43 protein-coding genes are annotated in these 52,681 nt (G+C 73.2%); 25 read left to right on the top strand and 18 right to left on the bottom strand.

What is annotated here, in order from left to right; genetic code table 11:
- A partial coding sequence (locus tag MPTA5024_RS33520) for a HAMP domain-containing protein (RefSeq protein ID WP_036331755.1) occupies window positions 1-3,873 on the top strand: 3,873 nt, incomplete at its 5' end.
- Window positions 3,874-3,890: 17 nt separating this feature from the next.
- On the opposite strand, the gene MPTA5024_RS33515 is transcribed toward MPTA5024_RS33520, so the two are convergent.
- The gene (locus MPTA5024_RS33515) at window positions 3,891-5,123 is read right to left on the bottom strand and encodes an NAD(P)/FAD-dependent oxidoreductase (RefSeq protein WP_036331753.1); all 1,233 of its coding nucleotides are present in this window, start codon (window positions 5,121-5,123) and stop codon (window positions 3,891-3,893) included.
- A gap of 353 nt (window positions 5,124-5,476) precedes the next feature.
- On the opposite strand from MPTA5024_RS33515, the gene MPTA5024_RS33510 reads away from it, so the two are divergent.
- On the top strand, window positions 5,477-7,726 hold the full coding sequence (locus tag MPTA5024_RS33510; RefSeq protein WP_036331751.1) for a rhamnogalacturonan lyase family protein: 2,250 nt from the start codon (window positions 5,477-5,479) through the stop codon (window positions 7,724-7,726).
- 210 nt (window positions 7,727-7,936) lie between these two features.
- A complete protein-coding gene (locus tag MPTA5024_RS33505) occupies window positions 7,937-9,154 on the top strand; it encodes a site-2 protease family protein (RefSeq protein WP_036331749.1) in 1,218 nt (405 codons plus the stop codon).
- Between the two features lie 135 nt (window positions 9,155-9,289).
- Here the strand turns inward: MPTA5024_RS33505 and MPTA5024_RS33500 are convergent, their stop codons facing one another.
- The 3 genes from MPTA5024_RS33500 to MPTA5024_RS33490 all read right to left on the bottom strand — a co-directional run bounded on the left by MPTA5024_RS33500 (window position 9,290) and on the right by MPTA5024_RS33490 (window position 12,133).
- Entirely contained in the window at window positions 9,290-9,475 is a 186-nt protein-coding gene (locus MPTA5024_RS33500) for a hypothetical protein (protein WP_036331747.1), read from the bottom strand.
- A 103-nt stretch (window positions 9,476-9,578) separates the two neighbouring features.
- Window positions 9,579-11,003 carry an amidase gene (locus MPTA5024_RS33495; protein WP_036331746.1) on the bottom strand — a complete coding sequence of 475 codons (1,425 nt, stop codon included), beginning with the start codon at window positions 11,001-11,003 and terminating at the stop codon, window positions 9,579-9,581.
- Window positions 11,004-11,146: 143 nt separating this feature from the next.
- Window positions 11,147-12,133 (bottom strand): DNA polymerase ligase N-terminal domain-containing protein, encoded by a 987-nt coding sequence (locus tag MPTA5024_RS33490; RefSeq protein WP_036331744.1) that lies wholly within the window; start codon window positions 12,131-12,133, stop codon window positions 11,147-11,149.
- A gap of 351 nt (window positions 12,134-12,484) precedes the next feature.
- On the opposite strand from MPTA5024_RS33490, the gene MPTA5024_RS33485 reads away from it, so the two are divergent.
- Complete coding sequence (locus MPTA5024_RS33485; protein ID WP_036331742.1) at window positions 12,485-14,884, top strand: ABC transporter permease; 2,400 nt, start codon at window positions 12,485-12,487, stop codon at window positions 14,882-14,884.
- A gap of 40 nt (window positions 14,885-14,924) precedes the next feature.
- On the opposite strand, the gene MPTA5024_RS33480 is transcribed toward MPTA5024_RS33485, so the two are convergent.
- The gene (locus tag MPTA5024_RS33480; protein WP_036331741.1) at window positions 14,925-15,869 is read right to left on the bottom strand and encodes a helix-turn-helix domain-containing protein; all 945 of its coding nucleotides are present in this window, start codon (window positions 15,867-15,869) and stop codon (window positions 14,925-14,927) included.
- A gap of 101 nt (window positions 15,870-15,970) precedes the next feature.
- Between MPTA5024_RS33480 and MPTA5024_RS33475 the strand changes: the two genes are divergently transcribed.
- The 4 genes from MPTA5024_RS33475 (at window position 15,971) to MPTA5024_RS33460 (ending at window position 22,231) form a co-directional block, all read left to right on the top strand.
- A complete protein-coding gene (locus tag MPTA5024_RS33475; RefSeq protein WP_036331739.1) occupies window positions 15,971-17,002 on the top strand; it encodes a saccharopine dehydrogenase family protein in 1,032 nt (343 codons plus the stop codon).
- 243 nt (window positions 17,003-17,245) lie between these two features.
- Entirely contained in the window at window positions 17,246-18,232 is a 987-nt protein-coding gene (locus MPTA5024_RS33470) for a DUF559 domain-containing protein (RefSeq protein WP_063794835.1), read from the top strand.
- The gene (locus MPTA5024_RS33465; protein WP_036331736.1) at window positions 18,225-18,908 is read left to right on the top strand and encodes a hypothetical protein; all 684 of its coding nucleotides are present in this window, start codon (window positions 18,225-18,227) and stop codon (window positions 18,906-18,908) included. Before MPTA5024_RS33470 ends, MPTA5024_RS33465 begins: the two co-directional genes overlap by 8 nt.
- On the top strand, window positions 18,908-22,231 hold the full coding sequence (locus tag MPTA5024_RS33460) for an ATP-binding protein (RefSeq protein WP_036331734.1): 3,324 nt from the start codon (window positions 18,908-18,910) through the stop codon (window positions 22,229-22,231). The genes MPTA5024_RS33465 and MPTA5024_RS33460 overlap by 1 nt, the downstream gene beginning before the upstream one ends.
- A 98-nt stretch (window positions 22,232-22,329) precedes the next feature.
- Here MPTA5024_RS33460 and MPTA5024_RS44440 read toward each other — a convergent pair whose 3' ends face one another.
- Together MPTA5024_RS44440 and MPTA5024_RS33455 are read right to left on the bottom strand one after the other, a co-directional pair.
- Window positions 22,330-22,452, bottom strand: a complete 123-nt coding sequence (locus MPTA5024_RS44440; protein WP_269750653.1) for a hypothetical protein — start codon at window positions 22,450-22,452, stop codon at window positions 22,330-22,332.
- Window positions 22,453-22,888: 436 nt separating this feature from the next.
- Complete coding sequence (locus tag MPTA5024_RS33455) at window positions 22,889-23,656, bottom strand: bestrophin-like domain (RefSeq protein WP_036331732.1); 768 nt, start codon at window positions 23,654-23,656, stop codon at window positions 22,889-22,891.
- A 215-nt stretch (window positions 23,657-23,871) separates the two neighbouring features.
- Between MPTA5024_RS33455 and MPTA5024_RS33450 the strand changes: the two genes are divergently transcribed.
- The 5 genes from MPTA5024_RS33450 to MPTA5024_RS33430 all read left to right on the top strand — a co-directional run bounded on the left by MPTA5024_RS33450 (window position 23,872) and on the right by MPTA5024_RS33430 (window position 28,173).
- Complete coding sequence (locus MPTA5024_RS33450) at window positions 23,872-24,534, top strand: NAD(P)H-binding protein (protein WP_036331730.1); 663 nt, start codon at window positions 23,872-23,874, stop codon at window positions 24,532-24,534.
- 340 nt (window positions 24,535-24,874) lie between these two features.
- Entirely contained in the window at window positions 24,875-25,222 is a 348-nt protein-coding gene (locus MPTA5024_RS33445; protein WP_036331728.1) for an SPW repeat protein, read from the top strand.
- 207 nt (window positions 25,223-25,429) lie between these two features.
- Window positions 25,430-25,777, top strand: a complete 348-nt coding sequence (locus MPTA5024_RS33440) for a bifunctional 3-phenylpropionate/cinnamic acid dioxygenase ferredoxin subunit (protein WP_036331726.1) — start codon at window positions 25,430-25,432, stop codon at window positions 25,775-25,777.
- Complete coding sequence (locus tag MPTA5024_RS33435) at window positions 25,774-26,940, top strand: NAD(P)/FAD-dependent oxidoreductase (RefSeq protein WP_036331724.1); 1,167 nt, start codon at window positions 25,774-25,776, stop codon at window positions 26,938-26,940. Before MPTA5024_RS33440 ends, MPTA5024_RS33435 begins: the two co-directional genes overlap by 4 nt.
- A gap of 99 nt (window positions 26,941-27,039) precedes the next feature.
- On the top strand, window positions 27,040-28,173 hold the full coding sequence (locus MPTA5024_RS33430; RefSeq protein ID WP_036332140.1) for an SRPBCC family protein: 1,134 nt from the start codon (window positions 27,040-27,042) through the stop codon (window positions 28,171-28,173).
- Here the strand turns inward: MPTA5024_RS33430 and MPTA5024_RS33425 are convergent.
- Window positions 28,161-28,949: an IclR family transcriptional regulator gene (locus MPTA5024_RS33425; RefSeq protein ID WP_051458964.1), complete on the bottom strand. Its 789-nt coding sequence runs from the start codon at window positions 28,947-28,949 to the stop codon at window positions 28,161-28,163. The two genes, MPTA5024_RS33430 and MPTA5024_RS33425, sit on opposite strands and share 13 nt — an antisense overlap.
- 100 nt (window positions 28,950-29,049) lie before the next feature.
- Between MPTA5024_RS33425 and betA the strand changes: the two genes are divergently transcribed.
- From betA to MPTA5024_RS33370, 11 genes are all read left to right on the top strand, one after another.
- The gene (gene betA / locus MPTA5024_RS33420; RefSeq protein WP_036331722.1) at window positions 29,050-30,693 is read left to right on the top strand and encodes a choline dehydrogenase; all 1,644 of its coding nucleotides are present in this window, start codon (window positions 29,050-29,052) and stop codon (window positions 30,691-30,693) included.
- A 5-nt stretch (window positions 30,694-30,698) separates the two neighbouring features.
- Entirely contained in the window at window positions 30,699-32,147 is a 1,449-nt protein-coding gene (locus MPTA5024_RS33415; protein WP_232326767.1) for an aldehyde dehydrogenase family protein, read from the top strand.
- 169 nt (window positions 32,148-32,316) lie between these two features.
- Window positions 32,317-34,734 (top strand): GcvT family protein, encoded by a 2,418-nt coding sequence (locus MPTA5024_RS33410; RefSeq protein ID WP_036331719.1) that lies wholly within the window; start codon window positions 32,317-32,319, stop codon window positions 34,732-34,734.
- Window positions 34,735-34,758: 24 nt separating this feature from the next.
- Window positions 34,759-36,039: a serine hydroxymethyltransferase gene (glyA, locus tag MPTA5024_RS33405; protein WP_036331716.1), complete on the top strand. Its 1,281-nt coding sequence runs from the start codon at window positions 34,759-34,761 to the stop codon at window positions 36,037-36,039.
- A gap of 2 nt (window positions 36,040-36,041) precedes the next feature.
- Window positions 36,042-37,256, top strand: coding sequence for a sarcosine oxidase subunit beta family protein (locus MPTA5024_RS33400; RefSeq protein ID WP_036331714.1), 1,215 nt, complete (start codon window positions 36,042-36,044; stop codon window positions 37,254-37,256).
- Between the two features lie 19 nt (window positions 37,257-37,275).
- Complete coding sequence (locus MPTA5024_RS33395; RefSeq protein WP_036331711.1) at window positions 37,276-37,530, top strand: sarcosine oxidase subunit delta; 255 nt, start codon at window positions 37,276-37,278, stop codon at window positions 37,528-37,530.
- Window positions 37,527-40,298, top strand: coding sequence for a 2Fe-2S iron-sulfur cluster-binding protein (locus tag MPTA5024_RS33390; protein ID WP_036331709.1), 2,772 nt, complete (start codon window positions 37,527-37,529; stop codon window positions 40,296-40,298). The genes MPTA5024_RS33395 and MPTA5024_RS33390 overlap by 4 nt, the downstream gene beginning before the upstream one ends.
- Entirely contained in the window at window positions 40,291-40,848 is a 558-nt protein-coding gene (locus tag MPTA5024_RS33385; protein WP_051458963.1) for a sarcosine oxidase subunit gamma, read from the top strand. The genes MPTA5024_RS33390 and MPTA5024_RS33385 overlap by 8 nt, the downstream gene beginning before the upstream one ends.
- 155 nt (window positions 40,849-41,003) lie before the next feature.
- Entirely contained in the window at window positions 41,004-42,038 is a 1,035-nt protein-coding gene (gene trpS / locus MPTA5024_RS33380) for a tryptophan--tRNA ligase (RefSeq protein WP_051458962.1), read from the top strand.
- Window positions 42,039-42,101: 63 nt separating this feature from the next.
- Window positions 42,102-42,821 (top strand): Mut7-C RNAse domain-containing protein, encoded by a 720-nt coding sequence (locus MPTA5024_RS33375; protein ID WP_036331704.1) that lies wholly within the window; start codon window positions 42,102-42,104, stop codon window positions 42,819-42,821.
- A gap of 56 nt (window positions 42,822-42,877) precedes the next feature.
- Window positions 42,878-43,177 carry a DUF6247 family protein gene (locus tag MPTA5024_RS33370; RefSeq protein ID WP_036331702.1) on the top strand — a complete coding sequence of 100 codons (300 nt, stop codon included), beginning with the start codon at window positions 42,878-42,880 and terminating at the stop codon, window positions 43,175-43,177.
- A gap of 63 nt (window positions 43,178-43,240) precedes the next feature.
- On the opposite strand, the gene MPTA5024_RS33365 is transcribed toward MPTA5024_RS33370, so the two are convergent.
- The 6 genes from MPTA5024_RS33365 to MPTA5024_RS33345 all read right to left on the bottom strand — a co-directional run bounded on the left by MPTA5024_RS33365 (window position 43,241) and on the right by MPTA5024_RS33345 (window position 48,271).
- Complete coding sequence (locus MPTA5024_RS33365; protein ID WP_051459035.1) at window positions 43,241-43,588, bottom strand: helix-turn-helix domain-containing protein; 348 nt, start codon at window positions 43,586-43,588, stop codon at window positions 43,241-43,243.
- A 135-nt stretch (window positions 43,589-43,723) separates the two neighbouring features.
- Window positions 43,724-44,743 (bottom strand): hypothetical protein, encoded by a 1,020-nt coding sequence (locus MPTA5024_RS41555; protein WP_198167541.1) that lies wholly within the window; start codon window positions 44,741-44,743, stop codon window positions 43,724-43,726.
- A gap of 99 nt (window positions 44,744-44,842) precedes the next feature.
- Window positions 44,843-44,992: a hypothetical protein gene (locus MPTA5024_RS42915; RefSeq protein WP_198167540.1), complete on the bottom strand. Its 150-nt coding sequence runs from the start codon at window positions 44,990-44,992 to the stop codon at window positions 44,843-44,845.
- A 47-nt stretch (window positions 44,993-45,039) separates the two neighbouring features.
- Window positions 45,040-46,053, bottom strand: a complete 1,014-nt coding sequence (locus tag MPTA5024_RS33355) for a cytochrome d ubiquinol oxidase subunit II (RefSeq protein WP_036331698.1) — start codon at window positions 46,051-46,053, stop codon at window positions 45,040-45,042.
- Window positions 46,053-47,423 carry a cytochrome ubiquinol oxidase subunit I gene (locus MPTA5024_RS33350; RefSeq protein WP_232326752.1) on the bottom strand — a complete coding sequence of 457 codons (1,371 nt, stop codon included), beginning with the start codon at window positions 47,421-47,423 and terminating at the stop codon, window positions 46,053-46,055. Before MPTA5024_RS33350 ends, MPTA5024_RS33355 begins: the two co-directional genes overlap by 1 nt.
- 278 nt (window positions 47,424-47,701) lie before the next feature.
- On the bottom strand, window positions 47,702-48,271 hold the full coding sequence (locus MPTA5024_RS33345; RefSeq protein WP_051458961.1) for a CGNR zinc finger domain-containing protein: 570 nt from the start codon (window positions 48,269-48,271) through the stop codon (window positions 47,702-47,704).
- 120 nt (window positions 48,272-48,391) lie between these two features.
- Between MPTA5024_RS33345 and MPTA5024_RS33340 the strand changes: the two genes are divergently transcribed.
- Window positions 48,392-49,408: a zinc-dependent alcohol dehydrogenase family protein gene (locus MPTA5024_RS33340; RefSeq protein WP_036331696.1), complete on the top strand. Its 1,017-nt coding sequence runs from the start codon at window positions 48,392-48,394 to the stop codon at window positions 49,406-49,408.
- Between the two features lie 17 nt (window positions 49,409-49,425).
- Here MPTA5024_RS33340 and MPTA5024_RS33335 read toward each other — a convergent pair whose 3' ends face one another.
- The 4 genes from MPTA5024_RS33335 to rfaE2 form a co-directional block, all read right to left on the bottom strand.
- On the bottom strand, window positions 49,426-50,391 hold the full coding sequence (locus MPTA5024_RS33335) for a UDP-glucuronic acid decarboxylase family protein (RefSeq protein WP_036331694.1): 966 nt from the start codon (window positions 50,389-50,391) through the stop codon (window positions 49,426-49,428).
- Complete coding sequence (locus tag MPTA5024_RS33330) at window positions 50,388-51,338, bottom strand: glycosyltransferase family 9 protein (RefSeq protein WP_036331692.1); 951 nt, start codon at window positions 51,336-51,338, stop codon at window positions 50,388-50,390. The genes MPTA5024_RS33335 and MPTA5024_RS33330 overlap by 4 nt, the downstream gene beginning before the upstream one ends.
- Window positions 51,329-52,009, bottom strand: coding sequence for an SDR family oxidoreductase (locus MPTA5024_RS33325; protein ID WP_036331690.1), 681 nt, complete (start codon window positions 52,007-52,009; stop codon window positions 51,329-51,331). Before MPTA5024_RS33325 ends, MPTA5024_RS33330 begins: the two co-directional genes overlap by 10 nt.
- A 24-nt stretch (window positions 52,010-52,033) precedes the next feature.
- Window positions 52,034-52,681, bottom strand: a 648-nt coding sequence (rfaE2, locus tag MPTA5024_RS33320) for a D-glycero-beta-D-manno-heptose 1-phosphate adenylyltransferase (RefSeq protein ID WP_198167539.1), incomplete at its 5' end; no start/stop codon positions are given.

The raw sequence follows: 52,681 nt of genomic DNA, 5'->3' as shown, positions 1-52,681 counted from the left end.
CAGAAGATCAACGTCGACGCCCGGGGCGAGATCCTGGAGCTGAAGAACACCGTCAACACCATGGTCGACCAGCTCTCCTCCTTCGCCGACGAGGTCACCCGCGTCGCCCGCGAGGTCGGCACCGAGGGCCAGCTCGGCGGCCAGGCCGACGTGAAGGGCGTCTCCGGCACGTGGCGCGACCTCACCGACTCGGTCAACTTCATGGCCGGCAACCTCACCAGCCAGGTCCGCAACATCTCCCAGGTCGCCACCGCGGTCGCCAAGGGCGACCTCTCGCAGAAGATCACCGTCGAGGCCAAGGGTGAGGTCGCCGCGCTCGCCCAGACCATCAACACCATGGTCGACACGCTGAGCGCCTTCGCCGACGAGGTCACCCGCGTCGCCCGCGAGGTCGGCACCGAGGGACGGCTGGGCGGCCAGGCCGACGTGAAGGGCGTCTCCGGCACCTGGAAGGCCCTGACCGAGTCGGTGAACGTCATGGCCGACAACCTCACCGACCAGGTCCGCTCCATCGCCGAGGTGACCACGGCCGTCGCCCGCGGCGACCTGTCGCAGAAGATCCGCGTGGACGCCCGGGGCGAGATCCTGGAGCTGAAGGAGACCATCAACACGATGGTCGACCAGCTCTCGTCGTTCGCCGACGAGGTCACCCGCGTGTCCCGGGAGGTGGGCACCGAGGGACGGCTGGGCGGCCAGGCCACGGTCCGCGGCGTCTCGGGCACCTGGAAGGACCTCACCGACTCCGTCAACGTGATGGCGTCCAACCTCACGAGCCAGGTGCGGTCGATCGCCCAGGTGGCCACCGCCGTCGCCCGCGGCGACCTGTCGCAGAAGATCACCGTCGAGGCCAAGGGCGAGGTCGCCGCGCTCGCCCAGACCATCAACACCATGGTCGACACGCTGAGCGCCTTCGCCGACGAGGTCACCCGCGTGGCCCGCGAGGTCGGCACCGAGGGCCAGCTCGGCGGCCAGGCCCGGGTGCCCAACGTGGCCGGCACCTGGAAGGACCTGACCGACAACGTGAATTCGATGGCCGACAACCTGACCAGCCAGGTGCGGTCCATCGCCCAGGTCACCACGGCGGTCGCGCAGGGCGACCTGACCAAGAAGATCGACGTCGACGCCCGGGGCGAGATCCTGGAGCTGAAGACGACCATCAACACCATGGTCGACCAGCTCTCGTCGTTCGCCGCGGAGGTCACCCGCGTGGCCCGGGAGGTCGGCAGCGAGGGCCGCCTCGGCGGCCAGGCCGAGGTCGAGGGCGTGTCCGGCACCTGGAAGCGCCTCACCGAGAACGTCAACGAGCTGGCCGGGAACCTGACCCGTCAGGTCCGCGCCATCGCCGAGGTCACCAGCGCCGTGACCTCCGGCGACCTGACCCGCTCCATCACGGTGGACGCCGAGGGCGAGCTGGCCGACCTGAAGGACAACGTCAACTCCATGGTGGAGTCGCTGCGCGAGTCGACGCGGGCCAACCAGGAGCAGGACTGGCTCAAGACCAACCTGGCCCGCATCTCCGGTCTCATGCAGGGCCACCGCGACCTCGCCGCGGTCGCCGAGCTGGTGATGAACGAGCTGGCCCCGCTCGTCGGCGCCCAGCACGGCACGTTCCTGCTGGCCGAGGAGACGGCGTCCGGCACCGAGCTGCGGGTCGTCGGCAGCTACGGGCACCGCGAAACGTTGCGGCGGTACGCGCTGGGCGAGTCGCTGGTGGGTCAGGCCGCGCTGTCCAGGCGGACGATCCTGGTCGAGGACATCCCGCCCGGCTACCTCACCGTGTCGTCGAGCCTGGGCGAGGCCGACCCGGTCACGCTGATGGTCCTGCCGATCGTGGTGGAGGACCAGGTGCTCGGCGTGATCGAGCTGGCCAGCCTGCGCCGCTTCTCCAAGGTCCACCGCGACTTCCTGGAGCAGCTCGTCGAGACGATCGGCGTCAACGTCAACACGATCGTGGCCAACGCCCGGACCGACGCGCTGCTGGCCGAGTCGCAGCGCCTGGCCACCGAGCTCCAGGTCCGGCAGGAGGAGCTCCAGCGCTCGAACGCCGAGCTGGAGGAGAAGGCGGAGCTGCTGGCCCAGCAGAACCGCGACATCGAGACGAAGAACAGCGAGATCGAGCAGGCCCGCCAGGAGCTGGAGGACCGCGCCCAGCAGCTCGCGCTCGCCTCGAAGTACAAGAGCGAGTTCCTCGCCAACATGAGCCACGAGCTGCGCACGCCGCTCAACTCGCTGCTCATCCTGGCGCAGCTGCTGTCGCAGAACCCCACCCGCAACCTCACGCCCAAGCAGGTGGAGTACGCGAACGTCATCCACTCGGCCGGCACCGACCTGCTCCAGCTCATCAACGACATCCTCGACCTGTCCAAGATCGAGGCCGGCAAGATGGACATCACACCGGAGGCGGTGAGCCTGCGGCAGCTCCTCGACTACGTGGACGCCAACTTCCGCCCGCTCACCACGCAGAAGGGCCTGCTGTTCGGCGTCACCGTCGCCCCCGACGTCCCGCCCAGCCTGCTCACCGACGAGCAGCGCCTGCGCCAGGTCCTGCGCAACCTGCTGTCCAACGCGGTCAAGTTCACCGAGGAGGGCTCGGTCGAGCTGCGCATCGAGCGCGGCGCGGGCGTCGACCTGCCGGGCGCCCCCGGGCAGGACGTGCTCGCCTTCCACGTCGTGGACACGGGCATCGGCATCGCCGCGGAGAACCTGTCGCAGATCTTCGACGCGTTCCAGCAGGCGGACGGCACCACCAGCCGCAAGTACGGCGGCACCGGCCTCGGCCTGTCGATCAGCCGGGAGATCGCCACGCTGCTCGGCGGCGAGATCCGCGCGGCCAGCACCCTGGGCGAGGGCAGCTCCTTCACGCTCTACCTGCCGCTCGTCCAGACGTCGTTCGACCCGGCGGCCGTCCCGGTCGAGCCGGAGCCCGAGGCGGCCGAGCCCCTGGTCGCCGAGCCCGTCGCGGCGCCGCCCGCACCGGCCTCCGCGACGGCGGACACGCACCGCCTCGACGGGCGGGAGCGGCGCCGCCTGCTCGTGGTCGAGGCCCGGCCGGGCGGCCTGCTGTCGATGCTGGCCCAGAGCGTGGCGGCCGACCTGAACGACACGCACGGCCCGGTGCAGGTGTCCACGGCGAGCGACCCGGCCGTGGCGCTGGCCGCGCTGCGCCAGGAGGGCTTCCACTGCATCGTGCTCGACCTGGGCATGCCGCACGACGCGGCCGCCGAGTTCCTGAAGGGCCTCGACTCCGACCCGGCGCTGCGGGCGCTGCCGGTGCTCGCGCACCACTCGCGCAAGCTGTCACGCCCCCAGGAGGACCTTCTGCAGGTGCGGTCGAGGAACCAGCCGCTGGAGCGTCTGCCCAGCCTCGACGAGCTGCGCGAGCGCATCACGCTGCACCTGTCGGCCGAGGAGCCCGGCAACGTGCTCCCGCTGGTCCAGCCGGCCTCCGAGGAGGAGCCCCTGCGGGAGGTCGAGCAGGTGGACAGCAAGCTCGTGGGCCGCAAGGTGCTGGTCGTGGACGACGACGTGCGCAACGTCTTCGCGCTGACGACGATCCTCGAACTGCACGGCATGCAGGTGCTGTACGCGGAGAACGGCCGCAAGGGCATCGACGTGCTGATGCGCAACGACGACGTCGACCTGGTCCTGATGGACATCATGATGCCGGAGATGGACGGCTACGCCGCGACGAGCGCGATCCGGTCGATGCCGCGCTTCGCCCAGCTGCCGATCATCGCGGTGACCGCTAAGGCCATGCACGGCGACCGGGAGAAGACGCTGTCGACCGGCGCCAGCGACTACGTCACCAAGCCGGTCGACGCCGAGGAGCTCATGATCTGCATGCAGCACTGGCTCGGCCTGCAGGACAAGTAGCGCAGGCCGGGGACGCTTCAGGGGCCGGCCAGATCGGCGAGGACGGCCTCGGCGGCGCGGCGGCCGGAGACGAGGGCGCCCTGGATGGAGCCGGTGTCCCGGTGGTCCCCGCAGACGTACCGGCCCGGGCGCAGCCGTACCGGACGGCGCAGCGGCATGGGCGGCGGCATCGCGGGCAGGGCGGCCTCGATGGGGTACGTCGCGACGTGCTCCCATGAGCCGGTGCCGCCGTAGATCTCGCCGAGGCGGGCGCGGACGCGGCCCTCGTCCGCGTCGGAGGCCACGCCGAGGACCGAGGTCGAGATCAGCGCCCGGCCGTCGGACGAGTACTCGGGGGCCGCGTCCGTGATCACCAGCGTGTCGGTGATCACGCCCTCGGCGTCCACGACCTGGGTCGCCTCGCCGAGCGGCGAGCGCGGGGCGGCGTGGTAGAAGGTCGTCACCGAGCGCATCGGCGGCACCGGGAGGCCGGGCACCAGCCGCGCCGCCGTCCGCGGATCGGTGGCGACGACGACGGCCTTGGCCGGGAGGTCTCCCCCGCCCGCGAGCGCCACCCCGTCCCCGGTCACGGCCGTGACCGCGGTCTCCAGACGGACCGCGCCGTCGGGCAGCCGGGCGGCGAGCTGCGCGGGGATCCGCCCCATCCCCCCGGCGGGCAGGCCGATCGTCCCCCGGGCGAACGAGCGCCAGAGGAGGTGGAAGATCCGGCTGGAGGTCTCCAGCTCCCGCTCCAGGACGACGCCGGAGAAGAACGGCCGGACCAGGTTCTCGATCATCTCGGACGACATGCCCCAGTGCCGCAGTTCGGCCTCCGTGGTGCGCTCCGTCCCGCCGCGGACGAGCGCGCCGGGCAGCGCCAGGTCGCGCGCGGTCACCGCGGCGAGAGTGATCTTGTCTCGCGGCGTGCCGATCCGGGCGAGGGCGCCGCTCAGGGCCTGGCCCGCGTGCCTCCACGGAAGCATCACCCGCTCCCGCCTGCCGTCCCGGTGCACGAGCAGGCCGGAGTTGAACGGCCGCAGGTCGAGGGCCCCGATGTCCAGGACCCTGGCCGCCTCCGGGTAGGCGGTGTTGAACACCTGGAAGCCCCGGTCGAGCAGGAAGCCGTCGACCAGGTCGGTGCGGACCCGCCCGCCCACCCCGTCGGACGACTCCAGCACCCGGACGGGCACCCCCGCCCGGTGCAGCCGTACGGCGCAGGCGAGGCCGGCCAGCCCCGCCCCGATCACGACCACGGTGCCGCGCTCCGCCATGGTCCTCCTCCCGTCGTCGCCCCGCTCGCCGGTACGGCGTGGTTCGCCGCGCCCTGCCTGACCGCCGCCGCGTGAGCGAGCGCGCAGGGTCGCGTCCCCTTCCATGTCTTCGCTCGCGACACGGGAGCGGTTGCGGAAGGGCTGTACGTTTCACCGGCCTCCGGAGCTCGTGCCAGGTGTGGAGGCTGAGCGGGCAGGGGGCTGTCCCCCGCCCTTGACGCCCGGTGACGGCGGCCGTGACAGTGACGCGGAACACGGTCCGGGGCCGCCGCGCCGGCCGCGGGCGCTCCCCCTCCGCATCCCGCCCGGCGACCGGACCGGCCCGTCCCGTCACCGCACACAGGAGGTCCCGCATGCTCAGGACGCGAAGACGCGTCGTCCTCCCCGTGGTCGTCGCCGCGGTCGCGTCGATGGGCGCCTGGGCCGCCACCACCACCGGCGCCTCGGCGGCCGCCGGATGCCGGGTGGACTACACCGTGACCAACCAGTGGCAGGGCGGGTTCGGCGCCAACGTCACGATCACCAACCTGGGCGACCCGATCAACGGGTGGACGCTGACCTGGTCGTACACCGCCGGGCAGGCCGTGACTCAGGCGTGGAACGCCACCGTCACGCAGAGCGGCGCGCAGGTCACGGCCCGGGACGCGGGGTACAACGGCGCGCTGGCCACCGGCGGCTCGACGTCGTTCGGGTTCAACGGCTCGTGGACCTCCGCCAACCCGGCCCCGGCGGCCTTCTCCCTGAACGGCACGGCCTGCACCGGGTCGGCCACCGGAAGCCCCACCCCCACCCCCACCCCGACGCCCACACCAACGCCCAGCCCCACGCCCAGCCCCACGCCCACGCCGACCCCGAGCGGCGCCCGGCAGATGGAGGACCTGAACCGGGGGCTGATCAGCGTCCGTTCCGGCAGCGGCAACCTGGTGTCCTGGCGGCTGCTGGGCACCGAGAGCCGGACCACCCCGTTCGCCCTCTACCGCGGCTCCACCAGGGTCGCGACCGTCACCGACTCCACGAACTACCTCGACAGCGGCGCGGCCGCCGACGCGTCGTACACGGTGCGCGCGATGGTGGGCGGCGTCGAGCAGGCGGCGTCGGAGCCGTCGCTGCGCTTCACCGGCGGCGACCACCTGGACGTGCCGATCCAGCCCCCGGCCGGCGGCACGACGCCCGACGGCGTGACCTACACCTACAGCGCCAACGACGCGAGCGTGGGCGACCTGGACGGCGACGGGCAGTACGAGTTCGTGCTCAAGTGGGACCCGTCCAACAGCAAGGACAACTCCCAGTCCGGCTACACGGGGAACGTCTTCGTCGACGCGTACCGGCTGGACGGCACCCGGCTGTGGCGGATCGACCTCGGCCGCAACATCCGCGCCGGCGCCCACTACACGCAGTTCCAGGTGTACGACTACGACGGCGACGGCAGGGCCGAGGTGGCCATGAAGACCGCCGACGGCACCAGGGACGGCACCGGGAAGGTCATCGGCAGCTCCTCGGCCGACTACCGCAACTCCTCCGGCTACGTGCTGTCCGGCCCCGAGTACCTCACGATGTTCAACGGGCTGACCGGCGCGGCCATGTCGACGGTCGCCTACGACCCGCCGCGCGGCACGGTCTCCTCCTGGGGCGACAGCTACGGCAACCGGGTGGACCGGTTCCTCGCCGCCACCGCCTACCTGGACGGCGCCCGCCCGTCGCTGATCATGTCGCGGGGCTACTACACCCGTACGGTGATCGTGGCGTGGGACTTCCGCAACGGGTCCCTCGTCGAGCGGTGGAAGTTCGACTCCGACTCGGCCGGCAGCCAGTACCGGGGTCAGGGCGACCACCAGATGTCCGCCGCCGACCTCGACGGCGACGGCCGGGACGAGATCGTCTTCGGCGCCATGGCGATCGACGACAACGGCAGGCCGCTGTGGAACACCGGCTACGGCCACGGCGACGCCCTGCACGTCGGCGACCTCGACCCGGGCCATGCCGGCCTGGAGGTCTTCAAGGTCGACGAGGACACCAGCAAGCCGGCCGCCTGGTTCGCCGACGGCCGCACCGGCCAGACCCTCTGGAGCAACGCCTCCTGCGGCTGCGACAACGGCCGCGGCGTGTCCGACGACGTGTGGGCGGGCAGCCCCGGCGCGGAGTCGTGGTCGGCGGCCGTCTCCGGCGTCTACAACACCAGAGGCCAGAACGTCGGCCGCAAGCCCGGGTCGGCGAACTTCCTGGCCTGGTGGGACGCCGACCCGGTGCGCGAACTGCTCGACGGCACCCACGTCGACAAGTACGGCACGGGCTCCGACACCCGGCTGCTGACCGGCAGCGGCGTGCACTCGAACAACGGCACCAAGTCGACGCCGTCCCTGTCGGCCGACCTGTTCGGCGACTGGCGCGAGGAGGTGGTCTGGCCGACGAGCGACGACCGGGCGCTGCGCGTCTACAGCACCACCGTTCCCACCACGCGCCGGATCCCGACGCTGATGCACGACCCGATGTACCGGGTCGCCGTCGCCTGGCAGAACACCGCCTACAACCAGCCGCCGCACCCGAGCTTCTTCATCGGCGACGGCATGGGCACTCCCCCGCAGCCGGACATCTACGTGCGCTGACGGGCCCGCCCACCCCGAAGTCCCGCCCGGTGCCGCGGCCGCCCCCGCCGCGCACCGGGCGCCTTCGTCGACGGCGACCTCTGGACGAACCTGAGGTCGCCATGTCACCCGCCCCGATCACGAAAGGGACGGCGCGGCGCGGGGGCCGATCTCGCGTGGGGGCTCGCCAGGTGGGTAGGAAGCGGTCACGCCGTGCCTGGGGGAGGCGCCATGCGATCCTCGATGAGCCTGGGCCGCGTCGGGGGCGTCGCGGTCGGCATCAACATCAGCGTGCTCGTCATCGTCGTGATCCTGGTCTTCGGGCTGGCGTTCGGGCGCTTCCCGCTCGACGTCCCCGGCCTGCCCGCCGCGGCGTACCTGCTGGCCGGGGTGGCCTCGGCGGTGCTCTTCCTGGCCTGCCTGCTCGCCCATGAGCTCGCCCACGCGGTCGTGGCCCGGCGGCACGGCATCGAGGTGAACGGCATCACGCTGTGGCTGCTCGGCGGCGTGGCGGAGCTGCGCGGCGTCCCCCGCTCTCCCGGCGAGGACCTGAAGATCGCCGGTGTGGGCCCCCTCACCAGCCTCGTCCTCGGGGCGGTGTCCGCGCTCGTGGCCTGGCTGCTGTCGACGACGGGCGCCGCGCCGCTGGCCGCGGCGATGTTCGCCTACCTGGCCGCGGTCAACGTCCTGCTCGCCCTGTTCAACCTGGTCCCCGCCGCGCCGCTGGACGGCGGCCGGATCCTGCGGGCGATCCTCTGGTCGGTGTGGCACGACCAGGCCAGGGCGGCCGTCGCGGCCGCGCGCGCCGGGCGCCTGTTCGGGTACACCCTCATCGCGCTGGGCTTCCTCCAGCTGGTCGGCGGGCGCGGGCTGCAGGGGATCTGGCTGGCCCTGATCGGGCTGTTCCTGGTGAACGCGGCGACAGCGGAGGAGCAGCAGACGCGGGTCGGCGCCGCCCTCCACGGCATCAGGGTGGCCGACGTGATGTCCGGGCAGCCGCTCGCCGCCCGTCCCGACGAGACCGTGGCGAGCCTCGTCGACCGTCTCGTCATGCGGCACCGGCTGTCCACGTACCCCCTGGTGGACGAGGACGGCCGGCTGGCTGGGCTGGTGACGCTCAACCGGCTCCGGGACGTCCCTCCGCACGAACGTCCCCTGACCCGGCTGCGGGACATCGCGTGCCCGCCGGGGGACGTGCCGACGGCGCACCCCGACGAGCCGCTCACAGACCTGCTGCCGCGCATGAGCGGCTGCTCCGACGGTCGGGCCGCGGTGGTCGACGCCGGCGGCCGGCTGGTGGGGCTGGTCACACCCAGTGACATCAGCCGCGCCCTGCAGACGGCCGACCTGCGGGCCGGCGACCCGTACCGGCCCGGCGGCGCCGACCTGGCCGGGCCGCCGCCGCACGGGCTCCACGGGCACCGCGGCACCCACCGCCCCGCAGCCTGACCGCACCCCCGCCTGACCGCACCGCCGCCTGACCGCCCCGCAGCCTCGTCCGGGCCGTCCCCTCCGGGCCGCTTTGTCCGGGCCGGCCCCTCCGGGCCGCCTCGTCCACGCCGCCTCGTCCGCGCCGGGGGGGCCTCACTCGTCGTACGGCTCCTCCACGTCGTCCGGCGAGTCCGCGCCCGGGGCGTGCCAGTCGCCGCTGGCGCCGCCCTCCGGATCGCCCTCCGGCTGTGCGTCGGGCGACTGGGCCAGTGGGGGCAGGCGGTCCGGGATCTCCCCGCCCGCGCCCCGGCCGCCCGCCGTCTCGTCTCCGTGTGCCATGGCGTCCCCCTCTCCTGCCGCCCGCGGCCGTACCCCGTCAACGCGGTCCCATGCGGGCCGGGCGCCCACCGGAAACGGGCCTGTCACGGGGGTCGGTGCGGCATCACGCACGGTCGGGCCGGATCGGCAGGGGCGCCGGGTCGATCGGTGTCAGCGGGCCCGCCGCGGCCTCGATCACTTCGGCGGCGTCCAGGCACAGGTCCTCGCGGAACCGCGGCCCGATGATCTGCACGGCCTGCGGCAGGCCGGCCGCGACCCCGACAGGCACGGCGACCGCGGGCAGGCCGAGGAGGTTGACCGCGACCGCTGTCCGCATCGTCTCCGGCCACCCGGCCAGCCATCCCGGATCGAGGTCGGCGCCGACCGGGAAGGCCGGGTGCGTGCGGATCGGGGCGAGCACCAGGGGCGTCCGGCTCATCCACACGGCCCACAGGCGGGCGAGGGAGGCCCGCTCCATCATCGGGTCGAACGCGGGCTCGCCCGCCGACCCGTTCCAGACCGGCTCGAAGGCGGCCCAGAAGCGGGCGAACCCCTCGGACGCCACCGTCTCCGCGGGCGGCTGCTCGCGGTGCACCCGGCCGTACGCCGACATGATCTGGGTGTGGATCTCGGCGGCCCGGGCGAGGGCGGGCGCCTGTGCATCCTCGACGACGTACCCGGCCTCGGTCAGCGCCTCCGCCGCCCGCCGCAGGGCGCCCGCGACGCCGGGATCAGGGACGGCTCCGCCGGGGCGGGCGACGAGGCTCACCCGCACCGGGGTGCCGATCGGAGGACCGGTCAGGGGCACCGGGGCGTGCCACGGATCCCCGCCGGACCGCCCGCACATGTGCGCGAAGGCCGGTCGCAGGTCGGCCACCCGGCGCGCGACCGGTCCGTGCACTCCCAGAAGCTGGAAGGCGAACGGCGTCGGCCCGGCGCGCTCGCCTGCCTGCGCCACCCGGCCGAGCGACGGCTTCAGCGCGCTCACCCCGCAGCACTGGGCGGGCCAGCGGAGGGATCCCGCGCCGTCGTTCCCGATCCCGAGGGGGGACATCCCCGTCGCCACGGCGGCCGCCTCGCCGCCGCTCGACCCGCCCGGGGTGTGCCCGGCGGACCACGGGTTGCGGGTGGGGCCGCGCAACGCGTTCTCGGTGTGCCAGCGCATGCCGAACTCGGGCATGTTCGTCCGCCCGATCGGGATCGCCCCGGCCGCCCTCAGCTCGGCGACGGGCGGCGCGTCCAGGGACGCCACCGCGTCACGGAGGGGGACGATGCCCAGCGTCGTCGCCGAGCCCGCCACGTCGACGTTCTCCTTGACGGTGAACGGGACGCCGCACAGCGGCCCCGCCGGCCGGCCGCGCGCGAGGGCCTCGTCGGCCGCCCGCGCCGCCTCCAGCGCCCGCTCCCCCAGCGTGACCGTGACCGCGTTCACCCGCGGGTTCACGGCCTCGATCCGCCGCAGGCACGCCTCCACCGTCTCACGGCACGACGCCCGCCGCTCGCGGACGAGCCGCGCGAGCTCCCCCGCGCCGAGCTCCCAGAGCTCCATGCGACGCCCCCTCCTCCTCGATCTCCTCGACCGCGTGCCGGGAAATCTAGGCGCGGGCGCCGGGAAACGGCAGTCTTGTCTTCCGCGCCCCCCTCAGCCGCCCGGCCTCCGGGGACGGGACGGGGACGGGACGGGGACGGGCGTCAGGAAGGCAGGAGGACCCAGGCCGGGGACTCCTCGCCCGGCTCGTACGGCGAGTCGAGCCGCTTGCCCAGCACGCCCGGCAGGCCCTGCTCGGCGGCCGCCCGCCGGACGGCCCGCACCTCGCCCGGCCAGCTCGGCGCGGTCTGCCATCGCGGCCCGGCCAGTTCCAGCCCCTCCAGCCGGGCGCGGCGGCGCTCGTACGGCTCGGCCAGCAGGGACCGCCCGTCGTCGTAGAGCAGGTCGGAGCAGACGTACACCGGGTTCCCGCCCAGAGGGACGATCTCGCCGTCGAGGACGGCGGGGCGGCTGCCGAGCGACTCGGCCATGGCGCGCAGCCATCCGTGGTCCTTGGTGATCTCCGCCCCGGAGGCGTCCCGCAGGACGAGCCGCCCGCCGCTCACCTGCGCGACGGCCCGCAGGCCGCCCCACGAGAACTCCCAGCCGTACCGCTCGGCGTCCCGCGGGACCCGGGCGCGCGTCACCGGCCGCATCGGGACGACCGTCTCCGGGAGCGGTTCCCACCCGGGGACGGGCGGGTCCATCCGGTGGATCATCCAGTTCTTGCCGTGCGTCTGGAACAGCACGTAGCGGCCGGAGGCCCGGGCGCCGCTGAGGACGATCTTGACCTCGCGGTCGGTCCACTTCTCCGTGGTGTAGCGGCCGCGGTCCCAGACGAACATCCGGCCGCCGCCGTACTCGCCCTGGGGGATCTCCCCCTCGAACCGGGCGTACTCCATGGGGTGGTCCTCGGTGTGGACGGCGAGGTGGTTGGTGCCGGGGTCGGGCGGCAGGCCCCGGGGGATCGCCCAGGAGACGAGGACGCCGCCGCGTTCGAGCCGCAGGTCCCAGTGGAGGGAGCGCGCGTGGTGCTCCTGGATGACGAAGGTGTCGTCGTCGCCCCTCGGCAGCGGCTCGGCGTCGGGGATCGGCTCGCTCGTGCGCCGGGGGTCGCGCTTGGCGCGATAGGTCTCCAGTTTGTCGGCCACGGCCAGGGTTCTACCCCCGTGGCGTGATTTCGTCGGACGGCATGAAGTCACCTCGCCGAACGTGTCCGTTCGTCGCCAAGCCGGTCGGGCAGGTCCGCGACGGCGTGCCCGTCGTCTGAGCTCCGCTGAGCCGACGCCATCCGGAAAGGGCGGCGCCGGCTGTCCTCCCGGCCGGGAGATCGTCTCCGAGGGTGCCAGCCTGCGGACGCCCGGGGGTGCCAGCACCCGGCGATGTCGTGGCCAGCGCCCTTCCGCCCGGCGTTTCGCACGATGTGTAATTCACGGAAAGCGATGTGTAATTCACGGAAAGCGGCACGCCGGTGCCCGCCGGGATGAACGCCGGGAGCGCTCATGAATCTCGCCGCCCTGTGGCTCCGGCTGGAGGTGCGCAGACGCGCGCGCTCGTTCATCGTGCTCGCGCTGCTCGTGGCCGTCGCGACCGCCACGGTGCTGGCCGCCCTGGCGGGCGCCCGGCGCGGGGACAGCGCGATAGCCCGCCTGCGCGCCGTCACGCTGCCGGCCGACGCGGTCGTCCTGCCGAACGACGCGACGTTCGACTGGCAGAAGGTGCGCGGGCTCCCCGGAGTCGCGGCCGTGGCACCCTTCGCCGTGGCACCCTTCTTCGTGGCGGAACTCCCCGGCTACTGGGGATACCTCCCGCCCACCAGCCCCGAGACGTACCGGACCATCGAGCGGCCGGTGGTGCTGGAGGGGCGCCTCGCCGACCCCCGCCGCGCCGACGAGGTCATGGTGACCGGCCAGTTTCCCGTCGTGTACGGCAAGGGCGTCGGAGATCGGCTCACGCTGCGGCTGATGACGCCGGAGGAGGCCGGAAGCTCCAGCTTCGACGGGAACCCGCACGGCCCCACTGTGCGGGCGCGGATCGTCGGCGTCATCCGCTCCCCGTGGTTCTCCGACAACATCAAGGACAAGGGCACCTGGTTCTCGGTCTTCCCTTCACCCGGTCTCTTCGCCGCCTACCCGAAGAACTTCCTCGGCACCGGGTCGTTCGGCTTCGCCAACGCGCTGGTCCGCCTGGATCGGGGCGAGAAGGGACTGCCCGCCTTCCGCGCCGGGCTGGCGAAGGTCACCGGGCGGACGGACATCGAGATCTGGAACGCCGCGGACGTCGCCAGGCACCACCAGCGTGTGAACGCCTACGAAAGCCTGTGCCTCACGGCCTTCGCCCTGGCGGCACTGGCCGCCGCGCTCGTGCTCGTCGGCCAGTCCGTGGCCCGCTACACCGCGGCCGGTGTCGGCGAACTGCAGGCCCTGCGCGCATGCGGGCTCACAACGAGGCAGACGCTGGCCGCCGCCTCCGCCGGGCCGTTCCTCGCCTCTCTCGCCGGCGCGACGCTGGGGGTCGCGGCAGCGGCGGCCGCCTCCCCCTGGATGCCGATCGGCGCCGCCTCCCTGTTCGAACCCGCCCCGGGCTTCGACGTCGACCTCCTCGTGCTCGCCGGCGGCTGGGTCGCCGCGCCGCTTCTGGTCCTGGCCGGAGCGCTCGGCGCGGCGCGCATCGCGATCATGAAGGCGCGGTCCACGGCCGCGCCCCACCGCTCCGCGATCGCGCGTGTGGCGGACCGTCTCGGGCTGCCGGTGCCGTTGGTGGTCGGCGCACGGTTCGCCCTGGAACCCGGACAGGGCCGCAGCGCGGTCCCCGTACGGCCCGCGCTGTTCGGGGCCGTCGCGGGGGTGCTCGGCGTGGTCGCCTCCTTCACGTTCGGCGCGGGGGTCGCCGGCGTCGCCGGCGATCTCACCAAGTTCGGCCAGACCTTCCAGCTCGTCGCGTACTTCGGGGAGGGCGGGAAGGACTGGGCAGCGGCGGACCAGGCCATGGCCGCCTTGGGCCGCGACCGCGACGTGGTCGCGGTGAACGACGCCCAGGTGGCCGTGGCCGAGTCGGGCGAGGTCTCGGTCACCGTCTACCGCTATCGCCCGGTCGGCGAGGCCCTGCCTGTCGTTCTCGTCACCGGCCGAATGCCGAAGGGCCCGGGTGACGTCGTCCTCGCCCCCACGACCGCGCGCTCGCTGAAGGCCGACGTCGGCTCGGCCGTACGGCTGTCCGGGTCGACCGGCCCCCGGACCATGAGGGTCTCGGGGATCGGCTTCGTGCCCAACGGGGCGCACAACGACTACGACGCCGGTGCGTGGACCGATTCGGCCGGTTTCACGGCACTTTTCGGCACGCACTTCAAGTACCACGTGGCGCTCGTCGCACTCCGCCCCGGCGCCGACCCCGAGGCCGTCCAGGGGCGCCTCATGGGTGCCATGAGCGGGGTCGAGAACGGCGATCGGATCTCCATGGAAGGCACCGAAGCGCCCGAACAGTCCTACGAAGTCCAGGACGTGCTCGTCCTTCCGCTGTTCCTCGGCGGCTTCCTCGCGCTCCTGGCCGTGGGCGCCGTGGGTCACGCGCTCGCCACGGCCGTGCGGCGGCGCAGGCACGAGGTCGCCGTCATGCGCGCGCTGGGCATGACGCGCCGCCAGTCGCGGCTCGTCGTCTTCATGCAAGGGTCGCTGCTCGCGATCGTCGGCCTCGTCTTCGGCGTTCCGCTCGGCGTCGCCCTGGGTCGCACTCTGTGGCGCGTGGTCGCGTACCAGACCCCGGTGTTCTACCAGCCGCCCACGGCCTTCTGGGCGTTACTGGCGATCGGACCGGCCGCGATCGCGATCGCGAACCTCCTCGCGTTGTGGCCGGGCCACCTCGCCTCCCGGCTGCGCATCGGGCACATCCTCCGCACGGAGTGAGCCGCCCGCCCGCCGGGTTGCGGATCAGGTGGCCCGGGGATCAGCGGGTCTGTGAGCGGAAGGTGCGGCGGTAGGTGTCCGGGGGCACGCCGACCGTGCGGTTGAAGTGGCGGCGCAGCGTCGTGGCGGTGCCCATGCCGGTGGCGGCCGCGACGGTGTCGACACTGTCGTCGGTCTTCTCCAGCAGTTCCTGGGCGTGGCGGATCCGCTGGGTCAGCAGCCATTGCAGGGGAGTGGTGCCGGTCGCCGCTCTGAAGTGACGGCTCAGATGCCGTGAGCTCATCCGCGCCTGCCGGGCCAGGTCCTCCACTGTCAGCGGCTGGTCAAGCCGTTCCATGATCCAGGGGAACAGGGCGGCGAGCCGGTGGTCGTCCTGGGCGGGCACCGGGGTGGTGACGAACTGGGCCTGGCCCCCGGCCCGGTGCGGTGGGACGACTAGGCGGCGGGCGACGGCGTTGGCGATCGACGAGCCGTGGTCGAGGCGGACGAGGTGCAGGCAGAGGTCCAGCGCGGCGGCCTTCCCGGCGGAGGTGAGCACGCTGCCGTTGTCCACGTAGAGCACGTCAGGGTCGACCTCCACCCGGGGGTAGCGGGCGGCCAGAGCCTCGGTGTGCGCCCAGTGCGTGGTCGCCCGCCTTCCGTCCAGCAGGCCGGCCGCGGCCAGCACGAACGCGCCCGTGCAGAGGGAGACCACGCGGGCGCCCGCCTCGTGGGCCGCGCGCACCGCGTCGACCAGGTCGGCCGGTGGGTCCTGGTCGACGTCGGCCACGCTCGAGACGATCACGGTGCCGGCGTGCTCGAGCCGGTCGAGCCCGAGGTCCGGCTCCAGCCGGAACCGGCCGACCTGTACAGCGGCCGGCCCGCAGACGGTGACGTCGTACCAGGGGACCGTCACGCCGGCCGGCGCGGCGGCGAAGACCTCGTACGCCAGGGACAGTTCGAAGTGCAGCATTCCGTCGACGACGGCCAGCGCGACAGCACCCACGTCCGAAATTGTACGGGTCATGGCGTTCCAGACACTCACGATCGGATGCTCGCGCCCGTCAGGATGTCCGCAGTGGATCATTCGAGCGCAGAGGAGAGCCCGTGGGATCGGGGCAGATGGTGGCGGTGTTCGGCGCGTACGGGCACACGGGCCGGTTCGTGGTGGCGGAGCTGCGGGAGCGCGGGTACGTCCCGGTCCTCTCCGGCCGTGACTCCGGCAAACTGCAGGCGTTGGCGACGTCCCATCCCGGACTCGAGACTCGGCCGGCGTCGGTCGACGATCCGGTCTCGCTCGACTCCGCGCTGGCCGGTGCGGCTGCGGTGATCAACTGTGCCGGACCCTTCGCCACGACGGCCGCCCCCGTAATCGAGGCGGCCCTGCGGGCCACGATCCCGTATGTGGACGTGGCAGCCGAAATCGAGGCCAACGTCGACACGTTCGCGCACTTCGCGGACCGCGCCCGCGCCGCAGGAGCGGTGATCGTCCCCGCGATGGCCTTCTTCGGCGGCCTCGGTGACCTGCTGGCCACCACGGCGATGGGCGACTGGACGGCGGCCGACGAGGCGCACATCGCGTACGGGCTGAGCAGTTGGCACCCCACGGACGGGACGCGGGCCTCGGGCGCGGTCTCCCGGCGGCGGCGGGGCGGCGCACGCGTCGTGTACAGGAACGGGCGGCTCGACTACCGCCAGGACGATGCGACGAGCCTCCAGTGGCCTTTCCCCGACCCGATGGGCACCCGGGCGGTCGTCGGGGAGTTCACGATGGCCGACGTCGTCACCATCCCCAGCCACCTGGTTATCCCCGAGGTGCGCACCTACATGACGGCCGAGGCGGCCGGGGACGTGTCGGCGCCGGACACGCCGGCCCCCACTGCGGTCGACGAGCACGGGCGGTCCGCACAGACCTTCCTGGTCGACGTCGTCGTGCGCTCCCGCGGCACCGAGCGACGCGCTGTGGCGAGCGGCCAGGACATCTACGCCGTCACCGCGCCGCTCGCGGTGGAAGCGGTTGACCGCATCCTCACGGGACGGACCAGGACGGTCGGTGTCGCCTCCGCCGGCGAGATTTTCGACGCGCCCGACTTCTTGCTCGCGCTGTCCTCTCACATCTCCCTGGACCTGCGTCCGTAGCGAGCCCAGGCCGTGCGCCGGGCTGTTGCGTGCCGCGTTGGGTCGGCGGAGAGGGCGGCGACAAGCCGTAGGCAGATCAGGAAATCTCGCGATTTGGCGAAGTGCGTAGACGATCTTTTCGCGGCTGGATAACCTCTCCCGCGTCCGCACATCGGGATGAGGTGGGAACAGGCCGTGGCGCGATCGTGGACGGACCTCCCGGTCGGCCGGGTCGTACGACTCGACGGGGCGGACGCTCTCCTGATGGAGCCGCTGCCGGAGGGCGCACCCGCGACGGTGGTCTACGACCCCCGCCCGGTTCCGACGGCGGCGGACACCGTGAACGCCGTGCTGACCGATCTCGAGAAGGCCGCCGCCGAGCTGTTCCCGGCCTGGCTGCCGGAGGCGGCGACCATTGAGGGCGCCGGGGGCGCGAGCGTGGCCGCCGTGCGCGCGCTCGCCCTGCGGGCGGCCTCCGCCAGCCGCCACTTCGGGCCCTTCCTCGCCGACCTGGCCGAGCTGTCCCTCCGCGCCATGACCGGTCCCGACGTCGCCGAACGCAGCGGCGCCGGTGCCCGTCGCTTCGCGCCCGAGGTGCGGGCGGCGGGGCTGGCCCGCGTGATCGCGGCCGGCTTCCGTCGCGACAGCGCAGCCTTGCTCGTGCTCGTCCCGCCGGGGCTCTCCCCAGCCGGCGAAGAGGTGCTGGTCGCGGCGTCGGAGTGGCTCGCCCACCACGGCGGCTTCGGCGTCTGGCTCGCGGGCGCGCCGCTCCTCGCCGTCGACCGGGTGGAGACGATCGCCATGCGCCTCTCCCCTCGGGCCGCCGCCCCTCCCGTCGACCTCTCGGACCCGCGCCCCACGCTGCGCTTTCCCGCCGTGGCCGGGATCCCGCATCCCGCGAGCCGGGCGGAGAAGGCGCTGGAGGCGGCTCTGCGGTCGTGCTCCTGGGCGGCGGGACGCGCCTGGAACCAGGCCCATCAATCGTCGCCCCTCACCCCGGCCGTACGGGTCGATCTGATGTGGCGCGCCGAGCGCTGCGTCGTCGAGGTCGACGGCCCCGAGCATCGCAAGCGACTGGTGTTCGAGGCCGACCGGCAGCGCGACGTGCGCCTCCAACTCGACGGCTTCGCCGTCCTCCGCTTCACCAACGACCAGATCATGACCGAGATGGACACGGTGCTCCACCAACTGGAGCGCTTCCTGCACCGCCGCCGCGCTGGAACGTTCGAAGGATCGACACCTCATGCCTGAGAAGCCACTGTCATCGTCCCAGACCGCCGCATTGCTCCTCCTGATGGCCGAGGCGCGGGAGGTCTCGAACCCCGAGCTCAAGGAGCGCTACAACCTGACCATCACCGGCGACGACCGGAAGAGGCTGAACGACCTCAAGCTGGTCGAGAGCTGGGTGCGAAGCCGCTCGTACGCTCATGTGCTCACCGACGCCGGCTGGGCGCGGGCGGCGGAGTTGTTCCGCGACGGAGTGCCCTCCTCTCCCCGTCCCGCCGGCCGCGCGCTCGAGGCCGCGCTCCGCGCGCTGGCCGCCGGCCTGCATCGCCACCTGCGGCAGACGCGGACCAGCCTCGGCGAGTTCTTCGCTCTCGACGAGACCGGCATCGACGATGAGATCGACGCCGAGATCGCCGAAACGGACACCGGGGAGGGGGGCCCTGACGTGGAGTCGCGGATCCGGGAAGCGTACCGGCGGCTGGCGGACGGCCCGAACGCCTGGGTGAGCCTCACGAGGCTGCGCCCGCTGCTAGGCGACGCGAGCCCGGAGGAGGTCGACGGCACTCTTCGTCGGATGATCGGTATGCCCGACGTGCACCTGATTCCCGAGACGAACCAGAAGACGCTTACCGATGAGGACAGGAGGGCGGCGGTCACCATCGGGGACCAGCCCAAGCACCTGATCCTGATCGGAGCCTGATGACGACCGGCGCGCGCCGCGCCCTGGCGGCGCTCAGGTTCAACTACGCCCAGGCGGCAGAGGACGTGTGGCGTCCGTCGCCATTCCATGTCGAAAGCCTCCACCGGCACACCGCGCGGCTCATCCTGGACGGCCTGATCGAGGCGGAGGAGAGCGACGGCGCGAGCCCGATCGGCATCGTCGTCCAAGGGCAGCGGGGCAGCGGCAAGACGCACCTGCTCGGCTGGGTCCGCCAGAAGGCACACGAGGAGGACGCCTACTTCTTCCTGGTCAGCCTGCTCGACGCCAGGGACTTCTGGCAGAGCGTGCTGCTGTCGATGCTCGACAGCCTGTCCAGGCCGATCCTCGGATCGCAGAGCCAGCTCAAGGAGCTCCTGTGGCGGCTGTGCGTGCTGACAGGGGTGTCCGCGGATGTGCGCCCCGCGGTGATCGGTGATGCCCCGCTGGTGAAGGACGCCCTGGACGACTTCGTCGCCGCGCTGCGCCGCTACGACCGGCTGGTGGGCGGCGACGCCCAGGACGTGGCCCGAGCCCTTGTGCTGCGCGCGTCCCGGGATCTCACCGCACAGGACGTCGGCGATGCCTACCTCGCCTCGGCTTCGGAGGGCGAGCCGGGCGAGCGCGCGGCATGGGGCCTGCGTACCGTCGAGAAGTCGCCGCAGGAGATCGTCCGGGATCTGTCGCGCCTGGTCGCGCTCACCGGCCCGTCCGTCATCGCGGTGGACCAGATAGACACGCTGATCGCGCAGTCCGGGATGTCGACAGACGGCAGAGGGGACGGCTCACCGTGGAGGAGAACGGTCGAGCAGGTCGCGGGCGGACTGATGACCCTTCGCGAGGTGACCCACCGAACGCTGACCGTGGTCTGCTCCCTGCCGGCGACCTGGGTCCTTATCAAGACGCAGGCCACCGACACCGCCCAGGACCGCTTCCGGGAGAGCTCTCCGCTCAAGACGATCCCCGACGCGGCGACCGGCATCACGCTGATCGAGAAGCGCTTCGCGGTGCAGTACGGCGCGGCCGGGTTCGATCCCCCGTACCCCACCTGGCCCGTGAGGTCCGAGGCGTTCGAAGAGGCTTACCAGTACACACCCCGCCAGCTGCTGAAGAGGATCGACACCCATGTCCGCTCGTGCCTGGCCGGTGCGGAGATCACGGAGCTGCAACGGCTCTCCGAGCAGGATGTGCCGCCGCTGCCCGATCTCCCGCCGCCCGTGCCCGCCGTCGCCGACCTGGCCGCGCTGGACGCGTTGTTCGCCAGGGCACGAGAGGAGGCGAACGTGGCGGGCGCGCTGGGCCCCGCCACGGAAGACGCGGAGATGCCGCCCCTCCTGTCCGCGGGACTGGCCGCGTGGATCCTGGAGCATGGCGAGGCCGGGCGCGTGTTCAGCCAGGACGCGGCGCCCAGCGCCAGGCCCCCACTTCACGCGCGCCTGCGCCGGACTCTGGACGAGGGAATCGAGGACGAGGCGCACTGGTGCTTCCGCGCGGTCGCGGCAACCAACGCCCTCGCCGCACTGACCCGCCTGCGTAACGCGTCGGTCGCCGCCGGGCTGGACGCGGCAGTGCCCAAGCGGAGGCTGTTTGTGCTCAGGAACCAGGCGTGGGCAAGAGGACCCCGCACCCAGGAGGCCCTCGCCGCGTTCGAGCAGGCGGGCGGCCGCGTCCTGCAGATCGAGGAGGAGGACCTGAAGATCTTCGCCGCGCTTCGCCGGTTGCAGGCGGCCGACCCGCCGAACCTCCAGGCCTGGCTCGCGGCGCGCAAACCGACCGCCGAAGTGAAGCTGTTCCGCGAGGCGCTCGGCGACGCCGGGATGCCGCCGCCCGCCCAGCCCGATCCAGCAGAGGGAAGGACGGAGCCCCCGGACGGCGACCGGACCGGGCGGCCAGGACCGGGCACGGAAGCGGACGAGCGGACTGCGGCCAGCCGAACGGCGGCGCGGACGCGCGCGACCACGGCCGTCGCCCAGGCCGCCCGCCCGGCCAGCGCGACGGCGAACGTCGCCAGGACGCGCGGGGTGCCTGGAAGGGGCGCCGCCTCCCCTTTCCAGAAGGCTCCCCCGTCCAGCGGCATGGCCGTGGAGGACGAGGCGCCGTTTGTGACGATCGGCGCGACGATCGCGGACGGCGAGCCGGTGCGGGTCCGGCTGGAGGCCCTCCGGAGGCACACCGCGATCTTCGCCGGATCGGGCTCGGGGAAGACGGTGCTGATCCGCCGCCTCATCGAGGAGTGCGCGCTCCAGGGCGTGTCCACGATCGCGCTCGACCCCAACAACGATCTGGCCCGGCTGGGCGAGGCCTGGCCGGAGCCGCCCGACCGGTGGGGCCCCGGCGACGCGGCCAGGGCGGACGACTACCTCGCCGGCACCGACGTGGTGGTCTGGACGCCGGGGAGGGAGAGCGGCCGTCCGTTGAGCTTCCAGCCGCTGCCCGACTTCGCGAGCGTCCTGGACGACCCGGACGAGTTCACCGAGGCCGTGGACGCCGCGGTCACCGCTCTCGTGCCGCGGGCGAAGCTGGAGGGCAGGACGTCCAAGGCCCATCTCGGGCAGGCCGTGCTCCGCGAGGCCGTGGAGCACTACGGACGGCGGGGCATGACGGGCCTCACCAGGCTGATCGCCCTGCTGGACGACCTGCCCGACGGCGTGAGCACGATCGAGGGCGCGTCCAAGATCGCTTCGGACATCGCGCAGAACCTGCAGGCGGCCGTGGTCATGGATCCGCTGTTCGCGGGCCGGGGCACGCCGGTGGACCCCGGCGTCCTGCTGACGCCTCCGGACGGCAGGCGGGCGCGGGTGTCGGTGATCAACCTTGCCGGGCTGCCGTCGGACGCCCAGCGGCAGAGCTTCGTCAACCAGCTGCAGCTCGCGCTGTTCGCCTGGATCAAGCGCAACCCAGCGGGCGACCGGCCGCTCGGCGGCCTGTTCGTGATGGACGAGGCGCAGACGTTCGCGCCGTCGGGGGCGATGACGGCCTGCACCCGCAGCACGCTCGCCCTCGCGGCGCAGGCGCGCAAGTACGGCCTCGGGTTGGTGTTCGCGACGCAGGCTCCGAAGGGGCTGCACAACGGGATCCCCGGCAACGCGTCGACCCAGTTCTTCGGGCTGCTGAACGCACCGGTCCACATCACGGCGGCCCGGGAGATGGCCAAGGCGAAGGGCAGCGACGTCGCGGACGTCGCCCGGCTCCGGTCCGGCCAGTTCTACGCGGCCGTCGAGGGTGCGCGGTTCCGCAAGCTCCAGGCGCCGTTGTGCCTGAGCCACCACCCGAGGAGCCCGCTCACCACCGAGGAGGTCCTCGCCCGGGCGACCGGCTCATCCTGAGCCAGGCCACACCGGCGCCCGGCCGGGATGCGAGCCACCAGCGCATCCCGCCGGGCGCCGGGCCCATCGCGAGCCCACAGAGGGAACGAGCCGTGGGATCAGCGAAGGGTGCCGAAGGCGACGGCGGCTCCGGCGGCGATGATCACGGAGAGGATCACCACCACGGCCACCGTGCCGAGGAGTGGGCGGGGCCGCGGCCGCATGCGCGTCTCGGCGTGCATGACGGGCTCACGGACCGCCCGTGTTGGAGACGGGCTCGGCCGGGGCGACGGCGAGGGGGTCGGGGCCGGCCGTGGTCGTGCCAAGGGAACGTGCCGCGGAGGCGGCGCAGGCGCGACGTGTCTCGCCCGGTGGGCCGGCGGCTCGCGGCGCTCCGGCGGAGGGACGACAGGTGGGAGGGCGGGAGCTGGCGCCTCCCGGCGGCACGGGACCTTGCCGAGCCCGAGCCCGGCACGGAGGTCCACGAGCACGTGGACCTCGGCGCACACCGCCACCCCGAGGCCGGGACCGGGATCGTCCCGCCCGGCCGCGGCCTCGACCAGCACCGCGTCCGTGCCGTTCGCGGGCGGCCGCCCTGGCGACCGAGCGCCCGGCGCCGCGGCCGCGGTGGCCGCGAGCGCGAGGCCGGCGAGGGTTCCCGCCATCGCGCGTCTCATGTCACCGGCCCTCCGGGATGCGCTGGAACTCGTCCAGGGCGTTCACGAACGCGTCGGGCCGTACGGCGAGACCGCCGCTGAACGGGTGGGCGATGTCGAAGGCGAGGTAGACGCCGATCGCGAGCAGGCCGGCCATCAGCGTCATCGGGAGGAGCGCGGCGCCGCGCGGCCGGGCGCCCGCGATGAACGGGTAGAGCACGACCACCACACCGGTCACGATCGTCAGCAGCAGGACGCCGGGCGGCGGGGACGTCCGCGCGTCGGCGGCCCGCTGGCGGCGCGCGGAGAACAGGTCGGCCATCCGGTCGAGGACGGCGCTCCTGGCCTCGCGCGCGTCGTCGCCCGCCGGTTGGAGGGCGGCGACCCGGGCCCGCATGGACTCCAGCCGGGTCGTGCCCTCGGTGCTCAACGCGCCCCCGGACATTGCCGGCCACTCCTTGCCGATCACGTACCGGGTGTAGCCACGCAACTCGTCCTGCACCTGGGCGCCGTCCGGCAACGGGAGGCCGCCGGCCGCCCAGTAGGTCTCCACGAGCGCCTGGCTCTCGGCGTAGGTGTTCTGCCGGGCGGAGTCGGCCGTGGCCCACGGAACCACGATGGCGATGGCGAACACCAACAGGAACAGCGAGGACAGCATGGAGCCCGCGTGGCCCGCCGACATCCCCCGCGGATCTCGGTCGTCGGTGCCGTGGTCGAACGTGCGGAACAGGAAGGCGGCCAGGGCCACCAGGCCGACCGCGGCGACGACTGCGAGTACCAAGACCAGCATGACCATCCTCGGATACGCGGGCGCGAACCCTTACCGATCACTGACGGTTACATGACTATCACAAGAAGTAACCGGAGGGCATCCCTGTTTCGCGACTCGCTCTCGGCGGTTTCGCACGCGCCCGGTGCGGAACGGACGAAATGGGTACGCCGCCGTATCCGGCCCGGAATCGTCGCCGAGCCGCCTCGACGACCGACAACGGGGAGGAACGACCGATGCGCGTGGTGATCGCGGGTGGGCACGGGAAGATCGCGCTCCGGCTGGAACGGATCCTGGCGGAGCGCGGCGACGCGCCGGTCGGCCTGATCCGCGATCCCGCCCAGGCGGACGACGTGCGGGGGGCCGGCGCCGAGCCCGTGCTGTGCGACCTGGAGACGGCCGGGGTGGACGAGGTGGCCCGCGTCCTCCTGGGCGCGGGCGCGGCGGTCTTCGCGGCCGGCGCCGGGGCCGGCAGCGGCGTGGCCCGCAAGTACACGGTCGACCAGGGAGGGTCGGTGCTTCTGGCGAACGCCGCCGAACGGGCGGGCGTCGCGCGCTTCATCCAGATCTCCACCATGGGCGCGGGGTCGCCGCCGCCTCCCGGCTCGGACGAGGTCTGGGCGGCGTACGTCGCGGCGAAGACGGCCGCCGAGGACGACCTGCGCTCGCGTCCGCTCAACTGGACCATCCTGCGGCCGGGCCGGCTGACGGACGAGCCGGGCTCGGGGCTGGTGACGCTGGCCGACCCGCCGCTTCCGCGCGGGGCGATCCCGCGGGACGACGTCGCCTCGGTGATCGCCGCCCTGCTCGACACGCCCGACACCCGGCACCGGGTGCTCGAACTGATCGGCGGCGGCGTCCCGATCGACGAGGCCGTGCGTCTCGTGCTCTTCCGCTGACACAGGCGCCGGCCCACACTCGACGCCCGCCCACACTCGACGCCCGCCCACACTCGACGCCCGCCCAAACCCCGGGAACGCCACACCCCGGGAACGTTCACACCCCGGCGACGGCCGCGTCCCCCCGCCCGCCCATCCGGCGACGGCCGCGTCCCCCCGCCCGTCCCCACTCTGGCGACGGCCGCGTCCCCGTCCGCACCCTCGGCGCCGACGGTCCCGGCGCCGGACGGTCGCGTCACGGCGAGTTAGCTAACACTGACTGTCCGGAGTGTTGACCGGGCGGTCAATCAGGCAGACCGTCGGGATCAAACAGGTCATCTCTCCCACATCGGAGGCCCGGATGGATCTCACGAGATCGTTGTCCGACGTCGTCGCCCTCATCGCCGGCCTGGTGTCGGTGCTGGCCCCGTTCTTCTGGGCGAGCGACGTCAACGCGGCCGACCAGCCGCTGCTCCTCCTCGGCGCCCTGCTCGTGGTCTCCGCGCTCTGGGCGATCCTCGGCGCCGGCGGGGCGAGCTCCTGGGTGACCGCCGCCTTCGGCGCGCTGCTGTTCGTCTCGCCGTGGGCCTTCGGCTTCGACGGCCACGCCTCAGCGGCCTGGACGGCCTGGATCGCCGGCGCCGTCACCGTCGTGGTCGGCCTGCTGACCACCCTCCAGGTCCGCGGCCGCACGGCCGTCAACGCCTGATCCCTCCTCCGGTCACGCGGCCGGACCGGCACCCGCGCCCCGGGGTGCCCGGTCCGGCCGCTTTCGCATGCCCGCGGGTCCCTCTGGGAAATACCGGGACTAGCACGATTAGCCCGATTTGTCGCCTCTTGACTTTGGATGCCGGGCACCGCAATCTGTTGCGCATAGCGCTTCTTGTTCCGCTTTACACAACTTGGGGACTGCTGCATGATCCCTGCGTGCCCCCTCGCGGCCCTTCCCCGGGGCGAGGCCATCCGTCTCGACGCCGACCCGCCGATCGCCGTGTTCCACACCGAGGACGGCGAGCTGTACGCCATCGACGACACGTGCACCCACCAGGACGCCTCGCTGGCCGACGGATGGCTGGAGGGGTGCGAGGTGGAGTGCCCGCTGCACGCGTCGCGGTTCGACCTGCGCACCGGGCAGGTCGACGCGCCGCCCGCCAAGGCGCCCGTCCGCACCCACCGCGTCGTCGTGGAGGACGGCACGGTCTACGTCGAGCCGTCCGACCTGCCGCCCAACCTGCCGCCAGGCGTCCGCTCGAGGTCGGCGTGAGGTCGGTCGCGGTCGTCGGCGCGTCCCTGGCCGGGCTGTCCGCGGCCCGCGCCCTGCGCGCCCAGGGCTTCGACGGGCGGATCACGATGATCGGCGCCGAGTCCCACCGGCCGTACGACCGGCCGCCGCTGTCGAAGGAGTTCCTCGCCGGGCACCTCGCCGAGGCCGGCCTGGCGCTGGAGGCGGACGGGGAGGACCTCGCCGCGGAATGGCGGCTCGGAGCCGCGGCCACGAGCCTGGAGCGGCGGAGCGACGGCTTCGCGGTCCCTCTTACCGATGGGACGTCTGTCGAGGCCGACGGCGTGGTGATCGCGACCGGCGCCGTGGCCCGGGAGCTTCCGTGGCGCCTCGGCGGGGTCCACACGCTGCGCACGGTCGACGACGCCCGCGCGCTGCGCGACGACCTCGCCGGGGCGCGGCGGCTCGTCGTGATCGGCGCGGGGTTCATCGGCGCCGAGGTCGCCGCGACCGCCCGGACGCTCGGCCTGGACGTCGTCATCGTCGAGGTCGCCCCCGCGCCGTTCGCCCGGGCCCTCGGCCCGCGGATGGGCGCGGTCCTCGCCGGGTTGCACGAGGACCACGGCGTGCGCGTCGTCTGCGGCGTCGCCGTACGGGCCCTGACCGGGGACGGCCGGGTCGACGGCGTGCTGCTGGAGGACGGGCGGCGCCTGCCGGCCGACGTGGTGCTGGCGGGCATCGGCGCCCGTCCCGCCGTCGAGTGGCTGGAGGGCGCCGGGGTCGATGTGGGCGACGGAGTGCTGTGCGACGCTGGAGGAGGCACCAGCGTGCCCGGCGTCGTCGCGGCCGGCGACTGCGCCTCCTGGTTCGATCCCGGCCTGGGCCGCCACCACCGGGTCGAGCACTGGACCGGCGCGGCGCAGCGGCCCGCCACGGCGGTGTCCACACTCCTGTCCGGCGGGACAGCGGCGCCCGGCCAGGCCGCCCCGCCGTACCTCTGGTCGGACCAGTACGGCCGGCGCGTGCAGTTCGCGGGCCACGCCGGGCCCGGGGACGAGGTGACGGTCGAGGAGGGCGATCCGGACGCCCGCAGCTTCCTGGCGGTCTACCGCAGGGACGGCCGGACGACCGCCGTCCTCGGGGTGGACCAGGTGCGCCTGTTCACCCGGTGGCGCCGCCGGATCGAGCCCGTCGGCGCGCGATGAGCGACTCGGGGATCTCGCCGAGGGATAAGGAGTGGAAGTGAACCAGCAGACGGCCACCCCGTCATGGCGGACGACGCGGACCGGGGAAGGCGGCGCGGCGTGACCACGAGCAGCCTTCCTCCGAGCGTCATCGCCACCCTGCCCGGCACCTACTACACGGACGAGAACGTCTTCGGCCTGGAGCAGGCGCGGATCTTCGAGTCCATGTGGTTCTGCGCCGTCCGGGCCGCCGACCTGGCGAAGCCGGGGGCGTTCCGTACCGTGCAGATCGGCCGCGAGAGCGTGATCGTCAGCCGGTCGAAGGACGGCTCGATCCGCGCGTTCCTCAACGTGTGCCGTCACCGGGGCGCCCGGATCTGCACCGAGGAGTCCGGCGAGGTGCGCCGCGCCTTCCAGTGCCCGTACCACGCGTGGACCTACGACCTGGACGGCAAGCTCATCGCCGCGCCCAACCTGAGCAGGATGCCGGACATCGACCGCGTCGAGTTCGGCCTGGTGAAGGTGCACGTGCGGGAGTGGCTCGGGTACGTGTGGGTGTGCCTGGCCGACGAGCCGCGGCCGTTCGAGGAGGAGGTGCAGGCGCAGGTCGCCGGGCGCCTGGGCGACCTCGACGCGGTCCACAACTACGGCATCGAGAACCTCGCGCTGGGCCGCCGGATCGTCTACGACGTCAAGGCGAACTGGAAGCTCATCGTCGAGAACTTCATGGAGTGCTACCACTGCGCGACGATCCACCCCGAGCTCACCGAGGTGCTGCCGGAGTTCGCCGACGGCCTCGCCACCCAGCTGTACGTCGGGCACGGGGCGGAGTTCGGCGAGGGCGTCGAGGGCTTCACCGTGGACGGCTCGGCCGGCGTCGACCGCATCCCCGGGGTGAGCGAGACCCAGGACCGGCGCTACTACGGCCTGACGGTCAAGCCGACCATGTTCCTCAACCTGGTGCCCGACCACGTGATCCTGCACCGGATGTTCCCGCTCGCGGTGGACCGCACGATCGTCGAGTGCGACTGGCTGTTCCGCGCCGACGTGGTGGAGGACGGCCGGGACATCGGGCCCTCCGTGGAGCTGTTCCACCGGGTCAACGTCCAGGACTTCGACGCCTGCGAGCGCTGCCAGCCGGCGATGGGGTCGCGCGCGTACGCGCGGGGCGGCGTGCTGGTGCCGACCGAGCACCACATCGGCGCCTTCCACGAGTGGGTGCTCGACCGGCTCGGCACCGGTCAGCCGACGTAGCCCAGGCGGTGGCTGATGTCGTCGGCGCCCGCGACGAGCGAAGGAGCGAGCTCGTGCATGCGCTTCTCGCTGAACCGGTAGGCCGGGCCGGACGCGCTGACGGCGGCCACCACGTCCCCCTCGTACGACCGGATCGGGGCGGCGATGGCGTTCAGCCCGATCTCGTACTCCTCCACGGTGACCGCGTACCCCCTCCGGCGTGCCTCGTCGAGCTGCTGACGGAGCACGTCGGGGGAGGTCACCGTGTTCGGGGTGTAGCTCTCCAGCCCGGCGGCCGTGATGAGCTGCGCCCGCCGGCGCTCGTCGAGGTGGGCGAGCAGGACCTTGCCGCTGGAGGTGGCGTGCAGGGGCGTGAGCTGGCCCACCCAGTTGTGGGCCGTCACCGCGGACGGGCCGCGCACCTGGTCGAGGTTGACGGCGTAGTGGGAGCGGGCCACGGCCAGGTTGACGGTCTCGCCGATCTCCTCGGCCAGCCGGCGGCAGACCGGGCGGGCCTGCTGGGTGAGGTCGAGCCGGGCGGCGACGCCGCCGGCCAGGCGGATGATCCCGAAGCTGAGGCGGTACTTGCCGCGGTCCTCGGCCTGCTCGACCAGGCCCCGCGACTCCAGGGCGCCGAGCAGCCGGAACGCCGTCGACTTGTGCACCCCGATCTCCAGGGCGATCTCGCTCACCCCGGCCTCCCCCCGCTGGGACAGGATCTCCAGGATGCTGACGGCCCGGTCGACGGACTGGACGCCGCCACCCTCGGAGCGCGCGGACGCGGATTCGTCGGCCATAGCGGGACTGTAGCGCGCGGACGCGGGCTCCACGGCCGGTGCGCGTTGCGAATGGTGCACTCTATTGCGCATATCAATATCATCCTGCCCGGAGGCAGACATGTACGACTTTGTCATAGTCGGCGGTGGTTCAGTCGGAAGCGCCCTGGCGAACCGGCTGTCGGCCGATCCCTCGACCCGGGTGCTCGTGCTGGAGGCCGGACGGCCCGACTACATCTGGGACGTCTTCATCCACATGCCGGCGGCGCTGACCTTCCCCATCGGCAGCCGCTTCTATGACTGGAAGTACGAGTCCGAGCCCGAGCCGCACATGAACGGCCGCCGGATCTACCACGCCCGGGGCAAGGTGCTGGGCGGGTCCAGCAGCATCAACGGCATGATCTTCCAGCGCGGCAACCCGATGGACTACGAGCGCTGGGGCGCCGACCCGGGCATGGAGACCTGGGACTTCGCCCACTGCCTGCCGTACTTCAAGCGGATGGAGAACTGCCTGGCGGCCGCGCCGGACGACCCGATGCGCGGGCACGACGGGCCGCTGGCGCTGGAGCGCGGGCCGGCGACCAACCCGCTGTTCCGGGCGTTCTTCGAGGCCGTGCAGCAGGCCGGATACCCGCTGACCGACGACGTGAACGGCTACCGGCAGGAGGGGTTCGCCCCGTTCGACCGCAACATCCGGCGCGGCCGCCGCCTGTCGGCCGCCCGGGCCTACCTGCACCCGGTGATGAACCGCCCCAACCTGGAGGTGAAGACCCGGGCCTTCGTCACCAAGATCCTTTTCGAGGGCACCCGGGCCGTGGGCGTCGAGTACAACGGGACGACGGTCCGGGCCGGCGAGGTCATCCTGTGCGGCGGCGCGATCAACTCGCCCCAGCTCCTCCAGGTGTCCGGCGTCGGCAACGCCGCCGAGCTCAAGCGCCTCGGCGTCGGCGTCGTCCACGACCTCCCCGGCGTCGGGGAGAACCTCCAGGACCACCTGGAGGTCTACATCCAGTACGCCTGCAAGCAGCCGGTCTCCCTCCAGCCCGCGATGAAGTGGCGCAACCGGCCCTGGGTCGGCGCGCAGTGGCTGTTCCTGCGCAAGGGCCCGGGCGCCACCAACCACTTCGAGGCCGGCGGCTTCGTCCGCGGCAACGACGACGTCGACTACCCCAACCTGATGTTCCACTTCCTGCCGGTCGCCGTCCGGTACGACGGCAGCTCACCGGCGGGCGGGCACGGCTACCAGGTGCACATCGGCCCGATGTACTCCGACGCCCGGGGCTCGGTGAAGATCAAGAGCGCGGACCCCCGGGTGAAGCCGGCGCTGCGCTTCAACTACCTGTCCACCGAGCAGGACCGGCGGGAGTGGGTGGAGGCCGTGCGGGTGGCCCGCGCCATCCTCAACCAGCCCGCCATGGACGCGTTCAACGCGGGCGAGCTGTCGCCCGGCCCCGGCGTGGAGACCGACGAGCAGATCCTCGACTGGGTGGCCAGGGACGGCGAGACCGCGCTCCACCCGTCCTGCACGGCCCGGATGGGCGTCGACGAGATGTCCGTGGTCGACCCGCTCACGATGCGGGTGCACGGCCTGGAGGGCCTGCGGGTCGTGGACGCCTCCGTCATGCCGTACGTCACGAACGGCAACATCTACGCCCCGGTGATGATGGTCGCGGAGAAGGCGGCCGACCTGATCCTGGGCGACACTCCCCTGCCGCCCGAGCACGCGGAGTTCTACCGGCACCGTGAGACCCAGGAGCGGGCGTGAAGGATCTGTACATCGGCGGCCGGTGGCGCGAGGCGTCCGGCGGCGGCACCCGGGAGATCCGCTGCCCGGCCGACGGCACGCTCGCGGCGACCGTCTCCGAGGCCATACGGGCCGACACCGAGAGCGCGATCGCCGCGGCCCGCGAGGCGTTCGACGAGGGCCCGTGGCCCCGCACACCCGAGGTCGAGCGCGGCCGGCTGCTCCTGCGGGTGGCGGACCTGCTGGAGCGGGACCGCAAGGAGATCGCCACGGCCGAGTCCACGGACACCGGCAAGCGGCTGGTCGAGAGCGAGTACGACGTGGACGACGTCGTGCGCTGCTTCCGCTACTTCGGCGGTATCGCGGGCACGGACGCCGGCCGCGTGGTCGACACCGGCCGCCCCGACGCCGTCAGCCGGATCGTCTACGAGCCGGTCGGCGTGTGCGGGCTGATCACACCCTGGAACTACCCCCTCCTCCAGACGTCGTGGAAGGTGGCACCGGCCCTGGCGGCCGGGAACACGTTCGTGCTCAAGCCGAGCGAGCTGACGCCGTCCACCGCGATCCTGCTGATGCGCCTGCTGGAGGAGGCCGGGCTGCCGCCTGGCGCGGGCAACCTCGTGCTGGGGGCGGGCGCGGAGGCCGGCGCGCCGCTGGCCGAGCATCCGGACGTGGACATGGTCTCCTTCACCGGGGGTCTGGCCACCGGACGGACGATCATGGCCGCGGCGGCGGGCACCGTGAAGAAGGTCGCGCTGGAGCTCGGCGGCAAGAACCCCAACATCGTCTTCGCCGACGCGGACGTCGACACCGCCGTCGACTTCGCGCTCACCGCCGTCTTCCTCCACTCCGGGCAGGTCTGCTCCGCAGGGGCGCGGCTGCTGGTCGAGGACTCGCTGCACGACGCGTTCGTGGACGAGGTCGTCCGGCGGGCCGGGCGGATCAGGCTCGGCGGGCCGTTCGACCCCGACGCCGAGACCGGGCCGCTGATCTCCGCCGCCCACCTCGCCAAGGTGGAGGCGTACGTCCAGGCCGGGATCGCCGAGGGCGCCGTCCTGCGGTGCGGCGGCCGGCGGCTGGACGGCCCGGGTCACTTCTACCCGCCGACCGTCCTGGACGAGTGCCACCGCGGCATGCGGGTGGTCCGGGAGGAGTCGTTCGGGCCGGTGCTGACCGTCGAGCGGTTCCGGGACGAGGACGAGGCGGTCCGGCTCGGCAACGACACCGACTACGGCCTCGCCGGGGCCGTGTGGACCCGGGACGCCGGCAAGGCCCAGCGGGTCGCCGCCCGGCTACGGCACGGCACCGTCTGGATCAACGACTACCACCCGTACGTGCCGCAGGCGGAGTGGGGCGGGTTCAAGCAGTCCGGCGTCGGGCGCGAGCTGGGGCCGACCGGGCTGAACGAGTACCGCGAGATCAAGCACGTCTGGCAGAACATCGACCCGCGTCCCCAGAACTGGTTCCGTCCCTGAGATCCCACCTGAGACGCCCGCCCGCCGCGGGCGTCTCAGGCATGCCTCCCAACAGGCACGATGCGCCCCCGGTGAGGCCGGAACCGGTTATTGACAGTGCCGTGGCAAACGGGGGACATTGTTGCGGGACGCGCATGTCGTTTCGGAATGCGCAACGACGGAGGTGTGTATGGCAGGGCCACGCGTCGTCATCATCGGAGCCGGGGTCGTCGGGGCAGCCCTCGCGGAGGAGCTGTCCGCCAGGGGATGGGACCAGATCACGGTCGTGGACCAGGGCCCGGTGCCGGCGACGGGAGGCTCCTCGTCCCACGCCCCCGGGCTGGTGTTCCAGACGAACTCCTCCAAGACGATGACCGAGATGGCCCGCTACACCGTCGAGAAGCTGAGCGCGCTCGGCTGCTTCCTGCAGGTGGGCGGTCTGGAGGTGGCCACCACGCCGGAGCGGCTCACCGAGCTGCGGCGCCGGCACGGGTGGGCGACGGCCTGGGGCCTTGAGGCCCACCTGCTCACGCCGGACGAGTGCGTCGAGCGGCACTCGCTGCTGGACGCCGGGCGCGTGCTCGGCGGGCTCTTCGTCCCCACCGACGGCCTGGCCAAGGCCGTGCGCGCCGTCGACGTCCAGCTCACCCGGGCCCGGGAGCGGGGCGTGCGGGTGCTCGACCGCCACGAGGTGCTCGACATCCGCGTGGTGGACGGCCGGGTCGCCTCCGTGTTCACCTCGGGCGGGGAGATCCCGGCCGACGTGGTGGTGTGCTGCGCGGGGATCTGGGGCCCCCGGGTCGCGCGCATGGTGGGGATGACCCTCCCCCTGACGCCGCTCGCCCATCAGCTCGCCTGGACGGGACCCGTCCCCGGGCTGCACGGGCAGGCCGAGGAGGCGGTCCGGCCGATCCTGCGCCACCAGGACAGCGACCTCTACTACCGGGAGCGGTTCGACCGGCTCGGCATCGGCTACTACGGCCACCGGCCGATGCCGATCACCGCCGACGAGATCCTCTCCGTGGACGCCGCCGAGGTCATGCCGTCGGTCACGCCGTTCACCGAGGACGACTTCGCCCCGGCCTGGGCCGAGACCCGGTCGCTGCTGCCCGGGACCGGCGAGACGAAGATCGAGGAGGGCATCAACGGGCTCTTCTCGTTCACGCCGGACAACATGCCGCTGCTCGGCGAGTCGCCCGAGGTCAAGGGCTTCTGGGTGGCCGAGGCCGTGTGGGTGACCCATTCGGCGGGCGTCGGGCGGGCGATGGCCGAGTGGCTGGCCGACGGCCACTGCTCGTCGTTCGACCTGCACGAGTGCGACGTCAACCGGTTCGAGCCGCACCAGCTCGCCCCCGACTACGTGCTGGCCCGCGACTGCCAGAACTACGTCGAGGTCTACGACATCATCCACCCGCTGGAGCCCCCGGCGAACCTGCGGCCGCTGCGCACCAGCCCCTTCCACACCCGGCAGCGCGAGCTGGGGGCGTACTTCCTGGAGGCCTCCGGCTGGGAGCGCCCCCAGTGGTACGAGGCCAACGCGGCCCTGCTCGACGGCCGCGACATCCCCCACCCGGGCGACTGGGCGTCCCGGCACTGGTCCCCGATCGTCGGCGCCGAGGCCCAGGCCTCCCGCGAGACGGTCGCCCTGTACGACATGACCGCGCTGAAGCGGATCGAGGTGGCCGGCCCGGGCGCCACCGCCTTCCTCCAGCGCCTGTCGACGGGCGACGTGGACAAGTCGGTCGGCTCGGTGACGTACTGCCTGCTCCTCGACGAGGACGGCGGCATCCGCAGCGACATCACGGTCGCCCGGCTCGGGCGCGACCTGTACCAGGTCGGCGCCAACGGCAACCTCGACCTCGACTGGTTCCACCGGCACGCCACCGGGGACGTGGTGATCCGCGACATCACGGCCGGCACCTGCTGCGTGGGCCTCTGGGGGCCGAGGGCCCGCGACGTGGTGGAGCCGCTGGCCGGCCCCGACTTCGGCAAGGACGGCTTCCGCTACTTCCGGGCCAAGCGGGGGTACGTGGGCCCGGTGCCGGTGACCGCGCTGCGCCTGTCCTACATCGGCGAGCTGGGCTGGGAGCTCTACACGACGGCCGACATGGGCGCCAAGCTCTGGGACGTCCTGTGGGAGGCCGGGCGGCCGCACGGGATCGTCGCGGGCGGCCGGGGGGCGTTCAACAGCCTCCGGCTGGAGAAGGGCTACCGGTCCTTCGGCACCGACATGACGTACGAGCACGACCCGTACGAGGCGGGCCTCGGGTTCGCCGTGAAGCCGGACAAGGGCGACTTCATCGGCCGCACCGCCCTGCTCGCCCGGCGCGAGTCGGTGCGCCGCCGGCTCACCTGCCTCACGATCGACGGCCCCGAGGCGGTCGTGATGGGCAAGGAGCCGGTGTACGACGGCGACACCTGCGTGGGCTACGTCACCAGCGCCGCCTACGGCTACACCGTCGGCAAGGGCATCGCCTACGCCTGGCTCCCGGTCGAGCTGTCCGCTCCCGGTCAGGTCGTCCACATCGGCTACTTCGACCGGCGCGTCCCCGCCGTCGTCGCGCAGGAGCCGCTCTTCGACCCGGCAATGGAACGTCTCCGCGGCTGACGCGGCGTCTTTGGAGGATTCACCGTGAACCCACCCGAATCGCTGGCCGACGCGCCGCTCGACGAGGTCGACCCCGAGGTCGCCGCGGCCATCGGCGACGAACTGCGCCGCCAGCAGTCCACCCTTGAGATGATCGCCAGCGAGAACTTCGCCCCCGTGTCGGTCATGCGGGCGCAGGGCTCGGTCCTGACCAACAAGTACGCCGAGGGGTACCCGGGCCGGCGCTACTACGGCGGCTGCGAGCACGTCGACGTGGTCGAGCAGCTGGCGATCGACCGGGTGCGTGCGCTGTTCGGCGCGGAGGCGGCCAACGTGCAGCCGCACTCCGGGGCGCAGGCCAACGCCGCCGCGATGGCCGCGCTGCTGGAGCCGGGCGACACGATCCTCGGTCTCGATCTGGCCCACGGCGGCCACCTGACCCACGGGATGCGCATCAACTTCTCCGGCAGGCTGTACCGCGTGGTGGCCTACCACGTGCGCGAGAGCGACAGCCTGGTGGACATGGACGAGGTGGAGCGCCTGGCCCGCGAGCACCGGCCCAAGCTGATCATCGCGGGCTGGTCGGCCTACCCCCGCCACCTCGACTTCGCGGCCTTCCGGCGCGTCGCCGACGAGGTCGGGGCGTACCTGATGGTGGACATGGCGCACTTCGCCGGGCTCGTCGCGGCCGGGCTGCACCCCTCGCCCGTGCCGCACGCGCACGTGGTCACGACGACCACGCACAAGACGCTCGGCGGCCCGCGCGGCGGCGTCGTGCTGTCCACCGGGGAGCTGGCCAAGAAGATCAACTCGGCCGTGTTCCCCGGGCAGCAGGGCGGCCCGCTGGAACACGTCATCGCCGCCAAGGCCGTGGCGTTCAAGATCGCCGCGGGTGAGTGGTTCCGCGACCGCCAGCGCCGCACGCTGGAGGGGGCCCGGATCCTCGCCGAACGGTTGCTGCGCCCCGACACGGCGGCGGCCGGCGTGCGCGTCCTGTCCGGCGGCACCGACGTCCACCTCGTGCTGGTCGACCTGCGGGAGTCGGAGCTCGACGGCCGCCAGGCGGAGGACCGGCTGCACGCCGCCGGGATCACCGTCAACCGCAACGCCGTGCCGTTCGACCCCCGGCCGCCCATGGTCACCTCGGGCCTGCGGATCGGCACCCCCGCGCTCGCCACCCGCGGGTTCGAGGCCGCCGACTTCGCCGAGGTGTCGGACGTCATCGCGGCGACGCTGCGCGGCGACGGGTCCGAGGCGGAGATCGCCCACCTGCGCGGACGGGTCGAGGCGCTCGCCGCCAAGCACCCGCTCTACCCCGGAGTCTGACGATGCGCGACGTCCCTCCCCAGCCCGAGCGGCTGTGGACCAGTCCCGAGCCCAAGCGGTCGTACGACGTGGTGATCGTGGGCGCCGGCGGCCACGGCCTGGCCACGGCGTACTACCTGGCCAAGAACCACGGCGTCACCGACGTCGCCGTGCTGGAGCGCGGCTGGCTGGCCGGCGGCAACATGGCACGCAACACCACGATCATCCGGTCCAACTACCTGTGGGACGAGAGCGCCGGGATCTACGAGCACGCGCTCAAGCTCTGGGAGGGGCTGGAGGAGGACCTCGGCTACCCGCTGCTGTTCAGCCAGCGCGGCGTGCTCAACCTGGCCCACAGCCTCCAGGACGTGCGCGACGGCGTCCGCCGGGTGCACGCCAACCGGCTCAACGGCGTGGACGCCGAGTGGCTCGGCCCGGAGGAGGTCAAGGAGGTCTGCCCGATCGTCGACGTGTCCCCCGGCGTCCGCTACCCGGTGCTCGGGGCGACGTACCAGCCGAGGGCCGGCATCGCCAAGCACGACTACGTCGCCTGGGGATACGCGCGGGCGGCCGCCGCGATGGGCGTCCACCTCATCGAGAACTGCGAGGTCACCGGCGTCGAGGTGACGGACGGCCGGGCCGTGGCCGTGCACACGCCGCTGGGACGGATCGCCGCGGGGAAGGTGGCCCTGGCCGCCGCCGGGCACACGTCCGTCGTCGCGGAGACCGCGGGGGTGCGGCTGCCGCTGCAGACCCACCCGCTGCAGGCCCTGGTGTCCGAGCTGCTGGAGCCGGTCCACCCGACCGTCGTCATGTCGAACTCCGTGCACGTGTACGTCAGCCAGGCCCACAAGGGCGAGCTCGTCATGGGCGCCGGCATCGACGCGTACAACTCCTATCGCCAGCGGGGGGCGTTCCACGTCATCGAGCGGCAGATGTCGGCGGCGCTGGAGCTGTTCCCGGTCTTCGCCCGGGCCCACGTGCTGCGGACCTGGGCCGGGATCGTCGACGTGAGCCCCGACGCCTCCCCGATCGTCGGGCTCACCCCCGTCGAGGACCTGTACGTCAACTGCGGCTGGGGCACCGGCGGGTTCAAGGCGACCCCCGGCGTGGGCTGGTGCTACGCGCACACGATCGCCCACGGCGAGCCGCACCCCCTGGCCGCCCCCTTCTCGCTCGAACGGTTCACCACCGGCGCGCTCGTGGACGAGCACGGCGCCGCGGCCGTCGCCCACTAACGACCTGGAGCCGACCCCGATGCTGTTGATCCCCTGTCCGTGGTGCGGGCCGCGTGACGAGGCCGAGTTCCACTACGGCGGTCAGGCGCACGTCGCCTACCCCGCGGACCCCGCCGCGCTGTCCGACGAGGAGTGGGCGCGGTACCTCTTCTTCCGCGACAACCCGAAGGGCCGCTTCGCGGAGCGGTGGAGCCACACGGCCGGCTGCCGCCGGTGGTTCACGCTCACCCGCGACACCGCGACCGGCGTGTTCGAAGCGGGGGCGGGCGCATGACCTCCCGCCGCCGCGAGGGCGTCGCGGGCGAGACGCTGCGGTTCCGATACGACGGGCGCGACTACGAGGGGCTGCGGGGCGACACGCTGGCCGCGGCGCTGCTCGCCAACGGCGTCCGCGCCGTCGTCCGCAGCGAGGGCCTCGGCCGGCCCCGCGGGATCTACGCGGCCTGGACCGAGGAGCCCAACGCGCTCGTCCAGATCGAGGAGCCGTTCCCCGAGCCGATGCTCCAGGCCACGACCGTCGAGCTGTACGACGGGCTGGTGGCCACCGGGCTCGGCGGCAGGGGCCGCCTGGCCGACCGCCCGGACCCGGCCCGCTACGACGCCGTCCACGCGCACTGCGACGTACTGGTGGTCGGCGCGGGACCGGCGGGGCTCGCGGCGGCGACCGCGGCGGCCGCCTCCGGGGCCCGGGTGATCCTCGCCGACGACAGGCCGGCGGCCGGGGGCTGCCTGCCCGACACCGGCGAGACCGTCGACGGGGTCTCCGGGACGACCTGGGCCGCCGGCATGCTCGCCGAGCTGGCCGGGCGGCCGGAGGCGCGGGTGCTGCCGCGCACCACCGTGTTCGGCTACTACGACGACAACTACCTGGTGGCGGTCGAGCGGCGGGAGGAGGGCGCGGCGTCGCGCGAGCGGATCTGGCGGATCAGGGCCCGGCGCGTCGTACTGGCCACCGGCGCCCACGAGCGGCCGATCGCCTTCGCCGGCAACGACCGGCCGGGGGTCATGCTGGCCGGCGCGGCCCGGGCCTACGCCAACCGGTACGGCGTGCTCGCGGGCCGCCGCGCCGTCGTGTTCACCACCGGCGACGGCGCCTACGACGCCGCCCGCGACCTCGCCGCGGCCGGCGTCGAGATCGCCGCCGTCGCCGACGTGCGGCGGGAGGCCCCCGCGCTCGCCGGGACCGACGTGCTGAGCGGGCACGTCGTCACGGGCGTCGGAGCGGCCCAGGACGGCTCGGTCGCGTCCGTGACCGTGTCCGGGCCTTCCGGGGAGCGGGAGATCGAGGCCGACCTGCTGCTCGTGTCCGGCGGCTGGAACCCGGTCGTCCACCTGTTCAGCCAGTCGGGCGGCGCCCTGCGGTTCGACGAGGAGCTCCACGCCTTCGTGCCCGGAGAGGCGGCCCAGGCCGTCGAGGTCGCCGGGGCGGCCCGGGGCGTGTACACGCTCGCCGGCTGCCTGGAGGACGGCGTCGCCGCCGGGACGCGGGCGGCCGAGGCCGCCGGGTTCCGGGTCCCGCCGCGTCCCGTCCCCGCCGCGGAGCGGGTGACGGCGCTGCCGTCCGGACGCCTGTGGCTGGTGCCCGCCGACGACTACGCGACCCACTTCGTCGACCTCCAGCGCGAGGTCACGGTGGCCGACGTCATGCGGGCCACGGAGGCCGGGCTGCGCTCGGTCGAGCACGTCAAGCGGTACACCACGGCGGGCACGGCCCACGACCAGGGCAAGCTGTCCGGCGTGCTGACGAGCGCGGTCGTCGCCCACGTCACGGGGGTGGAGATCGGCGACCTCGGCACCACCACCTTCCGGGCGCCGTACGCGCCGGTGAGCTTCGCGGCCCTGGCCGGGCGCGACCGCGGCATGCTCCACGACCCCGTCCGGGTCACCTCGCTGCACGGCTGGCACGCGGCGCACGGCGCGCTGTTCGAGAACGTCGGGCAGTGGAAGCGGCCCTGGTACTACCCCCGGCCCGGCGAGGACATGGAGACCGCCGTCCTCCGCGAATGCCGGGCCGTGCGGGAGGGCGCCGGCGCCATGGACGCCTCCACGCTCGGCAAGATCGACGTGCAGGGCCCGGGCGCCGCCGAGTTCCTCGACCGGCTCTACACGAACATGATGAGCACGCTCAAGGTCGGCGCCATCCGGTACGGCGTGATGTGCCGGGCCGACGGCATGGTCTTCGACGACGGCACGGTCATGCGGCTGGCGGAGGACCGGTTCCTGGCCACCACGACCACCGGCAACGCCGCCGCCGTCCTCGACTGGATGGAGGAGTGGCTGCAGACCGAGTGGCCCTCGCTGCGGGTCTACTGCACCTCGGTCACCGAGCACTGGGCCACGGTCGCCCTGGCCGGCCCGCGCTCGCGCGCGGTGCTGGCCGGGCTCGCCCCCGGCCTCGCCGTGGACGCCGCCAGCTTCCCGTTCATGACGTGGCGGGACGCCGAGGTGGCCGGGATCCCGGCCCGGGTCTGCCGGATCAGCTTCTCCGGGGAGCTGGCCTACGAGATCAACGTCAACGCGTGGGACGGCCTCGCCCTCTGGGAGGCGGTGATGGGCACCGGCGTCGTCACGCCGTACGGGACCGAGACCATGCACGTCCTGCGGGCCGAGAAGGGCTACCCGATCATCGGGCAGGACACCGACGGCACCGTCACCCCCGCCGACCTCGGCATGGACTGGGTGGTGTCGAAGAAGAAGGCCGACTTCGTCGGCAAGCGGTCCCACACCCGCGCCGACACCTCCCGGCCCGACCGCAAGCACCTGGTGGGCCTGCTCCCGGAGGATCCCGGGCTGCTGCTGCCCGAGGGCGCCCACCTCGTGGCGACCTCCCGGCTGCCCGAGCCGCCGGTGCGGGCGCTCGGGCACGTCACCTCCAGCTACCGCAGCGCCGCGCTCGGCCGCACGTTCGCGCTCGCCCTGGTCAGCGGCGGGCGCGAGCGGATCGGCGAGCGGCTGTACGTCCCGCTGGGCGGCGACCCGGTGCCCGTGACCGTCACCCACCACGTCCTCTACGACCCCGAGGGAGCCCGCCGCGATGGCTGAGCGACTGAGCCCGCTGGCCGGGTTCGAGCCGGTGTCCGCCGAGAGCCTGCGCATCGAGGAGATCCCGTTCCTCACGCAGCTCGACGTGCGGGCCGACCCCAAGAGCCGGGCCGCGGCCGAGATCGGGCTCGCCCTCGGCGTCCCGCTGCCCACCGAGCCGGGCACGTACGCGAGCGGCGACTGCGACGTCCTCTGGACGGGACCCGACGAGTGGCTGGTGCTCGCCCCGCCCGGCGCCGAGGGACTGGAGGGCCGGCTGCGGGAGGCCTGCGCGGGCGCCCACGTGGGGATCACCGACGTGTCGGCCCAGCGGACGGCCGTCCTCGTTGACGGCCCCCGCTCCCGGGACCTGCTGGCCCACGGCTGCGCCCTCGACCTGCACCCGCGGGTGTTCGGGCCGGGCCGCTGCGCCCAGACCGTGCTCGCCCGGGCCCAGGTCGTGCTGGCGGCCAGGGAGGGCGACGCGTTCACGGTCCTCGTCCGCTCGTCCTTCGCCGGCTACCTGGGCGCCTGGCTGCTCGACGCCGCGGCGGAACACCTTCTAGACTGATCCACATGAACCGTACGTCGTGCCTGAACTGGTGGCGCTCCTCATAGGAGCGGCTGTCACGCACGACCGGGGCCGTTCGATTGGACGGCCCTTCTCGTTCTCCTCGTCCGGCGGGGCCGCCTTCGGCGGACCCGCCCGTCACCGAGGAGGACACCATGACCACAACCGCACCAGCCGCACCCCTGACGTTCGACGACGTCCGGCGGGACCCCGGCCGTTTTCGCGTCCTGACCGGGGACCGTCCCACGGGACGGCTGCACCTGGGCCACTACTTCGGCACCGTGCACAATCGCGTGCGCCTGCAGGACGTCGGCGTGGAGCTGCTGGTCCTCATCGCCGACTACCAGGTGCTGACCGACCGCGACGTGGCCGAACGGCCGGCCGAGCACGCCGAGGAGATCGTGCTCGACTACCTGGCCGCCGGCGTCGACCCCAGCCGGGCCACGATCTTCGCCCACAGCGCGGTCCCCGCGCTCAACCAGCTGCTCCTGCCGTTCCTCAGCCTGGTGTCGGTCGCGGAGCTCGGCCGCAACCCCACGGTGAAGGACGAGATCGCCCACTCGCGGCAGTCGTCCGTCAGCGGGCTGATGTTCACCTACCCGGCGCACCAGGCGGCCGACATCCTGTTCTGCAAGGCCAACCTGGTGCCGGTCGGTCAGGACCAGCTCCCCCATCTGGAGCTCACCCGAACCGTGGCCCGCCGCTTCAACAGCCGCTACGCCGAGATCTTCCCCGAGCCGGAGGCCCTGCTGTCCGCGGCGCCGCTGCTGCTGGGCGTCGACGGCGCCAAGATGAGCAAGAGCCGGGGCAACGCCATCGCGCTGGCCGCGACCGCCGACGAGACCGCGGCGCTCATCCGCGGCGCGAAGACCGACGCCCTCCGGCACATCACCTACGACCCCGCTGGCCGGCCCGAGGTCTCCAACTTGGTCCTCCTGGCGGCGCTGTGCCTCGACCGGGATCCGTACGAGGTCGCCGGGGAGATCGGCGGCCGTGGCGCGGCCGCGCTCAAGGCCGTGGTCACCGAGGCGGTCAACGAGCGCCTGGCGCCGCTCCGCGAGCGGCGCGCCCTCCACGCCCGGGACCGGGACCACGTCCGGCGGGTGCTGCGCGAGGGCAACGAACGCGCCTCCGCGATCGCCGACACGACGCTGACCGAGGTGAGGGCCGCGATGAACATGGTGTACTGAAGCGCCGCCGGCTCGGTCCCGGCCGGGTCCGTCCGCGTCGTGCGCCGGGGGCATGCTGGGGTCATGGACGTGACGCGCGTGCCGGTGCGCTTCGCGCCGGAGCTGTGGATGTTCCTCCAGCCCCGCGACCGCCGCTCGCCGCTGCCGCTCCCGTACGACGGGGCGTCCGCGCTGGGCCACCTGGTCGAGTCGGCGGGCGTGCCCCTGACAGAGGTCGGCGGGCTGGTCGCGGACGGCCGGCCGGTCACCCCGTCGTACCGGCCGGTCCCCGGGGAGGCGGTGGAGGTGCTCGCGGTGGCCCGGCCGCAGCGGGTGCCGGACCCCCGGTTCGTGCTCGACGTCCACCTCGGCACGCTGGCCCGGCGGCTGCGCCTGGTCGGGGTGGACGTCGCCTACCGCAACGACATGGACGACGACGCCCTGGTGGAGCAGGCCAACGCCGAGCGGAGGATCCTGCTCACCCAGGACCGGGGGATCCTCCGCCGCCGTTCGCTCCGGCTGGGGGCGCACGTCCGGGGCTCCCTGCCGGACGAGCAGTTCCTCGACGTGCTCGACCGCTTCCGCCCTCCGCTCGCCCCCTGGACCCGGTGCACCGCCTGCAACGGCACCCTGGCCCGGGTGGACCGCGACGAGGTGGCGGAGAGCCTGCCGCCCGGCACCCGCCGCACCTACGACGCCTTCGCCCGCTGCCTCGCCTGCGGCCGCGTGTACTGGCACGGCGCCCACGGCAGCCGCCTCGACGCCATCGTCCGGGCCGCCACCCGCGCCGTCTCCGGCCGCTGACACAGGTACCGGCGATGTCATCGCGGGACCGGGCGCGGCGCGGGTAGCGTGGACCCATGAGCGCGCAGCCCCTCCAGGAGTACGACCCGGAGGCCATTCTTCGGGCGCTGCCGGAGGAGTGGCGCCCGGTTTTCCTCGCCCAGTACCACGAGGCGTGGGAGGCCGCACGCGAACCCGGCGAATATCATCGGCTCCCCGAGGTGCTCAACCTGTGGTGGCTGAACTCCATCGCCTTCGCCGATCCCGAGTATGAGAAGCACGCCCAGGAGGCGGCGCAGGGCGTGGGCGAGTTCGTCGCCTTCGAGGAGGCCGTTCCCGACTGGGAGGAGCGTCTCGCCCGGGCCCCGCGCCGGTGAGCTTCCGGGTGGTCCTGGCCGGTTCTGTGCTGGCCACCATGAAGAACCTCCCGGATGCGGCGCTCACAGCGCTGGTCGCGCGCACCGCCTGTGGAGGGTGGAGGACGGCGGGACAGCGGCCGGGGCCCGCGGGGTGAGACGGACCTCGACGTGCGCGTCCAGGGCGCGTGCAAGTCGTTCGAGCACCGGAAGCGTGGGGATCGTCCCTCCCGCCTCGAACCGGGCCACCGCCGACTGCGTCATCCCTGCCTCGCGCGCCAGGTCGTTCTGGCTCCACCCGCACCCTTCGCGCATGGCGCGAACCGTCCTGCCCAGCTCGTAGGCCAGGCGGCTGGCCTCGTACGCCTCGTGCGCGCCCGGCTCCGTCAAGCGGCGATCTCGGAGCTCTCGCCAGCTCTCCTGCTCGCTCATTGCCGTCTCCTCTTCCTCATCGGCGGTGTGCGCCAGGCCGACGCTCAGCCCCATGGCTCTACGCGCCCGCTCGATGCCATCGAGGTCGCGGCCGGAGGGTGGTCCGAATGCGCACCGGCTTGAAAGGGCGACGCGTCACTCGACGACCCAGAAGCTCCAGTTGTGCGGCGCCTGTGGCCAGGACGGATCCGGTTGCCAGCCAGGTGGTGGTTCCCAGCCCTCGGGGGCCGGTGGCCAGCCGGGCGGTACGACGAATCTGATCCGGGTTGGTTTCGGCGGAATCGGCGCGTGGGATGCGAAAGCGGTTGGTCCAGCGGAAGACGAGCCGATGCCCGCCTGCACTTCTGTTCGCATCGCCGTTTGGGCGCTCGGCAGGCCCTGCCCGATGGCGCCCGGCCAGTCATTGGGCAACTCGTGCGCACGGGCGCAGTAGAGGATCACTTCCGCCTTGAGGTGATTTCCTTTTATCTTGGCCTTGGCGACTGTCAGGCATCCGATGCTGTCAAGATGACGGATCGCCGGGAGCAGGTCGCCGCTCATTTTCGGGGTCAGTTGCCCCACACGGTTTCCGTCGAGCCGGACCTCGACGAGTTGTTTGACAGCGCGGCCGCTGGAGTCGTTCAACTCGTGCAGCGTCGCGTACGCATAGCTCTCACCCTCCGCCCGCAGGAACGGCTTGATTTCGGCCAGGTGGTGCTCTTCGCCGCTCACCTGAATGGATCCGCCCTGCGGGAGTACGACATGTGGCGTTTGCGGCGCAGCGTTCACCGGCAGACAAAGGTGTGGCTCAGCGAGAGCAACGGTGACACTTCCCCTGAACTGTTCGGTCAGCGTCATTCGGCCGGCCCGGTCGTAGCCGTGATCGGTAACCCTCCCACCCCAGACGCGACAGGGCACGCGGGCGACGAAGCCGGATGCGGCCAGATGGCTGAACAATGCTCGGTATCTCACCGCGTCATTTCGCGGAAGGTATCCGACGGTCTCGTACTCGACCAGCACCGCCACCGCGTTCGGGTCGTGCCGGGGGCGACCTCGTTGTTCGGGGCGCCGTCGCCGGCGGTCGGCAGGTCGCCGCGTTCGACGGGGGCGCGTGACGACGGGGGCGGTGGCGCACATCTCGTCGTCGAACGTGCCCCGGTCGACACGCAGTTCCACCTGACGCCCCTCGGGCGACGCGTAGAAGGCGCCGAACCCCTCCTCGCCGACGACGCCGAGTGACTGCTCGGCCAGCTCGTACCCGGGCAGGTCGACCAGCTAGACGAGGTCCGGGGAGACCCCCAGCCCGCGCAGCCGGTCCATGTCCACGCCGCCCGGCGCGGCCAGGGATCCGCAGGCGCCCAAGCCGACGACCGCGAGGACCGCCACCACGATCATCCTGCCCTTCACGCGGTCATTCTCACCCATCGGCCCGTGGTCGCGACGGCCTCTCCGGGGGCGTACGGCGAAGAGGGTCAGTGGGAGGCGTCCTCGGTGTAGGGAAGGCGGCGCTGGACGGCGAACAGCAGCGCGATCGACGGCAGGACGAGGACGGCGGCCACGACGGCGACGGCGAGGACGGTGTGGAGGACGGCCGGATGGGCGGCGGCCTCCTGGTACGGGACCCGGGGCGGCAGCATGAACGGGTACTGGGCGACCGGCCAGCCCCACATGACGGCGGTGACGGCGAGGACGGCTGTGACGCGGACGAGCAGGTACCGCCGCCACCACAGCAGCGCGAGCGACGCGACCCCCAGCAGCGCGCTGGCGAGCACGAGCGGCAGCGCCCGGTGGGTGAGGCCGGTGAACAGCCGGGGGGCGTCCCAGCGGAGCACGGCGACGCCGAGGAGGGCGACGGCCCCGGTGGCCACGGCGGCCGCGAGCGCGCGGCGCCGGAACAGGTCCGCCAGCCCGGGGACGCCGGAACGCGCGGCATCGTCGCAGAGGTAGACGGCGGCGAGGTAGGCGCACACCACGACCGCGAGCACGCCGCCCAGCAGTGAGGACGGGTTGACCCAGCTCCCCACGAGAGCCCCCCGGGCGAGGCCGGGCGGGACCCGTCCGGACGCGACGGCTCCGGCGACCGCGCCGAGGAAGAACGGCGTGACGACAGAGGCCAGCGCGAACCCCCCGCCGAACAGCCGCTGCTGCCACAGCTCCGTGCTGCTCTTGCGGAAGGCGAAGGCGGCGCCCCTCGCGATGATCCCGAACGCGGCCAGCGTCAGCGGGATGTACAGCGTGGACATCACGGCCGCGAAGACCGGCGGGAACCCGGTCCACAGCAGGACGAGCACGAAGATCAGCCAGACGTGGTTGGCCTCCCAGACCGGTCCGATGGTGTGCTCGATGAGGCGCCGCTGCGGCATGCCCTCGCGCGTCCGGCCGGCCAGCAGGTCCCAGATGCCGCCGCCGAAGTCGGCGCCGCCGAGCAGCGCGTACAGGGTGAGGCCCGCCCACATCACCGCCAGCAGGACCTGGGCGGCGTCCATCAGGCGGCCGCCGCTTCCTGGGGGGCGACCCGCCACCGGCGCGTCATGTGCCGCAGGACGTACACCGTCGAGACCGTCAGGACCGTGTACACCACGACCAGCAGGACGAAACCGGCCCACAGGCCGGGCGCCGGGTTGACGGCCTGCGAGGTGCGCAGCCTGCCGTACACGACCCAGGGCTGGCGCCCCAGCTCGGTCACCACCCAGCCGGCCTCGACGGCGAGGACGGCGAGGACGCCCGAGGCCGCGGCCAGCCGGAGGAACCACGGCGACCGCGGCAGGTCACGCCGCCTCCACCACGACAGCGCGAGCCACGCCGCCAGGAGCAGGAGCAGGAACCCGATCCCGACCATCGTGTCGAAGGCCAGATGCACGGGCGTGACGGGCGGCCGGTCGCCGGGCGGCGTCCGGTCGAGGCCCTGGACGACCGCGCTCGGCCGATATCCGACCAGCATCGACAGCGCGCTCGGGATCTCGACGCCGTACCGCATGCGGTCGTCGACGAAGACCCCGCCGAGGGTGAGCGGCGCGTACGGCCCGGTGCGGTACACCCCCTCCATCGCGGCCAGCTTCGTGGGCTGGTAGGTGGACAGGAAACGCGCGGCGTAGTCCCCCACCACGATCTGGACGGGGGTGAGCGCCGCCGCCAGCGTGAACGGCACGAGGAACCCGAGCCGGTGGTGGCGGTCCCGCCGCCCGCGCAGCAGTCCCACGGCGTACACCGAGGCGGTCACGTACCCCGAGACCATGAACGCGGCGATGATCATGTGGATGGTCTGCGGCGGGGTGGCCGGGTTGAACATGGCCCGCCAGGGCGACACGTTCGTGATCCGGCCGTTCGCCAGGTCGAACCCGCGGGGCTGGTTCATCCAGGCGTTGGCCGTGACGATGAAGAACGCCGAGGCGACGCCCGCGACCAGCACCGGGACGCCGCTCAGCAGGTGGGCCCGAGGGGACAGCCGGTCCCAGGCGTAGAGGTAGATCCCAAGGAAGATCGCCTCCAGGAAGAACGCGATCCCCTCCAGGGCGAAGGGCAGCCCGACCACCTGGCCGTACACGCCCATCAGGCCGGGCCACAGCAGGCCCATCTCGAAGCTGAGGATCGTGCCCGACACGGCGCCGACCGCGAACACGACGCCCACGGCCTGCGCCCAGCGCCGGGCGAGCCGCATGTGGCCGGGGTCCCCGGTCCGCACGGCCCGCCACTCGGTGAACAGCAGCAGGGCGGGCATGCCGACCCCGAGGCAGGCCACGACGATGTGCCAGCCGAGCGACAGGGCCATCTGCATGCGGGCCGCCGCCAAATCCACCGCGCCCGCCGGATCCATGGGCCCGGCCACCCCGGCCCCGCCGTAGAGGGGCCCGATCACCGTGGCCGTCCACGCGTCCGCGACGCCGGCGGCCGCCCCGCCATGCCGGTCGCGATCACCGCGGCCGTACCCGTCCCCGGCGGCGTCCGCGCGCGGGCGGGCGCCGTAGCCCGCGCGGGCCGTGCCCGACAGCCATGGCAGCCTCCCTCACCCCGTCCTCGGGGCAGGGCCTACCCGGCCTCAGGACCGGACATACGCCCAGGTGGACGGGCCGGGCCGATGCCTTGACCGTTCCTTTCCCGTGAGGGGCTGTTCCTTGGGGCCGGGGCGACGCGGTCTCACACCGAGCGTCTGGCCCGTGCCCGGTACGCGGCCACGTTGGTCCGGTTTCCGCACATCTCGTAGGAGTGCCACCGCTGGGTGCGGCTGCGCGTGGTGTCGTAGAAGGCGTGCGAGCAGTCCGCGTTGGCGCAGACGCGGATCCGTGAGAACTGCCCCTGCGCGACCAGTTCCGCCACGGCGCGGACGACGGCGCCCACGACCGGCGGACCGGACACCTGCAGCAGGGCGACGCGCCCGTCGCCGTCGAAGACGTGGCGGAACGCCGTCGTGGCGGTCGTCTCGTTCACGTCGGCCCACGCCGCCTTGGCCGCTTCGGCGCCGGGCTGGGACACGACGTCGACGAGGCTGTCCCGCAGCCGGCGCAGCTGGGCGATGTCGCCCTCGGACGGGGCGGGCAGGGCCGGTTCACGGAACGGGCGCAGGATCCGCTCGGCGATCTCGGGGTCGGCGAGCGTGTCCGGGGTCAGCGGCGTGGCGTGCGGGCGTGAGTTCAGCAGCTCCACGATCGCGTCCGCGAGAGCGGGCGCCTGCCGCGGCGCCGCGCCCGTCGTCTCCTGGCTGACCATGCCCCCAGCATACGGCGACATGGTCATCGACGAAAGCCCTTTACATGGCTCGCACAGCCCTGCTAGAACTGACAGCGTCAAACCAAGAAAGACCATTACTTCACTGAAGGGCCACCCGCTATGAGCCGTCTCGTTCTCACCGCCGTCGGCGGAGATCTCCAGGACACCGTCGCGCTTCTCGAAGACCAGGACCCGCCCCTCGCCCCGGGCGACGTGCTGGTCGAGGTGGATGCGGCACCGATCAACAACGCGGACCTGTTGTTCACCATGGGCTGGTTCTCCGCCCAGCCCCAGCTGCCGCAGGCCCTGGGCGCCGAGGGCGTCGGGCGCGTCGTGCGGGCCGGCGAAGGCGTGGAGCCGACGCTGGTCGGCCGGCGCGTCCTCATCCTGCCCACTTTCGTCCACGGGACGTGGACCGACCAGGTCGTCGTTCCGGCGAGCGCCGTCGTCCCGATCTCCGTCGCGGACAGGGCGGACGCCCTGCAGCTCGCGATGCTGCCCGTCAATCCCGCCACGGCCTATGCGCTGCTCAACGACTACGCGGCGCTGCGGCCCGGCGACTGGATCGGCCTGAACCTGGCCAACTCCGCGGTCGGGCACCACGTCATCGCCCTGGCCAGGCGGGCGGGGATCAGGACGCTGGCCGTCGTCAGGCGGGAGGCGGCAGCCGCGCAGGTCCGCGCCCTGGGGGCGGACGCCGTCGTCGTCGACGGCGCCGACCTGGGCGAGCGCATCTCCGCCGCGTTGGGAGGCGAGCGGTTGCGGCTGGCTCTGGAAGGCACTGCCGACCCCGGGCAGACCGCAGCGCTGGTGCGGTCGCTGGAGGACGGCGGCACCGTGGTCACCTTCGCGGCGGCCACCGGACAGGCGCCCTCCGTCCCCGTGGGCGACCTGATCTACCGCGGCATCGTCCTGCGCGCCTTCTTCATCCTCAACTGGATCCGCGACACCCCGCGCAAGGAGCTCGAGAGCGTGTACGCCGAGCTGGCCGACCTGGTCGAGCAGGGCGTGCTCAAGGCCCCGGTCGAGGCGACATATCCCCTGAGGGACCACCGCGCCGCCCTGGCCCACGCGGCCAGGGCCGAGCGCTCCGGCAAGGTCCTGTTCGTGCCGCGCGATCGACGCCGACCCGCATGACCGGTTGAGATCGGCGGTCAGGAGGCGAGCGCGGACCGGGGGGTGCGAAGCTCCTTGGCGAACCACTCGATCGTGCGGCGGAGCCCGGTCACCGGGTCGACGTGGGGGCGCCAGCCGAGCAGCGACTCCGCGAGCGAGGTGTCCGGCCGCCGTACGGCGGGGTCGTCCACCGGCCGTTCGACGAAGCGGATCGGCGACGACGAGCCGGTGAGGTCGCGGATCGTCGCGGCCAGGTCGGCCATGGACGTCTCCGCGGGGTTGCCGATGTTGACCGGCCCGGCGGCGTCGGCCTCGGCGAGCGCGAGGACGCCCTCGACCGTGTCGTCCACGTAACAGATGGAGCGTGTCTGGCTGCCGTCCCCGGTCACCGTGATCGGCTCGCCGGTGAGCGCCTGCCGGATGAACGTGGGGATGGCCCGGCCGTCGTGCGGCCGCATCCGGGGGCCGTACGTGTTGAAGATCCGCACGATGCCGGTGCCGGTCCCCCGGGAGTTGCGGTAGGCCGTGGTCAGGGACTCGGCGAACCTCTTGGCCTCGTCGTACACGCTGCGCGGCCCCACGGGGTTGACGTTGCCCCAGTACGTCTCCTTCTGCGGGTGCTCGAGGGGGTCGCCGTACACCTCGCTGGTGGACGCGAGGACGAACCTGGCGCCCTTCTCGGTGGCCAGCCCGAGGGCGTGCAGCGTGCCGAGGCTGCCGACCTTGAGCGTCTCGATGGGGTGGCGCAGGTAGTCGGCCGGGGAGGCGGCCGAGGCGAAGTGCAGCACGAGGTCGACCGTGCCCGGCACGTGCACGAACCCGGTGAGGTCGCACTCCAGCAGCCGGAAGGCGGGACGGCCGATCAGGTGCTCCACGTTCCGGGGCGAGCCGGTGAGGAAGTTGTCCATGCAAACGACGGCCGCGCCGCGCTCGACGAGCCGCTCGCACAGGTGGGAGCCGAGGAAGCCGGCGCCGCCGGTGACCACGACCCTGGCGCCCTTCATCGGACCCGCACCTCCAGCAGGGACAGGGCCGCGTCCAGCACGGCCGGGGCTTCGATCTCCAGCAGGCCCTCGGACGGCCGGTCGGCGTGGGGGTCGCCGGTCCTGCCCGTCCACAGCGTGACGTGGGGATGGCTCTCTGGCGGACCCCACAGGACCGGCGGCACCGGGCCGTACAGGACCACCGAGGGCGTGCCGACGGCGGTCGCGAGGTGCGACATCCCGGTGTCCCCGCAGACGACCAGCGCCGCGTGCCGGGTCAGCGCGGCCAGGCCGGGCAGGTCGGTGCGGCCCGCGAGCACGGCCTCCTCGGGCAGCCCGGCGAGGGCCGCAACGTGCCGGGCGAGGGCGATCTCGCCGACGCCGCCGGTCACGACGACCCGGTGGCCGAGCCGGGTCAGCTCGGCCGCCGCCTGGGCGAACCGCTCCGGAGGCCACTGCCGGGCGGCGGACGACGCCCCCGGGTGGACGACCACCTCGCCGCCGTCGAGCGGCCCGGGCCCGGGGTCGAGCAGCGCGAGATCCTCGCGGTCGGTCTCGATCCCGTGCCACTCCAGCAGGTCGCACCAGCGGCGCACCTCGTGGATGTCCGCACGCCACGGCGGGCCGTCCGCGCCGGGGACGCCGGCGTGGGCGTGGGTGAGCAGCCGGCCCGGCCGGGTGCGGCGCAGGGCCACGATGCTCTCCGGCCCGCTGCCGTGCAGGTTGACGGCCACGCCGGGGGCCGCGAACGGCACCGGGCCCGGCCCGGACACGTCCACCAGGTCGTCGATCCCGCCGATCAGCGGGAGCAGGCCGCCCAGGTACGCCGGGGTGGCCAGCACCAGCCGGTGCTCCGGGTACGCCCGCCGCAGCGCCCGCAGCGCCGGGACGGCGGTGAGCAGGTCGCCGAGCCCGAGCCCGCGCAGGACGAGCAGCGCGGGCCGGCCCGGCCCGTCCGCTACGGCCATGACGTCTCCGTGGAGGCGCAGACCACGAGCTCCCTGACCTCGCATCCGCGTGGCTGGCCGAGCGCGAAGACCACGGCCGCGGCGACGTCCTCGGGCTGGTTGAGGCGGGCGTCGGGCCCCGGCTTGTACTTCTCGTCGCGGTCGTCGAAGAAGTTGGTGCGCATGCCCCCGGGGATCAGCAGCGTGACCCCCACGTCCCCGGCGAGCTCGGCCGCGAGCGCGCGGGTGAACCCGACCACGCCGAACTTGGCCGCGCAGTACGCGGTCGCGTCGCTCACCGCCTTGATCCCCAGCGTGGAGGCCACCGTCACGACCGTGCCGTTCGACCGGCGCAGGTACGGCAGGGCGGCCCGGACGACCGAGGCCGTGCCCAGCAGGTTGACCCGGATCACCCGCTCCCAGGCGTCGGCCGGCACGTCCTCCAGCCGCCCGCAGGCGTCGATCCCGGCGGCCGTCACCACGCCGTCGAGACCGCCGGCCCGCTCGGCCAGCTCGCGGACGGCCCGCTCGGCCTGTTCCCGGTCCGACAGGTCGGCCCGGACGTGGTCCACGCCGCCGTCGGGCTCGCCGAGGTCGATCACCAGCGGCCGGCCGCCGGCCTTGGCGACCGCGGTCGCCGTGGCCCGTCCGAGGCCGGACGCCCCCCCGGTGATCAGAATGTTTCCCACCATCGATGTGTCCCTTCGCATCGCGTGTCAGGAGGCCGCCTGCGCGGCCGCGATCAGGCCGGTCGTCGAGTAGCCGGGCACGGTCGGCAGGATGACGACCTCGCCCCCGGCCCGCCTCACGGCCTCGGCCTCGGGCATGGACCTCTCGCTGTAGTCGCCGCCCTTGACCCACACGTCCGGGCCGAGGCGCTCGATGATCTCCGAAGGGGTGTCCTCGTCGAAGACCGTGACGGCGTCGACGCAGCCCAGCGCCCGCAGGACCTCCACCCGGTCCCGCTCGCGCACCACGGGCCGGCTCGGCCCCTTGAGGCGCCGGATCGACTCGTCGGAGTTGAGGCAGACCACGAGCGCGTCCCCGAGCGCCCGGGCCCGGCGCAGCAGGCTCACGTGCCCGGCGTGCAGCAGGTCGAAACAGCCGCCGGTGGCGATCAGCCGCCCGCCCGCCGCCCGCACGGCGGCCGCCACCTCGAAGGCCGACGCCCCGGGGGCGAACGGCGCGGGAACCTCGGCCGCGGGCCCGGCGAGGCGCAGCCCGGCCGCGCCGCCCTCCTCCACGAACCGGGTGGCCTCCCCGACGGCCCGGACGACGGCGTCCTCGGTGGGGCGCCGTCGGCCAGCGCGAGCGCCGCCGCCGCGGCGAAGCGGTCGCCCGCGCCGCAGACGTCGGCGCCGACC

The sequence above is a fragment of the Microbispora sp. ATCC PTA-5024 genome, from assembly GCF_000511135.2.
GTDB classification, from domain to species: Bacteria; Actinomycetota; Actinomycetes; order Streptosporangiales; family Streptosporangiaceae; genus Microbispora; species Microbispora corallina.
Note: the sequence above shows the minus strand (reverse complement) of the source record. Positions and strands in the feature narration are given on the sequence as shown.

Excerpts from the sequence above, each read along its gene's own strand:
- MPTA5024_RS33515 (WP_036331753.1), bottom strand. The coding sequence starts at position 5,123 with ATGGCGGAGCGCGGCACCGTGGTCGTGATCGGGGCGGGGCTGGCCGGC.
- MPTA5024_RS33510 (WP_036331751.1), top strand. The coding sequence starts at position 5,477 with ATGCTCAGGACGCGAAGACGCGTCGTCCTCCCCGTGGTCGTCGCCGCG.
- MPTA5024_RS33505 (WP_036331749.1), top strand. The coding sequence starts at position 7,937 with ATGCGATCCTCGATGAGCCTGGGCCGCGTCGGGGGCGTCGCGGTCGGC.
- MPTA5024_RS33500 (WP_036331747.1), bottom strand. The coding sequence starts at position 9,475 with ATGGCACACGGAGACGAGACGGCGGGCGGCCGGGGCGCGGGCGGGGAG.
- MPTA5024_RS33495 (WP_036331746.1), bottom strand. The coding sequence starts at position 11,003 with ATGGAGCTCTGGGAGCTCGGCGCGGGGGAGCTCGCGCGGCTCGTCCGC.
- MPTA5024_RS33485 (WP_036331742.1), top strand. The coding sequence starts at position 12,485 with ATGAATCTCGCCGCCCTGTGGCTCCGGCTGGAGGTGCGCAGACGCGCG.
- MPTA5024_RS33470 (WP_063794835.1), top strand. The coding sequence starts at position 17,246 with ATGGAGCCGCTGCCGGAGGGCGCACCCGCGACGGTGGTCTACGACCCC.
- MPTA5024_RS33465 (WP_036331736.1), top strand. The coding sequence starts at position 18,225 with ATGCCTGAGAAGCCACTGTCATCGTCCCAGACCGCCGCATTGCTCCTC.
- MPTA5024_RS33460 (WP_036331734.1), top strand. The coding sequence starts at position 18,908 with ATGACGACCGGCGCGCGCCGCGCCCTGGCGGCGCTCAGGTTCAACTAC.
- MPTA5024_RS44440 (WP_269750653.1), bottom strand. The coding sequence starts at position 22,452 with ATGCACGCCGAGACGCGCATGCGGCCGCGGCCCCGCCCACTCCTCGGC.
- MPTA5024_RS33455 (WP_036331732.1), bottom strand. The coding sequence starts at position 23,656 with ATGCTGGTCTTGGTACTCGCAGTCGTCGCCGCGGTCGGCCTGGTGGCC.
- MPTA5024_RS33450 (WP_036331730.1), top strand. The coding sequence starts at position 23,872 with ATGCGCGTGGTGATCGCGGGTGGGCACGGGAAGATCGCGCTCCGGCTG.
- MPTA5024_RS33445 (WP_036331728.1), top strand. The coding sequence starts at position 24,875 with ATGGATCTCACGAGATCGTTGTCCGACGTCGTCGCCCTCATCGCCGGC.
- MPTA5024_RS33440 (WP_036331726.1), top strand. The coding sequence starts at position 25,430 with ATGATCCCTGCGTGCCCCCTCGCGGCCCTTCCCCGGGGCGAGGCCATC.
- MPTA5024_RS33425 (WP_051458964.1), bottom strand. The coding sequence starts at position 28,949 with ATGGCCGACGAATCCGCGTCCGCGCGCTCCGAGGGTGGCGGCGTCCAG.
- betA (WP_036331722.1), top strand. The coding sequence starts at position 29,050 with ATGTACGACTTTGTCATAGTCGGCGGTGGTTCAGTCGGAAGCGCCCTG.
- MPTA5024_RS33410 (WP_036331719.1), top strand. The coding sequence starts at position 32,317 with ATGGCAGGGCCACGCGTCGTCATCATCGGAGCCGGGGTCGTCGGGGCA.
- MPTA5024_RS33400 (WP_036331714.1), top strand. The coding sequence starts at position 36,042 with ATGCGCGACGTCCCTCCCCAGCCCGAGCGGCTGTGGACCAGTCCCGAG.
- MPTA5024_RS33395 (WP_036331711.1), top strand. The coding sequence starts at position 37,276 with ATGCTGTTGATCCCCTGTCCGTGGTGCGGGCCGCGTGACGAGGCCGAG.
- MPTA5024_RS33390 (WP_036331709.1), top strand. The coding sequence starts at position 37,527 with ATGACCTCCCGCCGCCGCGAGGGCGTCGCGGGCGAGACGCTGCGGTTC.
- MPTA5024_RS33385 (WP_051458963.1), top strand. The coding sequence starts at position 40,291 with ATGGCTGAGCGACTGAGCCCGCTGGCCGGGTTCGAGCCGGTGTCCGCC.
- trpS (WP_051458962.1), top strand. The coding sequence starts at position 41,004 with ATGACCACAACCGCACCAGCCGCACCCCTGACGTTCGACGACGTCCGG.
- MPTA5024_RS33375 (WP_036331704.1), top strand. The coding sequence starts at position 42,102 with ATGGACGTGACGCGCGTGCCGGTGCGCTTCGCGCCGGAGCTGTGGATG.
- MPTA5024_RS33370 (WP_036331702.1), top strand. The coding sequence starts at position 42,878 with ATGAGCGCGCAGCCCCTCCAGGAGTACGACCCGGAGGCCATTCTTCGG.
- MPTA5024_RS33365 (WP_051459035.1), bottom strand. The coding sequence starts at position 43,588 with ATGAGCGAGCAGGAGAGCTGGCGAGAGCTCCGAGATCGCCGCTTGACG.
- MPTA5024_RS42915 (WP_198167540.1), bottom strand. The coding sequence starts at position 44,992 with ATGGGTGAGAATGACCGCGTGAAGGGCAGGATGATCGTGGTGGCGGTC.
- MPTA5024_RS33355 (WP_036331698.1), bottom strand. The coding sequence starts at position 46,053 with ATGGACGCCGCCCAGGTCCTGCTGGCGGTGATGTGGGCGGGCCTCACC.
- MPTA5024_RS33345 (WP_051458961.1), bottom strand. The coding sequence starts at position 48,271 with ATGGTCAGCCAGGAGACGACGGGCGCGGCGCCGCGGCAGGCGCCCGCT.
- MPTA5024_RS33340 (WP_036331696.1), top strand. The coding sequence starts at position 48,392 with ATGAGCCGTCTCGTTCTCACCGCCGTCGGCGGAGATCTCCAGGACACC.
- MPTA5024_RS33335 (WP_036331694.1), bottom strand. The coding sequence starts at position 50,391 with ATGAAGGGCGCCAGGGTCGTGGTCACCGGCGGCGCCGGCTTCCTCGGC.
- MPTA5024_RS33330 (WP_036331692.1), bottom strand. The coding sequence starts at position 51,338 with ATGGCCGTAGCGGACGGGCCGGGCCGGCCCGCGCTGCTCGTCCTGCGC.
- MPTA5024_RS33325 (WP_036331690.1), bottom strand. The coding sequence starts at position 52,009 with ATGGTGGGAAACATTCTGATCACCGGGGGGGCGTCCGGCCTCGGACGG.